Annotated in this window: 51 protein-coding genes, 9 tRNA genes and 3 rRNA genes (2 of these 63 cut by a window edge); 13 read left to right on the top strand and 50 right to left on the bottom strand. The window is 38.0% G+C overall.

Annotated features, from left to right (window positions below; genetic code table 11):
* From AAJG31_RS16145 to AAJG31_RS16135, 3 genes are all read left to right on the top strand, one after another.
* Window positions 1-439: the final stretch of a methyl-accepting chemotaxis protein gene (locus AAJG31_RS16145; RefSeq protein WP_054548886.1), read on the top strand. It extends 1,310 nt beyond the left edge of the window; the window shows 439 of its 1,749 coding nt (coding positions 1,311-1,749); its start codon lies off the left edge, out of view; its stop codon occupies window positions 437-439.
* Between the two features lie 136 nt (window positions 440-575).
* Entirely contained in the window at window positions 576-3,740 is a 3,165-nt protein-coding gene (locus tag AAJG31_RS16140; protein WP_279493203.1) for an amino acid adenylation domain-containing protein, read from the top strand.
* Complete coding sequence (locus tag AAJG31_RS16135; protein ID WP_259420395.1) at window positions 3,737-4,393, top strand: 4'-phosphopantetheinyl transferase superfamily protein; 657 nt, start codon at window positions 3,737-3,739, stop codon at window positions 4,391-4,393. The genes AAJG31_RS16140 and AAJG31_RS16135 overlap by 4 nt, the downstream gene beginning before the upstream one ends.
* Window positions 4,394-4,472: 79 nt before the next feature.
* Here the strand turns inward: AAJG31_RS16135 and AAJG31_RS16130 are convergent, their stop codons facing one another.
* The 5 genes from AAJG31_RS16130 to groES form a co-directional block, all read right to left on the bottom strand.
* Complete coding sequence (locus AAJG31_RS16130) at window positions 4,473-5,483, bottom strand: ABC transporter substrate-binding protein (RefSeq protein WP_279493204.1); 1,011 nt, start codon at window positions 5,481-5,483, stop codon at window positions 4,473-4,475.
* Between the two features lie 10 nt (window positions 5,484-5,493).
* A complete protein-coding gene (locus tag AAJG31_RS16125) occupies window positions 5,494-6,255 on the bottom strand; it encodes an ABC transporter ATP-binding protein (protein WP_054548890.1) in 762 nt (253 codons plus the stop codon).
* A gap of 4 nt (window positions 6,256-6,259) precedes the next feature.
* Window positions 6,260-7,339 (bottom strand): iron ABC transporter permease, encoded by a 1,080-nt coding sequence (locus AAJG31_RS16120; protein ID WP_259420393.1) that lies wholly within the window; start codon window positions 7,337-7,339, stop codon window positions 6,260-6,262.
* A gap of 353 nt (window positions 7,340-7,692) precedes the next feature.
* A complete protein-coding gene (gene groL / locus AAJG31_RS16115; protein ID WP_036075467.1) occupies window positions 7,693-9,324 on the bottom strand; it encodes a chaperonin GroEL in 1,632 nt (543 codons plus the stop codon).
* 129 nt (window positions 9,325-9,453) lie between these two features.
* Entirely contained in the window at window positions 9,454-9,738 is a 285-nt protein-coding gene (gene groES / locus AAJG31_RS16110) for a co-chaperone GroES (RefSeq protein WP_004224358.1), read from the bottom strand.
* Between the two features lie 171 nt (window positions 9,739-9,909).
* On the opposite strand from groES, the gene AAJG31_RS16105 reads away from it, so the two are divergent.
* Window positions 9,910-10,674: a type II CAAX endopeptidase family protein gene (locus tag AAJG31_RS16105; protein WP_036075465.1), complete on the top strand. Its 765-nt coding sequence runs from the start codon at window positions 9,910-9,912 to the stop codon at window positions 10,672-10,674.
* 77 nt (window positions 10,675-10,751) lie between these two features.
* Here the strand turns inward: AAJG31_RS16105 and tatC are convergent, their stop codons facing one another.
* The 3 genes from tatC to AAJG31_RS16090 form a co-directional block, all read right to left on the bottom strand.
* Window positions 10,752-11,576, bottom strand: a complete 825-nt coding sequence (tatC, locus tag AAJG31_RS16100) for a twin-arginine translocase subunit TatC (protein ID WP_048394925.1) — start codon at window positions 11,574-11,576, stop codon at window positions 10,752-10,754.
* 17 nt (window positions 11,577-11,593) lie between these two features.
* Entirely contained in the window at window positions 11,594-11,779 is a 186-nt protein-coding gene (locus AAJG31_RS16095) for a twin-arginine translocase TatA/TatE family subunit (RefSeq protein WP_008176991.1), read from the bottom strand.
* A gap of 165 nt (window positions 11,780-11,944) precedes the next feature.
* The gene (locus AAJG31_RS16090; protein ID WP_004224350.1) at window positions 11,945-12,580 is read right to left on the bottom strand and encodes a redox-sensing transcriptional repressor Rex; all 636 of its coding nucleotides are present in this window, start codon (window positions 12,578-12,580) and stop codon (window positions 11,945-11,947) included.
* Between the two features lie 253 nt (window positions 12,581-12,833).
* Between AAJG31_RS16090 and AAJG31_RS16085 the strand changes: the two genes are divergently transcribed.
* Window positions 12,834-14,777 carry an ATP-binding cassette domain-containing protein gene (locus AAJG31_RS16085; RefSeq protein ID WP_066038145.1) on the top strand — a complete coding sequence of 648 codons (1,944 nt, stop codon included), beginning with the start codon at window positions 12,834-12,836 and terminating at the stop codon, window positions 14,775-14,777.
* Between the two features lie 434 nt (window positions 14,778-15,211).
* Here AAJG31_RS16085 and tsaD read toward each other — a convergent pair whose 3' ends face one another.
* The 6 genes from tsaD to AAJG31_RS16055 form a co-directional block, all read right to left on the bottom strand.
* Entirely contained in the window at window positions 15,212-16,228 is a 1,017-nt protein-coding gene (gene tsaD / locus AAJG31_RS16080; protein ID WP_048394920.1) for a tRNA (adenosine(37)-N6)-threonylcarbamoyltransferase complex transferase subunit TsaD, read from the bottom strand.
* Window positions 16,228-16,680: a ribosomal protein S18-alanine N-acetyltransferase gene (gene rimI, locus AAJG31_RS16075; protein WP_054548892.1), complete on the bottom strand. Its 453-nt coding sequence runs from the start codon at window positions 16,678-16,680 to the stop codon at window positions 16,228-16,230. Before rimI ends, tsaD begins: the two co-directional genes overlap by 1 nt.
* Window positions 16,673-17,380: a tRNA (adenosine(37)-N6)-threonylcarbamoyltransferase complex dimerization subunit type 1 TsaB gene (tsaB, locus tag AAJG31_RS16070; protein ID WP_048394916.1), complete on the bottom strand. Its 708-nt coding sequence runs from the start codon at window positions 17,378-17,380 to the stop codon at window positions 16,673-16,675. The genes rimI and tsaB overlap by 8 nt, the downstream gene beginning before the upstream one ends.
* On the bottom strand, window positions 17,377-17,826 hold the full coding sequence (tsaE, locus tag AAJG31_RS16065; RefSeq protein WP_054548893.1) for a tRNA (adenosine(37)-N6)-threonylcarbamoyltransferase complex ATPase subunit type 1 TsaE: 450 nt from the start codon (window positions 17,824-17,826) through the stop codon (window positions 17,377-17,379). The genes tsaB and tsaE overlap by 4 nt, the downstream gene beginning before the upstream one ends.
* A gap of 179 nt (window positions 17,827-18,005) precedes the next feature.
* Window positions 18,006-18,344: a hypothetical protein gene (locus AAJG31_RS16060; protein ID WP_048394912.1), complete on the bottom strand. Its 339-nt coding sequence runs from the start codon at window positions 18,342-18,344 to the stop codon at window positions 18,006-18,008.
* A 467-nt stretch (window positions 18,345-18,811) separates the two neighbouring features.
* Window positions 18,812-18,887 (bottom strand) — tRNA-Asp (locus tag AAJG31_RS16055).
* A 216-nt stretch (window positions 18,888-19,103) separates the two neighbouring features.
* Between AAJG31_RS16055 and AAJG31_RS16050 the strand changes: the two genes are divergently transcribed.
* On the top strand, window positions 19,104-20,114 hold the full coding sequence (locus tag AAJG31_RS16050; protein ID WP_279496395.1) for an aminopeptidase P family protein: 1,011 nt from the start codon (window positions 19,104-19,106) through the stop codon (window positions 20,112-20,114).
* 159 nt (window positions 20,115-20,273) lie between these two features.
* On the opposite strand, the gene rrf is transcribed toward AAJG31_RS16050, so the two are convergent.
* From rrf to acpS, 23 genes are all read right to left on the bottom strand, one after another.
* Window positions 20,274-20,389: ribosomal RNA gene (gene rrf / locus AAJG31_RS16045) — 5S ribosomal RNA — on the bottom strand.
* 191 nt (window positions 20,390-20,580) lie between these two features.
* Window positions 20,581-23,508: ribosomal RNA gene (locus AAJG31_RS16040) — 23S ribosomal RNA — on the bottom strand.
* A gap of 181 nt (window positions 23,509-23,689) precedes the next feature.
* Window positions 23,690-25,241, bottom strand: a 16S ribosomal RNA gene (locus AAJG31_RS16035).
* Together the 16S, 23S and 5S rRNA genes with 8 tRNA genes alongside form the textbook arrangement of a ribosomal RNA operon.
* A 197-nt stretch (window positions 25,242-25,438) precedes the next feature.
* A tRNA-Gly gene (locus AAJG31_RS16030) sits at window positions 25,439-25,512 on the bottom strand.
* A gap of 17 nt (window positions 25,513-25,529) precedes the next feature.
* Window positions 25,530-25,606, bottom strand: a tRNA-Arg gene (locus AAJG31_RS16025).
* Window positions 25,607-25,628: 22 nt separating this feature from the next.
* Window positions 25,629-25,714, bottom strand: a tRNA-Leu gene (locus AAJG31_RS16020).
* A 66-nt stretch (window positions 25,715-25,780) separates the two neighbouring features.
* Window positions 25,781-25,853, bottom strand: a tRNA-Lys gene (locus AAJG31_RS16015).
* 15 nt (window positions 25,854-25,868) lie between these two features.
* Window positions 25,869-25,943, bottom strand: a tRNA-Gln gene (locus AAJG31_RS16010).
* A gap of 5 nt (window positions 25,944-25,948) precedes the next feature.
* Window positions 25,949-26,024, bottom strand: a tRNA-Asp gene (locus tag AAJG31_RS16005).
* A 30-nt stretch (window positions 26,025-26,054) separates the two neighbouring features.
* Window positions 26,055-26,126: transfer RNA gene (locus AAJG31_RS16000), tRNA-Glu, on the bottom strand.
* A 1-nt stretch (window position 26,127) separates the two neighbouring features.
* Window positions 26,128-26,204 (bottom strand) — tRNA-Asn (locus tag AAJG31_RS15995).
* A gap of 91 nt (window positions 26,205-26,295) precedes the next feature.
* Window positions 26,296-26,757, bottom strand: coding sequence for a SprT family protein (locus AAJG31_RS15990; protein WP_048394293.1), 462 nt, complete (start codon window positions 26,755-26,757; stop codon window positions 26,296-26,298).
* A gap of 67 nt (window positions 26,758-26,824) precedes the next feature.
* Window positions 26,825-28,996 carry a Tex family protein gene (locus tag AAJG31_RS15985; RefSeq protein ID WP_269897921.1) on the bottom strand — a complete coding sequence of 724 codons (2,172 nt, stop codon included), beginning with the start codon at window positions 28,994-28,996 and terminating at the stop codon, window positions 26,825-26,827.
* 135 nt (window positions 28,997-29,131) lie between these two features.
* A complete protein-coding gene (gene sigB / locus AAJG31_RS15980; RefSeq protein ID WP_066038032.1) occupies window positions 29,132-29,917 on the bottom strand; it encodes an RNA polymerase sigma factor SigB in 786 nt (261 codons plus the stop codon).
* Complete coding sequence (rsbW, locus tag AAJG31_RS15975) at window positions 29,895-30,365, bottom strand: anti-sigma B factor RsbW (protein ID WP_016993413.1); 471 nt, start codon at window positions 30,363-30,365, stop codon at window positions 29,895-29,897. The genes sigB and rsbW overlap by 23 nt, the downstream gene beginning before the upstream one ends.
* Window positions 30,365-30,697 (bottom strand): STAS domain-containing protein, encoded by a 333-nt coding sequence (locus AAJG31_RS15970; protein ID WP_016993414.1) that lies wholly within the window; start codon window positions 30,695-30,697, stop codon window positions 30,365-30,367. The genes rsbW and AAJG31_RS15970 overlap by 1 nt, the downstream gene beginning before the upstream one ends.
* Before the next feature lie 63 nt (window positions 30,698-30,760).
* Entirely contained in the window at window positions 30,761-31,711 is a 951-nt protein-coding gene (locus AAJG31_RS15965; RefSeq protein WP_048394289.1) for a PP2C family protein-serine/threonine phosphatase, read from the bottom strand.
* A gap of 58 nt (window positions 31,712-31,769) precedes the next feature.
* Window positions 31,770-32,171 carry an anti-sigma regulatory factor gene (locus tag AAJG31_RS15960; RefSeq protein WP_048394287.1) on the bottom strand — a complete coding sequence of 134 codons (402 nt, stop codon included), beginning with the start codon at window positions 32,169-32,171 and terminating at the stop codon, window positions 31,770-31,772.
* 361 nt (window positions 32,172-32,532) lie between these two features.
* A complete protein-coding gene (locus AAJG31_RS15955) occupies window positions 32,533-32,883 on the bottom strand; it encodes a type II toxin-antitoxin system PemK/MazF family toxin (protein WP_004232054.1) in 351 nt (116 codons plus the stop codon).
* Window positions 32,884-32,887: 4 nt separating this feature from the next.
* Complete coding sequence (locus AAJG31_RS15950) at window positions 32,888-33,151, bottom strand: hypothetical protein (protein ID WP_004232053.1); 264 nt, start codon at window positions 33,149-33,151, stop codon at window positions 32,888-32,890.
* Between the two features lie 301 nt (window positions 33,152-33,452).
* Complete coding sequence (alr, locus tag AAJG31_RS15945; protein ID WP_066038031.1) at window positions 33,453-34,574, bottom strand: alanine racemase; 1,122 nt, start codon at window positions 34,572-34,574, stop codon at window positions 33,453-33,455.
* A gap of 178 nt (window positions 34,575-34,752) precedes the next feature.
* Window positions 34,753-35,811, bottom strand: coding sequence for an outer membrane lipoprotein carrier protein LolA (locus AAJG31_RS15940; protein ID WP_048394283.1), 1,059 nt, complete (start codon window positions 35,809-35,811; stop codon window positions 34,753-34,755).
* A 124-nt stretch (window positions 35,812-35,935) separates the two neighbouring features.
* A complete protein-coding gene (gene acpS, locus AAJG31_RS15935; RefSeq protein ID WP_066038030.1) occupies window positions 35,936-36,289 on the bottom strand; it encodes a holo-ACP synthase in 354 nt (117 codons plus the stop codon).
* A 65-nt stretch (window positions 36,290-36,354) separates the two neighbouring features.
* Between acpS and AAJG31_RS15930 the strand changes: the two genes are divergently transcribed.
* Window positions 36,355-36,978: a rhomboid family intramembrane serine protease gene (locus AAJG31_RS15930; protein WP_048394279.1), complete on the top strand. Its 624-nt coding sequence runs from the start codon at window positions 36,355-36,357 to the stop codon at window positions 36,976-36,978.
* A gap of 60 nt (window positions 36,979-37,038) precedes the next feature.
* On the opposite strand, the gene AAJG31_RS15925 is transcribed toward AAJG31_RS15930, so the two are convergent.
* The 8 genes from AAJG31_RS15925 to AAJG31_RS15890 form a co-directional block, all read right to left on the bottom strand.
* Entirely contained in the window at window positions 37,039-37,614 is a 576-nt protein-coding gene (locus tag AAJG31_RS15925) for a GNAT family protein (RefSeq protein ID WP_054549589.1), read from the bottom strand.
* Between the two features lie 111 nt (window positions 37,615-37,725).
* Window positions 37,726-39,192 carry a PH domain-containing protein gene (locus AAJG31_RS15920; RefSeq protein ID WP_048394275.1) on the bottom strand — a complete coding sequence of 489 codons (1,467 nt, stop codon included), beginning with the start codon at window positions 39,190-39,192 and terminating at the stop codon, window positions 37,726-37,728.
* On the bottom strand, window positions 39,185-39,664 hold the full coding sequence (locus AAJG31_RS15915) for a PH domain-containing protein (RefSeq protein WP_004232029.1): 480 nt from the start codon (window positions 39,662-39,664) through the stop codon (window positions 39,185-39,187). Before AAJG31_RS15915 ends, AAJG31_RS15920 begins: the two co-directional genes overlap by 8 nt.
* A gap of 136 nt (window positions 39,665-39,800) precedes the next feature.
* Window positions 39,801-41,324 (bottom strand): DEAD/DEAH box helicase, encoded by a 1,524-nt coding sequence (locus tag AAJG31_RS15910; RefSeq protein ID WP_066038029.1) that lies wholly within the window; start codon window positions 41,322-41,324, stop codon window positions 39,801-39,803.
* Between the two features lie 352 nt (window positions 41,325-41,676).
* Complete coding sequence (locus tag AAJG31_RS15905; protein ID WP_054549593.1) at window positions 41,677-42,369, bottom strand: alpha/beta fold hydrolase; 693 nt, start codon at window positions 42,367-42,369, stop codon at window positions 41,677-41,679.
* A 75-nt stretch (window positions 42,370-42,444) separates the two neighbouring features.
* A complete protein-coding gene (gene murF, locus AAJG31_RS15900; protein WP_279493224.1) occupies window positions 42,445-43,812 on the bottom strand; it encodes a UDP-N-acetylmuramoyl-tripeptide--D-alanyl-D-alanine ligase in 1,368 nt (455 codons plus the stop codon).
* 11 nt (window positions 43,813-43,823) lie between these two features.
* Entirely contained in the window at window positions 43,824-44,903 is a 1,080-nt protein-coding gene (locus AAJG31_RS15895; RefSeq protein ID WP_048394267.1) for a D-alanine--D-alanine ligase, read from the bottom strand.
* 223 nt (window positions 44,904-45,126) lie between these two features.
* Window positions 45,127-45,879 (bottom strand): hypothetical protein, encoded by a 753-nt coding sequence (locus AAJG31_RS15890; RefSeq protein ID WP_048394266.1) that lies wholly within the window; start codon window positions 45,877-45,879, stop codon window positions 45,127-45,129.
* A 353-nt stretch (window positions 45,880-46,232) separates the two neighbouring features.
* On the opposite strand from AAJG31_RS15890, the gene AAJG31_RS15885 reads away from it, so the two are divergent.
* Entirely contained in the window at window positions 46,233-47,420 is a 1,188-nt protein-coding gene (locus AAJG31_RS15885; RefSeq protein ID WP_036079404.1) for an FtsW/RodA/SpoVE family cell cycle protein, read from the top strand.
* Window positions 47,421-47,477: 57 nt separating this feature from the next.
* On the opposite strand, the gene AAJG31_RS15880 is transcribed toward AAJG31_RS15885, so the two are convergent.
* Complete coding sequence (locus AAJG31_RS15880; protein ID WP_004232019.1) at window positions 47,478-47,615, bottom strand: Lmo0850 family protein; 138 nt, start codon at window positions 47,613-47,615, stop codon at window positions 47,478-47,480.
* A gap of 368 nt (window positions 47,616-47,983) precedes the next feature.
* Between AAJG31_RS15880 and AAJG31_RS15875 the strand changes: the two genes are divergently transcribed.
* Entirely contained in the window at window positions 47,984-49,144 is a 1,161-nt protein-coding gene (locus AAJG31_RS15875) for an MFS transporter (RefSeq protein ID WP_048394263.1), read from the top strand.
* A gap of 186 nt (window positions 49,145-49,330) precedes the next feature.
* Window positions 49,331-50,788, top strand: a complete 1,458-nt coding sequence (gene cls / locus AAJG31_RS15870; protein ID WP_048394260.1) for a cardiolipin synthase — start codon at window positions 49,331-49,333, stop codon at window positions 50,786-50,788.
* 49 nt (window positions 50,789-50,837) lie between these two features.
* Here the strand turns inward: cls and AAJG31_RS15865 are convergent, their stop codons facing one another.
* From AAJG31_RS15865 to AAJG31_RS15850, 4 genes are all read right to left on the bottom strand, one after another.
* A complete protein-coding gene (locus tag AAJG31_RS15865) occupies window positions 50,838-51,617 on the bottom strand; it encodes a M15 family metallopeptidase (RefSeq protein WP_054549595.1) in 780 nt (259 codons plus the stop codon).
* Window positions 51,618-51,766: 149 nt separating this feature from the next.
* Window positions 51,767-52,015: a hypothetical protein gene (locus AAJG31_RS15860; protein WP_048394257.1), complete on the bottom strand. Its 249-nt coding sequence runs from the start codon at window positions 52,013-52,015 to the stop codon at window positions 51,767-51,769.
* Window positions 52,016-52,070: 55 nt separating this feature from the next.
* Window positions 52,071-52,832 (bottom strand): membrane protein insertase YidC, encoded by a 762-nt coding sequence (yidC, locus tag AAJG31_RS15855; protein ID WP_004232011.1) that lies wholly within the window; start codon window positions 52,830-52,832, stop codon window positions 52,071-52,073.
* A gap of 176 nt (window positions 52,833-53,008) precedes the next feature.
* Window positions 53,009-53,803 carry a helix-turn-helix transcriptional regulator gene (locus AAJG31_RS15850; protein WP_048394255.1) on the bottom strand — a complete coding sequence of 265 codons (795 nt, stop codon included), beginning with the start codon at window positions 53,801-53,803 and terminating at the stop codon, window positions 53,009-53,011.
* Window positions 53,804-54,308: 505 nt separating this feature from the next.
* On the opposite strand from AAJG31_RS15850, the gene AAJG31_RS15845 reads away from it, so the two are divergent.
* The 3 genes from AAJG31_RS15845 to AAJG31_RS15835 all read left to right on the top strand — a co-directional run.
* On the top strand, window positions 54,309-54,959 hold the full coding sequence (locus AAJG31_RS15845) for a LytTR family DNA-binding domain-containing protein (RefSeq protein WP_004232004.1): 651 nt from the start codon (window positions 54,309-54,311) through the stop codon (window positions 54,957-54,959).
* Window positions 54,960-55,311: 352 nt separating this feature from the next.
* Complete coding sequence (locus AAJG31_RS15840) at window positions 55,312-56,832, top strand: succinate CoA transferase (protein WP_004232003.1); 1,521 nt, start codon at window positions 55,312-55,314, stop codon at window positions 56,830-56,832.
* A 155-nt stretch (window positions 56,833-56,987) separates the two neighbouring features.
* Window positions 56,988-57,671 carry the 5' portion of an MFS transporter gene (locus tag AAJG31_RS15835; protein WP_054549597.1) on the top strand. Its footprint extends 459 nt past the window's final position, so the window shows 684 of its 1,143 coding nt (coding positions 1-684); its start codon is at window positions 56,988-56,990; its stop codon lies off the right edge, out of view.

The raw sequence follows: 57,671 nt of genomic DNA, 5'->3' as shown, positions 1-57,671 counted from the left end.
TGAGGTACGTAAACTTGCAGAGCAATCTGAGGCATCTGCAAGAGAAATTTCTACACTTATTTCTCATATCCAGCATGATACAAACGAATCTGTAAATATCATGGTTCACGCTGTAGAAGAAGTAGATCATGGTATTGTCATGATCAATGACTCAGAAAAATCATTTAGCCAAATTTTAACTTCCATTCACCATGTGACAGGGCAAATTCAAGAGCTTTCTGCAACAATTGAAGAAATGGCAGCTGGTATGGAAGAAGTAACATCTGCTGTAAAAGATATGGAAGATTTTTCAGTCAATTCAAAGGACAATACAAGAGCAGTAGCAGCAACTTCTGCCTCTCAATTGAATACAGTACAACGAGTTTCTGAAGAAGCTCAAGTATTATCCGAGCTATCTGATGAATTAATGAATGTTGTTAATACCTTTGTAGTGAAATAAAAAATGAAAGGGCTGCCCTTATTAAGGAGAGTTATGTCCGTTAGTTTCTCACAGATCGATTCACTACTGTGGACCTAATGACGATAATCGCTCCTTCATAGGTGTCGGCCCTTTTCTAAAATAGGAGTTGTCATAATTGAATAATAAAAATGAATTTGATGTACACCCATCACAGAATAATACGCTTTCTTTTGACCAACAAACACTTCAATCCAATAGTACACAATTATTAAACAGAGAAGACTTACTCGCATATCAAACGTTAAACCGTACAATAGCTGACTACGATCAAAACACCACAATACCTGACGTATTTTATCAGGCAGCACAAAAATTTGCGGAACGAATCGCATTATCCTATGAAGGTGGAAAACTTACCTACCGTCAGCTAAATGAACAATCCAACCAAGTTGCTCATATGTTAGTTGCCAACGGTCTACAAAAAGGAAACTATGTAGCGATAGTTATGGAACGCTGTAAAGAAACCGTCATTAGTTTGTTAGGTATCCTGAAAGCTGGTGGAGTTTATGTCCCCATTGATCCGAGCTATCCAAAAGAACGTTGTCAGTACCTATTAAACGATACAGGTACTCCATTTATCATAACGAAAAACGAACATACAGCTCTACTGAATGATTTTATACATAATGATTCCCAAACACGCACAGTGTTCACAATCAACCAAATGGAGCAAGGATATTCACAGGAAAATATCCAATGTGAAATTCTTCCATCCGATTTAGCCTATATTATTTATACATCTGGTTCAACAGGTAAGCCAAAAGGCGTCATGCTTAAGCATGAGGCTGTCATTAATTTAATAACAGATAATCAACGAATCTACCATTCAACTAAAGAAGATGTTTATTCCCAGTTTATTTCTTTTAGTTTTGACCCTTCTATAACAGAAACCTTTACTGCTTTATTTTCAGGTGCAAGACTTCATATGCTTACAAGTATAGAGCGTTTGTCCATTGAGGCATTTGCTGATATGATCGACCGTGAGCAAGTAACGACCGCTACTGTTCCAAATGCTTTCTTTACACAGCTAGCTACACATTTACCAGTAAGCTATAGAAAAAAGCTTTCGACATTAAATTATTTATCTGTAGGTGGTGAAGCCCTATTGCCTGCCATTGTTCAAAAATGGCAAGACAAATTTGGACTCTCTACAGAAATTATTAATGTGTATGGACCAACTGAATGTACAGTATTGTCCTCCTATTTTAAGGTGAAAAGTCAGATAACAGACATGAGTATCCCTATTGGTAGACCAATCGCCAATTATGAAATGTACGTTATTAACACGGACGATCAGCTATGTCCCGTTAATGTAATCGGAGAATTATGTATTGCTGGTGCTGGTTTAGCAGCAGGTTATTTACATCAGCCTGAAAAAACAGCTGAAGTATTTGTACCTCATCTCTTAAAGCCAGATCAAAAAATGTATCGAACAGGTGATTTAGTTCGACTATTGCCAACTGGTGTCATTGAATTTGTTGGACGTAAAGACTCTCAAATTAAAGTAAGAGGCTTCCGTATTGAACTTGGTGAAATCGAAACAGTATTGAGCAATCATACGAGCATTCAGGAAGCTGTGATCATTGCAAAGAAAATGGCTGATGGGAATAATCATTTATTTGCCTACTATACGGTGGCAAGTGGGATGCAGCTTGAGGAGAATCTTTTAAGGGACTACTTAGCAAATCTTTTACCAGATTATATGGTGCCAGAGCAATTTATTGAATTGCAAGAAATGCCATTATCCCCTACAGGAAAAATTGATCGAAAACACTTAGCTTCATTGGAATTAACTTTATCACGCAGCACTACATATATTGCCCCAGAAAATGATACACAGCGTATGCTTGCTACTGCATGGGAATTTGTACTCGGTATTGAGCCAATTGGCATTCACGATAACTTCTTTCATATCGGAGGGCATTCGCTAAAAGTGCTCGAGATTCTTGTACAAGTGAAAAAACATATACCATTCTTAAAGATTCAGGATTTCTTCCAATATCAAACAATAGCTGAACTGGATCATTATATTCGTCATTATCAACCAGAAGCGATTGAAGATCAAGACGAGCCAGCTAAAAGCATTGTATTCAAGGACTTAATGGAGCCTAGTCCTCTAAAAGTCTCCCAAAATGTGAAGCCCTTGCCAATGACATCGGTATTACTAACAGGTGCTACAGGTTATTTAGGTAGTCATGTATTATATGAGCTATTAGCAACAACAACTGCGCACATATATTGCCTTATTCGACCAAGCACCCAAACTACGATTGAAGATAAACTAAGAGAGAGTATGCAATTTTATTTTGGCAATACCATTGCTCAGCAGATGAAAGATCGTATTACTGTTATCCAAGGTGACTTAGGGAAGCAACGACTACACTTATCTGATAAAGATGAAAAAATCATTATGAAAGAAATTAATGCTATCATTCATTGTGGTGCAGATGTACGTCACTTCGGTGCAGCTGATCATTTTAATAATGTCAATGTGAATGGAACTCGCTACTTGCTTGAAATAGCCAAACAGAAACCAGGTGTGCATTTCCATTATGTATCGACAATTGGCATTCCAGAGGAGCTAGCCGCCATACAATGGGGACCAAATGAAGCAAAAGGTAACTTCAATTACAATGTTAAGCTTGATAATGTTTATACTCAAAGTAAGCTAGAAGCAGAAAACCTTGTTCGAAACGCTGTACAGGATGCAATCCCTGTCTCCATTTATCGTGTAGGAAATTTAAGCTGTCATTCTGAAACAGGTAAATTCCAACGTAATATCGATGACAATGCCTTTTACCGTATGATTAAATCAATGCTTTATTTAGGTAAAACACCTACCGCACAATGGCATGTTGACTTCACACCAATCAATTATGCTAGTCAGGCACTTGTTTCTTTGGCAAGCCAGCCAGCAACCAACGGCCATGTCTTCCATTTATGTAACCCTGTATCGCTTACTTATTTAGAATTAATCGATATGCTTAAGGAAATTGGTTATGACCTAACAATTGTGTCAACACAAGAGTATACAGATTGGCTATTAAATGGTGATCATTCAAAAGATGTACAGGAATATTTATCGTTAGCCATTGCGCAGCTTGAAGGTGATGGAGCAAGTGACTCCCCATTTATCTTCAATTGCAAAAAAACGATAGAATTTTTAGCTCATACCAAGATTGAATGTGCGGCACCAAATAAAGCCTTTATTTACAGAATGATTCAATATGGCATTGATACAGGCTACTTTCCTGAGCCAAAACAAGTCAATATAAGATGATAAAACAAACTATACAGTTATTTGCACTTCCTCTAGGAGTACAGTTAGCACCACCAGAACGGGATGCTTTCCTTAAAGTACTCCCTTTTGAGGTGCAAAGAAAAGTTCAGCAATACAAGCGCTGGCAAGATCAGCAAAGAGCGTTGCTAGGTAGCACTCTTATTAGATGGGCACTCCTTCCCTATATAGATGACGTTCTGTTACAACTAGCTCATAATGAATTTGGGCGCCCTTATATTGCAGGACACCCTCATTGGCAGGGAGATTTTAATCTCTCTCATTCTGGGGATTGGATAGTGTTAGCAGTCACCACTATCGGACGAGTCGGCATTGATGTTGAAGAAATAAAGCCAGTGAGTGAAGATATGATGATATATGCGCTTTCTGAGACAGAGCGTCAATTGGTCTCTCATCAGCCTTTACATGTTTTTTATGAGTTTTGGACTTTAAAAGAGGCTCTTTTTAAAACAGGCTTATTGCCAATCCTATCGCCATATTTGCTTGATACCACCAACATAAAAAAAACAAGGAAAGACCTTTTTACCCAATTACTCTATCTCGATCCGCAGCATCCTGTATCCGTCTGCGGGAACAATGAAAATTCTAAGTTAATAACCACAATATTAAATAAAGAGCAGCTTCTACAGCCATAACAATAATTATTCCTCCGTATTAAGAAAACGCTGCCCTAACGTGTCATTTATTCGACCCGCTAGGACAGCACTTTTTGTTTTATTTAAATAAGTCTGGGTACATTTCTTTTGCTAATGCTTCCATTCCATCAATTGTGTTATAGCCATAGCCAAACATGTAATTGTAATCTACAATATACATTTGTTTATTTTTAATAGCCTTCATGCTTGATAGTTTAGGATTCGCATAAATTTCTTCACGTACTTTTGTCAAATCAGAACCGTCCCAGTTAGGAAGAATTAATACATCTGGATCTGCTGCAATTAATGTTTCAACACTTACATCGCCTGTTTCATCTTTAAAAATATTATCTAATTTAACCATTTTGAATGCATCATTAAAGAATGTTTCATCGTGTGCTGGATAAACAAAAAGCTCTTTTGGATCATTTGTATGCAAATAGGCAAATGTTTTTTCTTCTTTTATACTTTCTAATTTTGAGGAAATATCTTGTTGTCGACCTTTTAATTCTTTAATAAAGCTATCTGCTTTGTCTTGAACATTAAAAATTTCACCAATATTCTTTATATCTTTATAAATAGAATCATACGTGCCGCCTGTTACGGATGACTCTAAAACATATGTTTTTACACCCATTTCATTAAGCGAATCTACTGTCCCTACTCCCCATTCAGCATTATCAAATAAGCCACCACGACCAAATACTAAATCAGGATCAGTACCTAATGTAACCTCTTTCCCAACATATTCATCACTTAAAATATTTAGCTTTGCATACTCTTTTTCAACAGCTTTATCAACTGCACCAAAGTTTGCACCAACACCAACGATTTTATCGCTTAATCCTAAATGTAATAATAATTCTGCAGCTGGGCGTGTATTTGCCATAATTCTTTCTGGTGCTTTATCAAATACTTGATCTTTCTTTTCCCATGTTGATCCACCTTCAGCCTTTGAAAAGTTCTCAATTGTCAGTGGATAATGCTCTTTTGTTTGTGTTTCCTTAGATGTATCTTTTGATGTGTTACCGCAGGCTGTTAATGTTAATAAAGCTGCTAAACCAATTCCTAATAATAATTTTTTCTTCATGTTTTTCCTCCTACAGTCCATATGCAAAGCCTAATCCATTCGTCACTGGATTAGTAAACGTTTGACATTTGATATGATATAAAGCTTCTATTGTTTCTGGTGTTAAAACTTCTTGGGGTGTACCATGTGCATAGATTTCACCATCTTTTACTGCATAAAGATAATCACAGTAATGTGCTGCCATTTCTAGATCATGAAGAGCTGCTAAAACACCGATGTTTAAACTTTTTACACAGGATAGTATTTCAATTTGATAACGAATATCTAAATGATTTGTTGGTTCATCCAAAATCATAAATTTAGGCTGCTGGGCAATCGTTCTAGCTAAAATAACCCTTTGCTTTTCACCACCAGATAGTGAAAGAAAACTGCGCTCTCTATAAGATTGTAAGTTCGTTCTTGTCAATGCCTCTTCTACGATGTCAAAATCCTTTTGGTTATCTGACTCTAGCATTTTTTTATGAGGTGTTCTACCTAACATCACCATTTGTTGTACCGTTAAATCAAAGTGCATTTCATTGAATTGTCCAACTACACCTAAGTGTTGAGAAATCTTTTTTTCGGCGCTTTTTAAAACATCTAAATCATCTAAGAAGACCATCCCTTTTTGAGGTACTAGGCTTTTATAAATGCTTTTCAGTAAAGTTGATTTTCCGCATCCGTTTGGTCCGATTAAGCCCACAAATTGTTGCTTATTCACATGAATGGATACGTTTTTTACGATTTCCTTTTTGCCGATTTTTACTTCTATTTCCTTTGCTACTAATTCCATTGTTCTACCCTCCGAAGTTGTAACCTTTTTTTACAATCATATAGATAAATAATGGTGACCCAATGACAGAAGTAATAATACCAATCGGTAATTCCACATTTTGGATTAATGTTCTAGACAGAATATCAGCCCAAATCATGAAAAGGCCTCCTAAGAGCAATGTTCCTAACATTAATCGTTTGTGATCTGCACCGAAAATACCTCTTGTGATATGAGGAATAATTAAACCAACAAAACCGATCATACCTGCATAAGCGACCATCGTTCCTGTAATAAGCGAGGTAAGAATCATATATAATTTACGATAAGCACTTAAATTGATCCCTAAGGTGATAGCTGATTCATCTCCAAGTAGCATTGTGTTTAGCACACGATGTTGGAAAAGGAATAATGCAGCTCCTAGTACAATCACGATTGTTAAAATTGGTGTTTTGTCCCAGCTGGCAGATGATAAACTCCCCATAGACCAGAACGTAACAGTTTTAATGCCCTCTGCATTATTGGCAAAAAAGATGATAAGGCTTGAAAACGAACTACATAATGCACCGATAACAACCCCTGATAAAACCAATTTTACTGAGGTTGCTTTACCTCCAATGCTGGATAAGATAAGCACTGCCATAGAGGTAATCATCGCCCCTGCAAATGCACCAAAGGCTACTCCAAATTGTGCTAACAATGCACTACTCCCAAAACCAACTAGAATAGCAAAGGTTGCACCTAATGACGCTCCTGAAGAAATACCAAGTATGTATGGATCAGCAAGCGGGTTTTGGACAACTGCCTGCATGACAGCCCCACACAATGCAAGACCGACACCAATCAATAAGGCAAAAACCACACGCGGCATTCTGACCTGTAGAATAATATTCAAATAGGATTCACTTTCCACACTATCAAGTGTTCCAAGTTTTCCATTGGATATAGTATGTAGCAAAATATCCATCGATTGCTTGAAAGGAATGCTGACTTGTCCTATTGATACAGAAAAAATGGCAGATATTAAAATAGAGACTATTAAAAGCAAGATAATAACATAATAAATATTGCCCATTCCTATTCTGTTAGCTTCCTGTCTATCCAAAATTTCACCTCTATCTATTAAACTTTTAGTTAATGATAACGATTATCATTTTCATTTTGTATTGTAAGTGATAATCCATTGAAAAACAACAGGAAAATTTTTAATTATAGATTATGCATACATTCAGTAGATAAATATTCCACTACTGGCGGGTTTTAATTCGCTAAAATTATTGTTCCGATAGAAATTAAAACAGCTCATTGTAAATTCCGGATATTATATAGCTAAGAAAATTTAAGGATTTTTATTTAAACTCTGTTCTAATAAAAAATCAAAATAAAAAACCACTTTCCATAAAACTATGGAAAGTGGTCATATTACTTAAAAGATTGTGCTTATAGGCTAACTAAATCTTACATCATTCCTGGCATACCGCCCATGCCGCTCATATCTGGCATTGCTGGTGCTGCTTCAGGGATATCTGCTACAACCGCTTCTGTTGTTAAGAATAGGGCTGCAACTGATGCTGCGTTTTGTAAAGCTGAGCGAGTTACTTTTGCTGGGTCTACTACGCCTGCTTCCATCATGTTTACCCATTCGCCAGTTGCTGCATTGAAACCAATGCCAACTTCTTCACGTTTTAGACGATCTACGATAATTGAGCCTTCAAGACCAGCATTATTAGCAATTTGACGAACTGGTTCTTCTAAAGCACGTAGAACGATTTTCACACCTGTAGCTACATCGCCTTCTACTGCTTCAGCCGCTTTTTCCACTGCTGCATAGACGTTAAGAAGTGCTGTACCACCACCTGATACGATACCTTCTTCAACAGCCGCACGAGTTGAGTTTAAAGCATCCTCAATACGAAGTTTACGCTCTTTCAGCTCTGTTTCTGTTGCAGCACCAACTTTGATAACTGCTACACCACCTGCTAATTTAGCAAGACGTTCTTGTAATTTTTCTTTATCGAACTCTGAAGTAGTTTCAGCAAGTTGTGCACGGATTTGACCAATGCGTGATTCAATCGCGTCTGCTCCGCCTACACCTTCAACGATTGTTGTGTTATCTTTTGTTACAACTACTTTTGCTGCACGACCAAGTGCAGAAATATCAGCGGATTTCAGGTCTAAGCCTAATTCTTCTGTAATCACTTGGCCACCTGTCAGGATAGCAATATCTTCAAGCATTGCTTTACGTCGATCACCGAAACCTGGTGCTTTTACTGCTACAGCATTAAATGTACCACGAAGTTTGTTCACAACAAGTGTTGCAAGAGCTTCACCTTCTACATCTTCAGCAATCATTAAAAGTGGACGACCTTGTTGCACCACTTGTTCTAATAATGGTAATACTTCTTGAATGTTTGTAATTTTTTTATCAGTAATTAAAATGTATGGGTTATCAAGAACCGCTTCCATTTTATCTGTGTCAGTTACCATGTAGTGAGAAGCATAACCACGATCAAACTGCATACCCTCAACTACATCTAACTCTGTTGTGAAGCCTTTTGATTCTTCAATTGTAATAACTCCATCGTTACCAACGCGTTCCATTGCTTCAGCGATTAGTTGTCCAACTTCATCATCTGCAGCAGAAATAGCAGCAACTTGTGCAATTTCTTCCTTATTGCTTACTGGGCGAGAAATAGCGTGTAATTCAGTAAGTGCTGCAGCAACTGCTTTATCGATACCTTTACGGATACCTACTGGATTTGCGCCAGCTGTAACGTTTTTCAAGCCTTCACGAATAATTGCTTGAGCTAATACTGTTGCTGTAGTTGTACCATCACCAGCGATTTCGTTTGTCTTAGAAGCAACTTCTGCTACTAATTTTGCTCCCATGTTTTCGTATGGGTTTTCTAGTTCGATTTCTTTAGCGATTGTCACACCATCATTTGTAATAAGTGGTGAACCGAATTTTTTTTCTAAAACAACATTACGTCCTTTTGGTCCTAATGTTACTTTTACTGCATTTGCTAATTTATCTACACCTTGTAACATTAATGAACGAGCGTCTTCTGAGAATTTAATATCTTTTGCCATGAGAATTTACCCTCCTGAAATGGAATATTCGTTAAGCTTCTTCAATATATTTATATCAATTTCACCTTATTGTCACATTTGTTATGCAAACAATAAGTATTCACCTTACGTAAGGTGCCTTTAAAGTTCTTATTCAATAATTGCAAGAATATCGCTTTCGCGTAAAATTAGGTATTCATTACCTTCAAATTTAACTTCTGTGCCAGCGTATTTAGAGAAAATAATGCGGTCGTCAACTTTAACGTCAAGCTCTACACGTTGCCCGTTCTCTAATACACGACCTGTCCCAACTGCTACTACTTTACCTTCTTGTGGTTTTTCTTTTGCAGAGTCAGGTAGTACAATACCGAATGCAGATTTTTCTTCTACCTCGATTAGTTCAATTACAATACGATCTCCTAGTGGTCTTAACAAGTGAAACAACCTCCTAATAGTTAAATAATTGTTGATATTTATTAGCACTCTATATCAATGAGTGCTAACACAATTATTATGATAATCAATCACTCTTTTTTTTGCAAGTCAGAACTTCAAAAAATTTTGTTTTCTTTCCATATTCCTCTACAATAGAAAGGAAGCATATGAATGGAAAGGATTTTGACTGTGACTAATTCTCAAAAAGTAACGAAACATAAAAAAACAGCCCTGTATGTTTTGCTGATTTATATCTTGATGCAAATCTCTAGCAGATGGTTGCTCTTACCGTTCCATAAGCTCATCATGAAGGTAACTGGTTTAGCTTCTGAACAAGCGGCTCCTATTACTCAAGGTTGGTATATTGCACTAAGTTTTGCAGTAGCGCTCATTTTAAGCTTAATCCTTACATCTCGAGATAAAGCATTTTGGAACATTTATCAAGGAAAAAAAGAAACGATACCTCTTACAATTGTGTGGGGAATCATCGGCTTCTTCCTAGTGTTCTTTGGACAAATGATTGGTGCAGCTATTGAGATGGCTGTTTTCGGTATTGAAGGAGGCTCACAAAATACTGCAGATATTGTCGCGATAGCTAAAGGTGCTCCCATCGCCATATTAGCAATTGTTGTATTCGGGCCAATCTTAGAAGAATTCGTCTTCCGTAGAGTGATCTTTGGCTCGCTTGTCCAAACAACAAATTTCTGGGTGGCAGCAATTGTGAGTGCCATTTTCTTTGCGATTATACACTTCGACTTCTCACATATCTTGCTTTATACCATTTGTGGTTTAATTTTCGCCTTTTTATATCACAAAACAAAGCGCATTTGGACGTCTATTATTGCACACGTCATGCTTAATGGATTTGTGACACTTGTACAATTCTATGCGGAACCATTGCAAAAGTTTCTTCAAGAACTCGAAAAAATGCAATAAATTTTTGTAAAGCGCTTGTAAGATGCAAAAATAACACAAAAGCTCGGTGTCCCATTTAGGGCACCGAGCTTTATTTATTACTGTTGATTCAATTCTTCTATTTGTCGTCGTTGCTGCTCAAGTGCTTCTTCAATCTGGCGCTTTTGCTCCGCTTCCTGTTCTTCTTTTAATCGAATCTCTTCGGATTTAAGATATTTCTTATAGCCAATTCGTGAAATCATAATACTAATTTCATACAAAATAAACAGCGGAACTGAAACCATTAAATGCGAAGCCAACTCAGGTGGTGCAATAATCGCAGCACATACAAATAAACCGAAGTACGAGTATTTACGAATACGAATTAGTAATTCCGGACTTAATATGCCAATTCGTGAAAAGAATAAAACAACAATTGGCAACTGGAAAAGGAAACCGAACGGTATTGTAAGCTTAAACAAGAATGTAAAATACTCATGTATACCAATGGTTTGCTGTATCTCCAAATCATTCGATAAATTCATCATGAATTTGATGACATATGGGAATAGTAAAAAGTACGAAAAAGATAACCCTGCAAGAAACAATAAAAATGAATACGGAATATAGCTTAGAGTTGCTTTACGCTCTACTTCCCTTAATCCAGGGCTAATAAACGACCATAATTGATACATCAACACGGGTGATGAAAGAATAAATGCAATTATAAAAACAACTTGTATATAAATTGCAAGTGGTGTGACTACATCAAATGCATGAAGCTCTATATTATATTTGGCTCCAGTCATTTGAAGGTATTTTACAAGTGGCTTTGCGACAAAAAAGGCGCCGGCCATAGCTAGAACAAAGAAAACGGCAACAATGAACAGCCGTTTTCTTAATTCTTCTATATGCTCAATGACAGTTAGATCTTTTGGATTCATTCCTCAAACATCCTAACTTACTTATCTAGTTCTTTCTTTTTCTTATCATCATCATCTTCGTCGGCTAAACCTTTAGTAGCATTTTTGAATTCACGTAGTGTTGAACCAAATGCCTTACCAAGCTCTGGTAACTTTTTAGGACCAAAAATTAGTAACGCGACAACTCCGATAATAATGAGGCTCATAGGACCAATACCACCCATTACAGCCACCTCCTCTTTATATCCATCATTTTAACGCATATTTCGCCATTTTGCTAACTAATTATATGTGAAAGTTTTTCGTCACACTCACTGATTTGACCTCATTTTATTTAAATTATCTATTTGACAGAAACGGTGAATTACACTAAAAAATATGTATGGTTTTCACTCTTCCTGATTACGAATTAAATAAATAAGCGCTTGCAACTCTACCGATAAATCGATGGTTAAAAGCTGCATTCTATCAGGTACTGTTAATCGCTCTGGCGTAAAGTTTAAAATTCCCTTTGCATTCATGGCTGCTAAGCGATCCGCCATTTTTTGAGCGGAGCGTGGTGAAACGGTTAAAATAGCAAGCTCTGCACCGTATTCTGCATATTTTTCTTCCAATAAATCTGGATGAAAAACCGGAATGTTACTGATCATTTTGCCATCCTTCGGTGCTTTTGAATCGAATGCTACCACAATATGTGTATTATGGTTTTTTTGAAAATTATATTTTAATAATGCACTGCCTAAATTCCCCACACCAATTAACGCTACTTTTGTCGTTTCATGTTGATCAAGCGTCTGGCTAAAAAATTGTAATAGATGCTGCACATCGTAGCCATAACCTTTTTTCCCAAGTGCACCAAAATAAGAAAAATCACGGCGAATAGTTGCAGAATCTATTTTCATCGCTTCACTCAATTCCTTCGACGAAATACGTTCCATACCTTCTTGTGCAAAGTTTTGAATAAATCGATAGTAAAGAGGAAGTCTTTTTGTAGTGGCTTGTGGAATTTTTAATTCTTGTTTCAAACTTTTTCCTCCTTATGATGTACCTCCATCAATTTTACTGTCTTTAACTACTAATTTTAATACATTCATCCTTAACAATATACAACATTTTTGCAATCCCCTGCTGTATTTCTCTTTAGTTAATGGCGCCTTATACGCAGCTAACTAAAAAGAAATCGTTTCAATCTTACATGACTGCTAGGAATAAGTAAAGCACGGACATTGCATGCAAATCGTTCATCCATTACACTAAGGTAGAATTGAGGTGTCAAGAATGATTGTTTTACAGGTCAATCAACTAACTAAATCCTTTCTTGCAGATGAAATTTTAAGTGGTGTTAAATTAGAAGTTCAACACCGTGACCGTGTTGCCTTAGTAGGACGAAACGGTGCAGGTAAATCTACTTTATTAAAAATAATTGCTGGTCAAATGTCTTATGATTCAGGTGATATCATTATCCCAAAGGATATTCAAATAGGCTATTTAGAGCAACATGCAGGATTAAACTCTACGCTAACAATTTGGAATGAAATGATGACTATATTTGAATCTCTTTTAGCCCAAGAACAGCTGCTACGCTCACTTGAACAACAAATGGCTGATCCTACTGTCTATGAAAACCCTACTATGTATGCGAAAGTTATGTCGGAATACGATCATTTACAGCATACGTTTAAAGATGCAGGTGGCTATCAATATGAATCAGACATACGGTCAGTCCTTCATGGTATGCAATTTTATTCCGAAGACTATGACAAACCCATCAGTTCCTTATCTGGTGGACAGCGCACACGTTTAGCACTTGCTAAGCTCTTACTTAGTAAACCAGATCTTTTAATTCTCGATGAGCCAACGAACCATTTAGATATCGAAACACTATCTTGGTTGGAATCCTATTTAAAGGGCTATGAAGGCGCTATTTTAATTGTTTCCCATGACCGCTACTTCTTAGACCAAGTCGTTTCTATTGTCTACGAAGTATCTCGTCATCGCGTTACCAAATATCCGGGTAATTATAGTGCATATTTAGATGAAAAAGCTAAAAATTATGAGCGTGATGTCAAACTCTATGAACGTCAGCAAGATGAAAAGGCCAAGCTAGAGGATTTTATCCAAAAAAATATTGCACGTGCTTCTACAACAAAAATGGCACAAAGTCGACGTAAAATGCTTGAACGTACCGAGTGGATGGAATCGCCAGATGGTGATGAGAAATCCGCTAGTTTCGGTTTCACGATTGAACGTCAAAGTGGAAATGATGTTTTATCTGTTGATGAATTAACGATAGGTTATAACGATCGTACCATTTCTAGTGGGATAAACCTCCGCACTTTTCGTGAGGATCGTATTGCCCTTGTTGGCCCAAACGGAGTTGGTAAATCGACATTATTAAAAACAATTGTAAAAGATTTATCCCCTCTTGGAGGTAGTATTCGTTATGGTACGAATGTACAAATCGGCTACTATGATCAAGAGCAAGCAAAGCTATCGAGCAATAAGAGTGTCCTAAAAGAATTATGGGATGAATGGCCACTCATGAACGAAAAAGATATTCGAACTGTATTAGGGCGTTTTCTTTTTAGTGGTGAAGATGTGGATAAAGCTGTATCCTCTTTATCGGGCGGTGAAAAAGCACGCCTTGCACTCGCAAAGCTAATGATGCAAAAGGCTAATTTCTTAATTCTAGATGAGCCTACCAATCATTTGGACTTAGATAGCAAAGAGGTATTAGAAAATGCCTTGATTGATTATCCAGGTACGCTTCTATTTGTCTCACACGACCGCTACTTCATTAATCGTATCGCAACAAAAGTGGTGGAGTTATCTGGAACGGGTTCATTTGAATATTTAGGTGACTACGATTATTACGTTGAGAAAAAGCAGGAACTATTGGAGCTAGCACAAATGAAGGCTGCCTCCCAACCACAAGTACAGCAAGACCTACCTGATAAAACCTCTACATCAAAAATTGATAAAGAAGCAAAAAAGCGTGAACGTCAAATTAGACGTACGATTGAAGATTTAGAAAGCAAGATGCAAGAAACATCTGCTATTGTTGCAAGACTAGAAGAAGCTCTTTGTGACTCTGCCATTTTTACCGACCATGAAAAAATTTCAATGCTTCAAGCAGAATTAGCAACTGCTAAAGAACAGCATGAGCTATTAGAATTAGAATGGCTTGAGTTAAATGAAGAACTTGAAAATATTAGTATGTAAATGATGTAAGCCATGTGAAAGGTCACATGGCTTTTTCTTTACTTGTCTTCATTTTTCATATATATTGGTCAAGTGCTATTTTTCGACAAAAAATGCCCACAGTTTTATTCACACTACAAATCTAGTAGTACCAACATATCAACAGAGTTTTCCACATTGTCCACAATGAAAATTTATTTTATCCACATTCTATCGTATAAAACCAGCTACTATATATTGAATAATCACAAGTTATACACAAGTTATCAACAATTTGTGCATAAGTACGCGTGTTCGCCATTTAATTCGCTCCTTTACCTGTGGATAATTTTCTGAAAAATTTGTCAATTGTGATGTTTCTACTGACTATTCCCTTAGCATGGTTCCTTTTTATCAACAATTATTCGACAATTAAAAAAAGAGATATCTAAAAATATAGATACCTCTTTCCTATACTATACCCAGGATTTTAACTCCATTCCTGGACGTCCATTCATCATTAAGTTTCCTCGAATACCAGCCTCAAACATCGGCATAGCTGCTGCGCCAATCATTGCCGCATTATCAGTACACAATTTAAGCGGCGGTACAAAAAACGGGATACCTTCCTCTTCAAATACAGTCTCCAAAGAAATTCGCAACCCCTTATTTGCTGCTACACCTCCAGCTGCAATAACCTGTTTCACCTGATATTCGCGAGCAGCACGTAATGTTTTAGCAGTCAGTACTTCAACAACACTTTCCTGAAAGCCCTTGGCGACAGCTGCTGGTGAAATGGCTTCACCTCGTTGATCCATATTATGTTTATAATTGATGACAGCTGATTTTAAACCGCTAAAGCTAAAATCATATGAATCCTCTTCCAACCATACTCTTGGAAAAGGAACAGCCTCTCCTTCCTCATGAGCAAGACGATCAATATGTGGCCCACCAGGATAAGGTAAATTTAAAACACGCGCCACTTTATCATAAGCTTCACCAGCTGCATCATCTCGTGTTTCACCAATGACTTCAAAAGAGCCATGTTCCTTCATATAGACAAGCTCTGTATGACCGCCTGAAACTACTAGTGCTAATAAAGGGAACTCCATCGGCTGAACAAGCGCATTGGCATAAATATGCCCTGCAATATGATGCACACCTACAATTGGTAGGTTATTCGCAAAGGCAAAAGCCTTCGCTGCATTAATACCAATCAACAATGCCCCTACAAGACCCGGACCCTCTGTAACAGCAACCGCATCCAAATCTACCGGCTTTAAATTTGCTTGAGCTAATGCTTCTTCAATTACCATCGTAATTTGTTCAACGTGATGGCGTGATGCAATTTCAGGAACAACGCCACCAAATCGCTTATGACTCTCTATTTGAGAAGCAACAACATTCGACACGATTTCATGACCATTTCGTATAATCGCTGCAGCTGTTTCATCACAGCTTGATTCTATTGCTAATATCAATCCATTATTCATTATAAATTCACCCACATGACAAGGGCATCCTCCCCGTTATCCGTATAATAACCTTTCCGTATACCACCATCTTGGAATTGGAGCTTACGATAAAGATTTTGTGCAACTGTGTTCGTTACTCGTACCTCCAATGTCATAACCTCCATTCCATGTAAACGAGCTATTTGCATTGCCTCACGCATTAATCCCTCGCCTATACCTCGTCCACGAGCTGCCTCAATAACTGCTACATTCGTAATTTGGGCTGCATCTATAACCATCCACATCCCGCAAAAACCAATAATACTTCCACTTGCATCAACAGCCAGCACATAATGGGCATACTGATTTTCATGTACTTCATAGTAAAAGGAATCCAACGTCCAAGGTACAGGAAATGAAGCTACTTCAATTTCATAAACTGCTGGTACATCATCAGAAACCATTTTACGATAAGTTACATCACTACTCATGTTCTTTCTCCTTCTGTTCTTTCAGCCAATTTGCTTCAGCCTCTGCAATTCGTTTATATTGTGGGACAAAGTGATGAGTAGCTTCAACACTCGGTAATTCCACTTTAGTTCCTACACGAATAACTTCCGTTGCACGTGGCAAGTCAAGACTAAAAGGTGCACGAAAAGCGTTATCGCCAAGCTCCTCTACAATGTTATCCCAAAATAAGCCCACATCTGTTCCTACAAATAAAATAGGTGCATCTAATGCCCTTAAACGCTCTAATAAATCAGCGATATGTGCATGATGATCCTCCACAAGAGCCTCTAGAGTCACTCCTTGATAAACAGCTGTATAAACATTATCTCTTCTTGCATCAAAAATTGGACAAATTAATCCATTATAAAGGGTAGCATTTGCAGCTAATGCTTTTAAGCTAGAGACACCAACTAAAGGTATCTGTAATGTCCATGCTAGGGTTTTCGCTAATGTTACACCTATACGGACCCCTGTATACGAACCTGGCCCTTCAGACACTGCAATAACATCCAAGTCGCCTGCCTTCAAACCTGCTCTTGCTAATACCTCTTCAATAGCGGGCATTGCGCCTGCTGAATGTGTTAATTTTATATTTTGTACCAGCTCAGCTACCACTTTTCCATCCCTCACAATAGCAACGGAAAGTGGTGTATTCGCTGTTTCTATTCCTAACCAAATCATTTCATTAGCTCCTCACATAGTGCCTCATAGCGTTCCCCACTAGGTATTAACACAAATCGTCGTTCATTGTCTCCGATTCGATAAATCTCTATCGCTAATCGATTCTGTGGCAAATCCTGTTCTATTAAATGCGCCCACTCTACCACTGATACTGCATCTCCATAAAATAATTCATCCCAACCAAGGTCCTCGTCACTTTCAGCCAAACGATAAACATCTAAATGATTGAAGGGTAAACGTCCTTCATACTGTTTAATGATTGTAAATGTTGGACTGTTGACCGTTCTTTTCACACCAAGCCCTTTTGCTAAGGCCTTCGTAAACGTTGTCTTGCCTGCACCCAAATCTCCTTCTAATGTAATCGTATCTTGAGCTTCTAGTAATTTTGCAAGTGTCACGGCAAAACGCTCTGTATCATCAACTGAATTCATGATTATTTCATACATTCTCATTTTTCCTCTCATCACTACATTACCTCTAGTTTACCTAAACTAGCGAAAATGTTCAAAGCATCCAATATCATTATATCCTACATAGATTATCTTCGTTAAAAAGCCTAATTTTATGACATGGTAGCCATTTAAATAAAAAAACACGCCTTCTTTTACAAAGACGTGACAACTATTTATCTGTTTGAATGACCTTTCACTGCTATGATTTCTTTGCCAATTAGTTTATCATCCTTAAATTTTACTATATAGGCCTGTGTCATCAAGATTTCATCATTCCAACGATATTCATTATTTTTGATTTTTTTACCTGCGCCGCCTGCTGCTTCTACTACCTCAATATATGACATATCATTTTTTAATTTCTCAAATTCTACTTCGTTCATATTTTTTTGCCAGTGATACGCATTTGATTCTTCAATCTCCATAATAGGATCTCCACAGCCTACCATCATTATCATGGAACCAATAAGCAAAGGGAAATAAATACTTTTAAAAGAATAATCTTTGCTCATATAAACACCTCCGTAGCCAATCCGATTACTTCTACTTTTTTACCCCTAATCTTTATATTAGAAACATCTCTAATTTTACCTTATAGAAACGCTATCATTTATCGGTAATTTTTACTATTTTTAGATAATGTTAAATATATGAAATTCGCTATGTTTATGGCATTATTATCGATCATTTCACAGCGATTTAAGCCATTTTTTAGATACACTTGATATGTTTTAGGGAAATAGATGTTGTTTATGAAATAATAAAGGGAAGTTGGTCTCAAATACTTCACAGAATGTTATGCTTTTAGCCTCTGTGTTTCTACTAGGCAGTGTTGATCCTTTCGACATTATTCATTTGTCATGTAATTTCTACTTAATTTACTGATAAACTCCTGAAAGATGAATTGGATTCATACTCCAATCACATACAAAAAAGTCCCTATGATGTAAAATCATAAGGACTGTAATATCAATTTAAATGGCGGTCCCGACCGGGATCGAACCGGCGATCTCCTGCGTGACAGGCAGGCATGTTAACCGCTACACCACGGGACCTCTTTAAGACATTTATAAATATATCATAGAAAATATAGATATACAATATCTTTTTTCACATTTTTTTAATATATTTTCCACATAATCAACATCTACTTTCATATAAGCTCTAAACATGATGCAAATTTTGCAGTATATTTAACTTTGAAGGGGGAAACATAACATGTCAAATTAGAACAATTACAAGCAGCCTTACAGCTCCACAATACCGATGCAATTATTATCACAAATGCTCAAAATCGTCGCTATCTAACAGGTTTTACAGGTAGTGCAGGTACAGTTATTGTAACAAAGACACGCGCACTTTTATTAGTAGACTTCCGCTACACACAGCAAGCAACAAATCAGTGTGACACCTTTGAAGTACTAGAGATTGATCGCAACCATTTATATGAAACCATTCAGGAAATTCTTGAACAGGAATTAATTCAAACTGTTGGTTTTGAGCAACATCATGTAACTTATTTTAGCTATCAATTAATGAAGAGCAAATTGACAGCTATATTAAAACCAATGCCTACTATTGTAGAAGATTTACGGATGATTAAAACACCAGAAGAAATTGAAATAATTAAGAAAGCAGCATGGATTTCCGATGAGGCGTTTAATCATATTCTGACATTCATCAAACCAGGAATTTCAGAACTTGATATTGCCTATGAATTAGAGTCTCATATGCGAAAAAATGGTGCAACAGGTGCAGCCTTCGATATGATTATTGCTTCTGGCCATCGTTCAGCACTCCCACATGGCGTAGCATCCTCTAAAATAGTGGAGCAAGGTGACATGTTGACAATGGATTTTGGTGCTTACTACCGAGGTTATCGTTCTGATATGACAAGAACGATTGCTGTTGGAGAACCATTAGAGCAATTAAAAGAAGTATATCAAATAGTTTATGGTGCCTTACAACATGCCCTTTCCAATATGAAGGCTGGTATAACTGGACAAGAGGCCGATAGTTATTCACGAGACTACATTACTAAAAAGGGATATGGACAAAATTACGGACACGGTGCAGGACATGGTATAGGCTTAGATATCCATGAAAACATATTTATGTCTACCATATGTAAAGACATGTTAGAAGAAAATATGGTACTAACTGTCGAACCGGGTATTTATATACCTAATGTAGGTGGTGTTCGAATCGAGGATGATGTTATCGTTACAAAAGAAGGTGTGGAAGTCATCACTCACTCTCCTAAGGAACTCATTATTTTATAGCCCATTAAAGTGATGTTTTATATGGAGATATCATTAAAGAAGTTTAGCTGCTTACTTTGATATATAACAAATGTTTTAAAGAGTAAGTACAATAAATTCTTTGTATTTACTCTTTTTATAAAAGAAAAAACAGCCAACACACAGCTGACTGTTTTGTTTGCCTAGCGACGTCCTACTCTCACAGGGGGAAGCCCCCAACTACCATCGGCGCTAAAGAGCTTAACTTCCGTGTTCGGTATGGGAACGGGTGTGACCTCTTTGCCATCATCACTAGACTTATGCGACCTCCAATACACGGCGTATTACTGCGTCAGCTGCTCTCGTTCAATCAGTCACGTACAGAAGTACGCTCCTTCAATCACTCGTTTGCTTCCTTGTACTACTTGTGTCTTGAAGCTCTCTTTTTTTGTTGAAAGATTTATTCTTTCAAAACTGGATAAACGGTGCATTGAATGTTTCAAACGTTTTGGTTAAGTCCTCGATCGATTAGTATTCGTCAGCTCCATGTGTCACCACACTTCCACCTCGAACCTATCTACCTCATCGTCTTTGAGGGATCTTACTTACTTGCGTAATGGGAAATCTCATCTTGAGGGGGGCTTCATGCTTAGATGCTTTCAGCACTTATCCCGTCCACACATAGCTACCCAGCGATGCCTTTGGCAAGACAACTGGTACACCAGCGGTGTGTCCATCCCGGTCCTCTCGTACTAAGGACAGCTCCTCTCAAATTTCCTACGCCCACGACGGATAGGGACCGAACTGTCTCACGACGTTCTGAACCCAGCTCGCGTACCGCTTTAATGGGCGAACAGCCCAACCCTTGGGACCGACTACAGCCCCAGGATGCGATGAGCCGACATCGAGGTGCCAAACCTCCCCGTCGATGTGGACTCTTGGGGGAGATAAGCCTGTTATCCCCGGGGTAGCTTTTATCCGTTGAGCGATGGCCCTTCCATGCGGAACCACCGGATCACTAAGCCCGTCTTTCGACCCTGCTCGACTTGTAGGTCTCGCAGTCAAGCTCCCTTGTGCCTTTACACTCTACGAATGATTTCCAACCATTCTGAGGGAACCTTTGGGCGCCTCCGTTACCTTTTAGGAGGCGACCGCCCCAGTCAAACTGTCCGCCTGACACTGTCTCCTGCCCCGCTAAGGGGCATGGGTTAGAATTTCAATACAACCAGGGTAGTATCCCACCGACGCCTCCTTCGAAGCTGGCGCTCCGAGATCTCTGGCTCCTACCTATCCTGTACAAGTTGTACCAAAATTCAATATCAGGCTACAGTAAAGCTCCACGGGGTCTTTCCGTCCTGTCGCGGGTAACCTGCATCTTCACAGGTACTATAATTTCACCGAGTCTCTCGTTGAGACAGTGCCCAGATCGTTACGCCTTTCGTGCGGGTCGGAACTTACCCGACAAGGAATTTCGCTACCTTAGGACCGTTATAGTTACGGCCGCCGTTTACTGGGGCTTCAATTCGCAGCTTCGCTTGCGCTAACCACTCCTCTTAACCTTCCAGCACCGGGCAGGCGTCAGCCCCTATACGTCACCTTACGGTTTTGCAGAGACCTGTGTTTTTGCTAAACAGTCGCCTGGGCCTATTCACTGCGGCTCTCATGCGCTTGCACGCTCAAGAGCACCCCTTCTCCCGAAGTTACGGGGTCATTTTGCCGAGTTCCTTAACGAGAGTTCTCTCGCACACCTTAGGATTCTCTCCTCGACTACCTGTGTCGGTTTGCGGTACGGGCACCTCTCACCTCGATAGAGGCTTTTCTTGGCAGTGTGAAATCAGGAACTTCGTCCATACGGACTCGCCATCACAGCTCAACGTTACAGTGTGCGGATTTGCCTACACACACGCCTTACTGCTTGGACGCGCACAACCAACGGCGCGCTTACCCTATCCTACTGCGTCCCCCCATTTCTCAAACGGTGAGGAGGTGGTACAGGAATATCAACCTGTTGTCCATCGCCTACGCCTATCGGCCTCGGCTTAGGTCCCGACTAACCCTGAGCGGACGAGCCTTCCTCAGGAAACCTTAGTCATACGGTGGACGGGATTCTCACCCGTCTTTCGCTACTCATACCGGCATTCTCACTTCTAAGCGCTCCACCAGTCCTTCCGATCTGACTTCAACGCACTTAGAACGCTCTCCTACCACTGACATCGTAGATGTCAATCCACAGCTTCGGTGAATCGTTTAGCCCCGATACATTTTCGGCGCAGCGTCACTCGACCAGTGAGCTATTACGCACTCTTTAAATGATGGCTGCTTCTAAGCCAACATCCTGGTTGTCTGTGCAACGCCACATCCTTTTCCACTTAACGATTACTTTGGGACCTTAGCTGGTGGTCTGGGCTGTTTCCCTTTTGACTACGGATCTTATCACTCGCAGTCTGACTCCCGTGTATAAATATCTGGCATTCGGAGTTTGTCTGAATTCGGTAAACCGGGATGGCCCCCTAGTCCAAACAGTGCTCTACCTCCAGTATTCTCATCACGAGGCTAGCCCTAAAGCTATTTCGGAGAGAACCAGCTATCTCCAAGTTCGATTGGAATTTCTCCGCTACCCACACCTCATCCCCGCACTTTTCAACGTGCGTGGGTTCGGGCCTCCAGTAAGTGTTACCTCACCTTCACCCTGGACATGGGTAGATCACCTGGTTTCGGGTCTACGACCACGTACTATTTCGCCCTATTCAGACTCGCTTTCGCTGCGGCTCCGCCTTCTAAAGCTTAACCTTGCACGTAATCGTAACTCGCCGGTTCATTCTACAAAAGGCACGCTATCACCCATTAACGGGCTCTAACTACTTGTAGGCACACGGTTTCAGGATCTCTTTCACTCCCCTTCCGGGGTGCTTTTCACCTTTCCCTCACGGTACTGGTTCACTATCGGTCACTAGGTAGTATTTAGCCTTGGGAGATGGTCCTCCCGGATTCCGACGGAATTTCACGTGTTCCGCCGTACTCAGGATCCACTCAGGAGAGAACGAACTTTCGACTACAGGGCTTTTACCTGCTCTGGCGGACCTTTCCAAGTCGCTTCATCTAACTCGCTCTTTTGTAACTCCGTATAGAGTGTCCTACAACCCCAAGAGGCAAGCCTCTTGGTTTGGGCTCTTCCCGTTTCGCTCGCCGCTACTCAGGGAATCGATTTTTCTTTCTCTTCCTCCAGGTACTTAGATGTTTCAGTTCCCTGGGTCTGCCTTCAAGACGCTATGTATTCACGTCAAGATACTACGCGATTAAACGTAGTGGGTTCCCCCATTCGGAAATCTCCGGATCAAAGCTCACTTACAGCTCCCCGAAGCATATCGGTGTTAGTGCCGTCCTTCTTCGGCTCCTAGTGCCAAGGCATTCGCCGTGCGCCCTTAATAACTTAACCAAGTTATTAAGCCTATAAAAAACTTAAAAAATAAATGTGTTTGTTACAATTTCAATGTCGTTTTATCCAGTTTTCAAAGAACAAGTTTTGAAGTGTTTCATTCAGATAGAATGAACCTTCAAAACTGAACGCAAAACGTAATCTTACAAACCCAAGGTTTGTATTCCGAAATAATCCTTAGAAAGGAGGTGATCCAGCCGCACCTTCCGATACGGCTACCTTGTTACGACTTCACCCCAATCATCTATCCCACCTTCGGCGGCTGGCTCCAAAAGGTTACCTCACCGACTTCGGGTGTTACAAACTCTCGTGGTGTGACGGGCGGTGTGTACAAGGCCCGGGAACGTATTCACCGCGGCATGCTGATCCGCGATTACTAGCGATTCCGGCTTCATGTAGGCGAGTTGCAGCCTACAATCCGAACTGAGAACGACTTTATCGGATTAGCTCCCTCTCGCGAGTTGGCAACCGTTTGTATCGTCCATTGTAGCACGTGTGTAGCCCAGGTCATAAGGGGCATGATGATTTGACGTCATCCCCACCTTCCTCCGGTTTGTCACCGGCAGTCACCTTAGAGTGCCCAACTAAATGATGGCAACTAAGATCAAGGGTTGCGCTCGTTGCGGGACTTAACCCAACATCTCACGACACGAGCTGACGACAACCATGCACCACCTGTCACCGTTGCCCCCGAAGGGGAAACTATATCTCTACAGTGGTCAACGGGATGTCAAGACCTGGTAAGGTTCTTCGCGTTGCTTCGAATTAAACCACATGCTCCACCGCTTGTGCGGGCCCCCGTCAATTCCTTTGAGTTTCAGTCTTGCGACCGTACTCCCCAGGCGGAGTGCTTAATGCGTTAGCTGCAGCACTAAGGGGCGGAAACCCCCTAACACTTAGCACTCATCGTTTACGGCGTGGACTACCAGGGTATCTAATCCTGTTTGCTCCCCACGCTTTCGCGCCTCAGCGTCAGTTACAGACCAGAAAGTCGCCTTCGCCACTGGTGTTCCTCCAAATCTCTACGCATTTCACCGCTACACTTGGAATTCCACTTTCCTCTTCTGCACTCAAGTCCCCCAGTTTCCAATGACCCTCCACGGTTGAGCCGTGGGCTTTCACATCAGACTTAAAGGACCGCCTGCGCGCGCTTTACGCCCAATAATTCCGGACAACGCTTGCCACCTACGTATTACCGCGGCTGCTGGCACGTAGTTAGCCGTGGCTTTCTAATAAGGTACCGTCAAGGTACAGCCAGTTACTACTGTACTTGTTCTTCCCTTACAACAGAGTTTTACGATCCGAAAACCTTCTTCACTCACGCGGCGTTGCTCCATCAGGCTTTCGCCCATTGTGGAAGATTCCCTACTGCTGCCTCCCGTAGGAGTCTGGGCCGTGTCTCAGTCCCAGTGTGGCCGATCACCCTCTCAGGTCGGCTACGCATCGTCGCCTTGGTGAGCCGTTACCTCACCAACTAGCTAATGCGCCGCGGGCCCATCCTATAGCGACAGCCGAAACCGTCTTTCAGTCTTTCACCATGAAGCAAAAGAGATTATTCGGTATTAGCCCCGGTTTCCCGGAGTTATCCCAAACTATAGGGTAGGTTGCCCACGTGTTACTCACCCGTCCGCCGCTAACGTCAAAGGAGCAAGCTCCTTTGACGTTCGCTCGACTTGCATGTATTAGGCACGCCGCCAGCGTTCGTCCTGAGCCAGGATCAAACTCTCCATAAAAGAAATTTGATTAGCTCAAATGTTTTGCTGGCATCATGTTTGATGTCCAAAATTTTTGTTTTGTTCACTAACCGAAGCTAGCTACTTAAAACTTTATTGATTACGTTTTGCTTGTTCAGTTTTCAAGGTTCATGTCATCGCCCTTTTGGACAACTATTTAAATTTACCATACAACCAAGAGGTTGTCAACACTTTTTTGGAGCGGGTGATGAGAATCGAACTCACGACATCAGCTTGGAAGGCTGAGGTTTTACCATTAAACTACACCCGCATATATTTTCTTGAAAATGGCGCGCCCGGCAGGAGTCGAACCCACAACCTTCTGATCCGTAGTCAGACGCTCTATCCAATTGAGCTACGGGCGCATATGAAATTAATTAATTGACTTGGTGCGGCCGAGAGGACTTGAACCTCCACGGGGTTGCCCCCACTAGGCCCTCAACCTAGCGCGTCTGCCGTTCCGCCACGACCGCATTCAATTAGTAACTTTTTTATTATACTATGATAATTCAAAAAGTCAACTCTTTTTCTTAAAGAGATGAGCCATGAAGGACTCGAACCTTCGACCCTCTGATTAAAAGTCAGATGCTCTACCAACTGAGCTAATGGCTCGAATTAAGAAATGAATGGCTGGGGTACTAGGATTCGAACCTAGGCATGACGGAATCAAAATCCGTTGCCTTACCGCTTGGCTATACCCCAATAAGTGGCGGTCCCGACCGGGATCGAACCGGCGATCTCCTGCGTGACAGGCAGGCATGTTAACCGCTACACCACGGGACCAAAATATTATTTACATTAAATTATGAAAAATGACCCCTACGGGATTCGAACCCGTGTTACCGCCGTGAAAGGGCGGTGTCTTAACCACTTGACCAAGGGGCCATGGCTCCGAAGGCAGGACTCGAACCTGCGACAACCTGATTAACAGTCAGGTGCTACTACCAACTGAGCTACTTCGGAATAATTCATGTTATGTTGTCGTCGTTATCTTGTCGACTTTTACTATTATAGGGACAACTCAACAAAACGTCAACTATTTTTTAAACTTTTTTTACTCTACTAATTTTAATTTCCCCAAACACTTACTGCAACAATACCTTTCAACATTCATTTTTATTTTCCGTATATATAATTGGTGGCAATTGACACAAGTATATGTATAGCGTCGTCGTTGTTTTTTAACTGTAGCTTTCGGGACATGTAAAACTGCGCAAAATCGAGGGGCATCTACTTTCCTTAATAATTCTCTAAAATCTTTATCTCGATGCTGATACCCTTTACCTTCAATATGTAGGTGATAATGGCATAATTCGTGTAAAACAATACCTTGAATCTCTTTCAAACCGTATAACTCATAGGCTTTAGGATTAATCTCAATATTATGGGATTGTAAAAGATATCGTCCTCCCGTTGACCGTAATCTCGGATTAAAGTAGGCTTGATGCAGAAAAGGCCTCTGAAAGTTTTCTAAAGATAAGCGACGAACAAGCTCTTGTAATTCTTGATTGTCCATAGTAATCACCTCTAACAACAAGAATACCACACTGCGTAGTATAGACAGTGTGGCAAAAATTTAGTACTCAAACTAATGCTTGATTTTTAGGAGGAAGCATCGTTAAAGAGATACGCCCTTTCGTTACATCTATTTGTTCAACCCAGACAGTTACAATATCCCCAAGTGCCACAACTTCTAATGGATGCTTAATACGTTTATTTTGGAGTTTAGAAATATGCACAAGTCCATCTTGCTTCACGCCAATGTCAACAAATGCGCCGAAATCTACTACATTTCTTACCGTCCCCTGCAATTCCATACCTACTTTTAAATCTTCCATTTTTAATACATCAGTCTTAAGCAATGGTTGTGGGAATGCATCACGTGGGTCACGACTAGGTTTCATTAAGGTATCCACGATATCTTGAATTGTCACAACTCCTACTCCAAGCACATCACTTAATTTTTGGATATTTAGTGCTGCAATAGCATCCTCTGCCTTCTGTGTCCCTAACTCTTTTTTATCTATTTGAGCCTCTGCTAATATTTGCTCAGCAAGGGCATAGCTCTCAGGATGAATACCTGTAGCATCAAACGGATTTTTTGCTTCTGGGACACGTAGGAAACCAATAGCTTGTTCATACGTTTTGGCGCCTAACCTTGGAATCTTCTTTAATTGCGCACGTGTAGTAAATTGACCATTTTCCTCTCGCGTCTTTACGATATTCTCTGCAACAGTTTTTGATAGACCCGAAACATATTGTAAGAGTGATGATGAAGCCGTATTTACATCTACACCAACTTGGTTAACAGCTGTTTCTACTATAAAAGATAGCGATTCATTTAATTTTTTTTGAGAAACATCATGCTGATACTGACCTACACCCACAGCTTTTGGTTCAATTTTCACTAACTCTGATAAAGGATCCTGTAAGCGACGTGCAATGGAGACAGCACTACGTTGTTCAACCTGTAAATCAGGAAATTCTGTACGTGCAATTTCAGACGCTGAATAAACAGACGCCCCCGCTTCATTGACAATCACATAGGCTATGTCAGTAGTAAGTTCATTTAATACATCCGCGATAAATTGTTCTGTCTCTCGAGATGCTGTACCATTACCAATGGCAATTATACTTATTGGATACTTTGCCAAAATTCCTTTTACAATAGCTTTGGATTTTGCCACATCTGGTTTCGGTGGATGTGGGTAAATAGCTGTAACCTCAAGCATTTTCCCAGTTTCATCTACAACCGCTAGCTTGCAACCTGTACGGTAAGCTGGATCAACCCCTAAAACATATTTACCTTTCATAGGTGGTTGTAGCAATAGGTTACGTAAATTTTCGGAAAAAATATGAATAGCCTGTGCCTCAGCTTTTTCTGTAAGCTCGTTTCGTAATTCCCTTTCAATTGAAGGCTGAATTAAACGCTTGTACGAATCCTCGATTGCTAGTTTAACTTCTGCAATAGCAGGAGACGAACCAGTTGCAGGTATCCATTCTTTCCACATAATCATTAATACTCGATCCACCGGCACATGAATAGAAACCTTTAAGATTTCTTCTTTCTCTCCTCGGTTTATCGCTAAAATACGGTGTGGTACAATGCGACTAACAGGCTCTTCATATTCGTAATACATTTCAAAAACATTTTTCTCGTCGATTTCTGTATTTTTCACAGACGTCACAAGAATTCCATCTTTCCATGAATAAGCTCGGATTTTTTCACGAATAGAGGCATCGTCCGCAAAACGTTCTGCTAATATATCTCGAGCTCCTATCAGGGCTTCTTCCGTATTAGTAACTTGTTCGTTGTCCACAAAGTCAGTTGCTAATTGCTCTAATGCATCATCACTAAATGCTAACAGGAGATCTGCAAGAGGCTCTAAACCTTTCTCTTTTGCAATCGTCGCCTTTGTACGTCGTTTTTGCTTATAAGGTCTATATAAATCCTCAACACGTTGTAAGATTGTTGCAGAAAGAATAGTCTGCTCTAATTCTGGTGTAAGCTTTTCTTGCTCTTGGATTAATCGTATAACTTCTTCTTTTCGTTGTTCAAGTTGCTGTATGTAGTGATAACGATCTTCTACAGCTTTAATTTGCACCTCATCAAGTGATCCTGTAACCTCTTTTCGATAGCGCGCAATAAATGGTACCGTATTTCCCTCTTCTAATAAGTTAATAACAGCTTCTACTTGCCCTGGTTTGACTGCTACATCCTTTGCAATGAGCTGTAACATTTGCTTTTGCTCCACATCATCACTACCTTTTTCTTTTCATTTTACCATTACACTTTACTAAAAATGCAAAAAAATAGTCTACTCAGACGAATATGAGTAGACTATTTCCATTCATTTTAAAGGTATTTTTCATTAAACACCCACGAAAGATTAGAGCGAAACACCGCCACTTGCTAGAATAGCCTCTTGTAATTTCTTTATTGCTTTCCTTTGTATCCTCGATACATGCATTTGAGAAATCCCTAATCGTTCTCCAGCTTCTTTTTGACTAAGTTGCTCTAGATATGTAAGCTGAATAATTTGTTTTTCCCTCTCATTCAACACAACCAGCGCCTCTGAAACAATCATTCGTTTATTGGTCATTTCATAGCCATCGTCTTCCCTGCCCAAAATATCGAATAACGTGACTGTACTACCGTCTGAGTCTGACTCTATCGAATGGTCCATAGAAAGAGCTTGATAACTACGGCTCATTTCCATAGCTTCTAGTACCTCTTCCTCTGCTACTTCTAATCGTTCAGCAATATCTTTAATGGATGGAGAACGCTGTAATTCAATTGTCAGCGCCTCCACAGTTGATTTAATCCTCGGCCCAAGTTCCTTTATACGTCTAGGCACATGCACATCCCATGTTTTATCACGTAAAAAACGTTTGATTTCCCCAACAATTGTTGGCACGGCAAAAGCTTCAAAACTACGACCAACATTCGGATCAAAACGTCTTATTGCACCTAACAATCCCAGCATCCCTACTTGAACAATATCATCATAATATGATTTACCATTCGAATATTTACGAGCTATAGATTCAACTAGATATCGATAATGAATCACTAAATTGGTTTGTGCTTCATCATCCTCCGTTGACTGGTACAATTCAATCCACTTAAGTACATCTTCTTTAGATGAAGATTTATGTAGTGATTCTTTCGACATTTTTCTCCACCTGCTCCCTAGTGACATACTTTGTCATGAAGACAGTTACGCCACCATCGTTATTGATCATCACCTCATCCATCAAAGTTTCCATTAAATAAAGTCCCAAACCACCTTCTCTTAGCCCTGCAATACTTTCTTCAGGATGATACGGCCCAATCTTAGACTTAATCTCTTCAAAATTAAAACTATTGCCGTAATCCGCAATCATCATTTCCATTTTATTGTCGTACAGCGCACACCCGATGACAATTTCACCCTCTTCTTCGTCTTTATAAGCATGGTGAACAACATTTGTCACAGCCTCACTTGCTGCAATTTTTAAATCTTCAATATCATCATAATTAAAGCCAATCCTACTCGCTAAGCCCGAGACAGTTAATCGAATGACACTGACAAATTGCGGTTTAGCAGGAACTCTAATTTCAATATAGTCAAATTCCTTCATTATCTTAATTCCACCTTTTTATCAGTTTCGATATCCATCAAATCACTAAGACCAGTAATTTCAAATAATCTTTGTAACCTATTCGATAAACCAACGAGCTTTACTTTACCATTTTCACGTAATGCTCTTTTATAAAAGGCAACAAAAATCCCAAGTCCTGTACTATCCATGTAATTTACCTTTGATAGATCAAGCTCAATTTCTAAACCCTCTGTAATCTTTACAGCTTCTAATTCGTCTCGTAATCCTGAAGCAGTAAACGTATCAATCTCACCCTCAACAAAGCCAAATAATTTATGATCAATTTCTTTAAAATGTATCGTTACGTCCATATAGCACACCTCCACCATATTTGTTAGACTATTTTCTCTACCCTGTTCAATTTAAACTTAAACCTATTTTTTTAAAATAACTACAGTAAAATCATCAAATAGTTTAAAATTTTGCACTCTCTCTATTTCCTTATAAAGGAGCTGACACAATTGCTGGGCAGATAAATGTCTATTTTCTTTTATTAAAGTTGTGATTACCTCTCGCGAATTTAATTCTTCTTTCACTCTAAATTCTGTCACACCGTCGGTCATCATAATAATCAAATCATTCTCTTCTAACACAATTTCATGAAACGTATAGTTTGTTTCAGACAATACACCCAATAGTAAACCTTTAGCCTCTAAGGTAAAGAACTGATCGTTCTTTGCACTATAATGTAAAGCTGGTTCATGGCCTGCCGAAGCATAAGAAAAAATGTTTTGCTCTACATCTAAGCAGCCATAAAACATCGAAACAAACATACTGTCATCCACACCTTTTTCTATTACCCTATTAATAACTTCTAAAACATATGAGGGATCTTTATATGCATATACTAATGTTTCAAGTCCATATTTCACCATCGACATACATAAAGCAGCAGGAACTCCTTTACCGACAACATCTGTCACAGCCACACTCAAATATTCTTCTCCATCATGAAAAAAATGTACATAATCGCCGTTCATTTTTCGAATAGGTACTGAAATCATACCTATATCAATATTTTGCATATTCGGCACATAAGTTTTCAACAATGTTTTTTGGATGTTTGTCGCTATTTTCATTTCCATTTCATATTCAGCTTGCTTTTGAAGTAAACTTTGATGCTCTCTATGTGCCATTCCATAATGCACCATTACTTCAATCAAAAAATCATAAGCAGGCTGTGATTCGTTCATTTGATTCGGAAATATTTGTTCTACAGCATTTTTATGAATGCTAATAACATCCTCGGGAGAAATATTTTTTTGAATTAACTGACGTGTGAAGTTCTGAGCGATATATAAATTTCTTTCTGTTTGGTTGACCATATAATCTGCTAATATTTTTTTATACTGAGCTTCTAATTGTTTCAGTTTTCTTCACGTCCTAACGCAACCATTTTTCCGCTCTTATCGTTGTTCCCTCTCCAACGACAGATTGAATATCTAAACTATCCATCAATCGTTTAACACCTGGCAAACCAGCACCTAGCCCCCCCGAGGTGGAATAACCATCCTCCATTACTTTACGAACATCTTTAATACCAGGCCCTTGATCTGTTGCAACAACAACTATTTTCTTTTCAGTATCTGCTTCAACCCTTTCAATTGCTATGATACCTATACTTGCATATAAATAAATATTTCGTGCTAATTCACTAATTGCCGTGGTGATGCGGGCTTGATCAACAGTGCCAAATCCAAGTGCTTTTGCTTCATTGCGCCCCAGTTGTCTAGCTGCAACAATATCCCACTCTGTAATAATTTCAACCGAAGACCTATATGTCACTGCTGTCCCTCCATTTCCTTTGGAGTTATACTCTTACACTTTTATTCAAACTGCTTGCCATCATTTAAAATGAATGAATTGCCTCTATAAATGGAATATTCTATGTAAATTTTCATATACCTTTTAAGAATTTTTTCAAAAATCTATTTTTATTAAAAATCTTGTGTATATCTTAAAGCTTTTTGTAACATTTATCAATTACACCTTGGCTTAATTATTTCAGGTACTTCATCTTTCGTAGCAAAATCGCTTGCTGAGCAAGATCTATCGTAATTCAAATTATGGTAAAGACATTTCAAGGATATAAGACAAAAAAGCATCGAGATATCATAATCTCGATGCTTCTATACACATATGTATATCAAAATTTAACTAGACCTAAACTAATCATCAACGCACCATCAACTTTTTCCATCACAGCATGATCCAGTTGCGTAATACGATCCGTCAATCTTGACTTATCAATTGTCCGCACTTGTTCTAGCAAAATAACCGAATCACGTTCAAAACCATACTTTTCAGCATTGATTTCAACGTGTGTCGGTAACTTTGCCTTTTGAATCTGTGCAGTGATAGCTGCGATGATGACAGTCGGACTAAATCGATTGCCAATATCATTTTGAATAATCAGCACCGGCCTAGTGCCTCCTTGTTCAGAACCTATTACCGGTGATAAGTCTGCAAAAAAAACGTCACCACGTTTTACATTCAAAGTGTCATCCCCCGCTAACGAGACGCTCCACCATATGTTGTGCTTCATACTCTGCATGCAAGCATTCGCTCGCAATCATTAAATTAATATGAGACATTTCAACATATCCTTTAATCATAGCTTCCCGTATTTGATTTGGTTGCTCCTGCATTAAATTTTTGCGCGCCAAAATACGCACAAAAGATTCACCTTCAATTACTTCCTTTGTTTGTAGAAATAGTCTGTCTTGAACAGCAATTGTAGCTTCTCTTAACTTTTTCTCGTACACAGCAAGCACCTCCAACGGAACCATACACTTTTCATTACTTCCCATTCTATCATTGAAAGATATTGTTGAAAAGACATGAAATGACAAAATATCTGACAATTTGAAGTACAAATTGTAAAAATATGTTGGTTGTCGAAGGTATATGCTGAATAATTATTATTGCAATGTGTTTTCAAATATGAGCCATTACTATGTTTTGGAAAAGAAATAAGTTCTCCAGTGCTAATTTATTTACCAAATTCAACTTGGAACATTGCTCATGACATTACATTGAGATTTGACTTATTCTAATGAAAGACAACTAAAGATATGTTCTAGGAACTCTTGTTGTTATAATGCATGGTATTTCATAATTAATTGTTTCGAGCTTTGTTGCCCATTCATCGATCGATACTCCAGTATTTCCTTGTCGACCAATGAGTGTTACCTTCTCACCTATATCATATGCTTTTGGTAGGGCAACCATACATTGGTCCATACAAATTCGTCCAACAATCGGCATTCTTTGTCCATCAATTAAAACCTCTTGTCCACCTAACTTGCGAATCACGCCATCTGCATAGCCAATTGGAATTGTTCCTATCCACATATCTGTCGGAGCAACATATGTAGCTCCATAGCCAACTGGATCACCTGATTTTATTTGCTTTACATGAACAAGTTCACTTTCAAGCGAGAACGCTGGTAACAAGGGAAAAGGTAATATACTTTTCACATATGAAGAGGGTGATAATCCATACATCGAAATACCAAATCTAACAGCATCATATTGTAAATGCGGATCTTTTACTAATGAGGCGGCTGTATTAGATGCATGAACAAGTCGCGGCTTATTAGGTATTACAGCTAAACATTTCTCAAAAAATTGTACCTGTTGATCAAAATGTAGCGTATCCTCTTCATCAGCTGTCGCAAAGTGTGTAAATATTCCATCCAGCTCCATGTGATCTGTAGACTGTATTGTTTGATAGAGCTCTAATAATTCCTGCTCTGAGCGAATACCTATTCTACCCATTCCGCTATCTATTTTTATATGAAGTCGTAAAGGAAGCGCTTCATCTACTAAAAGAGAAGCAGCTTGCTGAATCCAATCATCGGCAAATGCCGTAAGTATAATACGTTGCTGCGCTGCATAAGGAGCAAACGAAACTGGAGATGCACCTAATATTAATATGTCTGGTTCTTCAAAATGTGCTCGAATATGTAATGCCTCATCGGGCGTTGCCACTGCAAGTACTGTGGCACCAGCTTTAAGAGCTGCCCGTGCAACGGCTACATCTCCATGACCATACGCATTTGCTTTTACTACAGCGATAATTTGAACATTAGGTCGTAAAAATTCTTTTAAGTTTTTTACATTTTGTTGAATTGCTTGTAAGTCTATTATTGCTTTTGTTGGACGAAAAAACTGCTGTGTCTTCATAAGAATACCCTCTTTATTTTTAATTAAAACATTATGTAGGACATACATATTGCAAAGTATGTCGATTTAGCTTGTACACACAAAGTTTTAGTTTTCGGATGAGCCTATACTTTATAGGTTCATTTTAATTATCAATAAGCTACAGCCTCCGTATTCCAGAAGGCTGTAGCCAGAAAAGTTACTTCATACTACTTATCGTCATAGATGTAGCAACTTCAATCATTTCTTCTCGCGTTAATTTACTTGATGCTACAAAGAATTCAACGCCATCTTTTTCCCAACTAATTGATGTATCTGTAATAGCACCAATTGTATAGCCTAAATCAACTGGATCACCAGGTGACGATACAGGTAACATTGAATTTTCCTTCATTACTGGTTGCTGCATAACAGTAAATGCCTTCTCACCATCGTATGTTAAGATTACTCGTTCCATTCCACTTTCCTGCACAACCTTTTCATTCGCTAATTGTGCCCAATTTACAACAGGATAATGTGTTTGGAATTCTTGATATTCAACTTCTGCTCCAACAGCTTCCTTATCCTCATTATCTTCTTGCCCTTCTTTTTCGGCAGGTGTAGCTTGTTCACCTTTCGTGTTATCTTTATCAGTGAATTGCTCAACTGCATACTCTTTTGCAGCATGTTGTACACCTAGCTTAATTTTCTTAAATGTGATTTTGATTTGCTCTTCTTTCACATCATTCATAATCACTACTGAGGTTGGCAATAAAGTTTTCTTATCTACTGTTATAACCTGATGTGGCATACTGTTCTTATAGCTATTTCTAGTAGCCGCTTCAAATATATATGCTTTTTCTTCTTCTTTCATGACAAGATTTTTATCTTCTGCTAAATCTTCTGCTAGCGCTCCAATTAAGTATGCCTGACTATTTTTCTTTGGCCAATCACTTTGGAATTTATACATTTTGTTTAATGTCGGTGTTACGACAAAAACACCATCAGCATTACGTACAATCATTTGAGAAACATCTTTCCCACTTTCAACTACTTCTACTCGATAGAAATCAGGTTTTGTGTGCCATACTGTTACATCATAATTTCTAGGTTCCCCACCCGATTTAATTTCCATCGATGCATTTAATTCATAACCATTCGTCTCTGCCCATTTACCATTCACTTTCTTCAACACTTTTTCCTGTGAGGCTGCACCACATGCCGACAGAAGTAATATCGTACAAAGTAAGACGAGCCATTTAACTATACGGTTGCCCACGCTTTCACCCTTTCTTCTTTCAAATCCACTACGACAATATATGAACCGTATTTGTCAGTTATGTCATTTGAAGAAAGGGCAATATATTTAAATTTACATGCAATCCTTTTAGACAAGTTAAGTACTATTCTAATAAGATTACTTGAGCAGCTGCGTATTGCTTAGAATGCGTAATACTAACAAAACCATTGACAAGTTCATCCTTAAAATATAAAACAGGATTGCCAGCTGCTCCTTTTAACACTTCCAAATCATGAAGCTTACATTGTTCCCCAAGCCCTGTTCCCAGAGCCTTCGAAAATGCTTCTTTTGCAGCAAATCGCCCAGCTAAAAATTCTATTTTGCGAGTTTCCGAATAACCATCAAATATTTTTTTTTCATTTATCGTTAAAATGCGGTCTTTCAATTTATCTGTTCGTTTCATAGCCTTTGCAATACGATCAATCTCTACAATATCGAGGCCAATTCCCTTAATCATGTGAACCTTCTCCTTTACCTATTTCCAACAAGGCATGTATAATAATTGTAAATTGAGGTGGAGCCATGTTTAGTAGAACGGAAAATTTTAAGCAATATACAAAGTATTACCCTGTTGTTTCAACTTTAATAGCAATAAATCTTACTCTTTATGTATTGTCTCTCATACCCAGCATAGGAACACTCTTGTGGAATTACGGAATCCAAGCAAATTTCCTGATTCAAAGTGGTGAATGGTGGCGTGTTTTCTCTGCCATGTTTTTACATGCAGGTTTTATGCATGTGTTTTTTAATATGTTTTCCTTATATCTCTTTGGACCAGAGCTAGAAAAAATCGCAGGGAAAGCACGTTTCATTACAATTTATTTAGTATCAGGTATTGTAGGCAACATGGCAACCTATATATTCTATGATAGTAGTTATGCGAGCCTTGGTGCAAGTGGGGCTATTTTTGGAATTTTTGGTGCATTTGGGGCATTAGTTTACTATACTCGACGTACAATGCCCATGCTTCGTAAGCTCATTTTACCAATCATCGTCATCAGTGTCATTATGACCTTTCTCCAACCAAATGTGAATGTCTTTGCTCATTTAGGCGGTCTAGTAACCGGATTTATCCTTGGACTTGTCTATTTACATCCAAAAAGAATTTTAAGCTGGCGCAAACAAAAGATGGCTGGTAGACCATAACATTAAAAAGAGGAGCTGCTCACCTATAGAGCAGCTCCTCTTTCCTTACAATGACCTCCATTATAAAACCACTGTAGCTTCATTTGACATCTTTATTTTTTTCCATTCAGTTGCTGTTAAACCATAAACAACCTGATCTACGTAGTGATCATATAGCCACTCAGCATCCCTTAAACGCCCTTCTTCATGAAAGCCCAATACCTTTGGGATTGTACGACTACGAATATTACCAACTGCAACACGCACTTCTATACGATTTAACTTTAAATAATTAAAGGCAAAATCAATCAATGCTTTCATGGAATTCGTAACGAGCCCCTTTCCTACAAATTCATTCCCTAGCCAGTAGCCAATACTTGTCCATTTATGTTGCCAGTTGATTTGGTGATAGCCGATAACACCGGCAAGCTTTCCATCATAGTAAATCCCTGCTTGTATGCCATTGTGATCAGCATATTGTTGCATAGCATTTTTTACGAATTGCTCAGTATCCTTTACTGTTTTGACATCATCTACAAAGGGCAACCATTCACGTAATGTATCCCTTGAACGGTCAGTTAAAGCGAATAACTCTTCTACATCACTTAAATCCAAAAGCTTTAAATAAGCGCTTTCATTAATGTCATATTTAAACAATGTCTCCACCCCTTTTGTTCTATTTATTTTATTATAAACAGCATCTCTATTTATTTATAGTTAAAAAAGCTAATCCTTCCATAAAATTGAAAGGATTAGCTTTTTAGTTCATTAATGTTCGTACCATGTTAAGATCGTCTCGGCATCTTGTTGCTCTAAGCTGGAAACACTCCCCGTTGTACCAGTTGCTCCTGACATGACGGTTGCTTTTACAGACATAACATTCTTTCTTTTTTGAAAGTATGATTGTGTACTTTCAATAGATTGAATTCGCTTCTTCTCCATGATTAACGTAATTCGACTAAACACACGATACTGCATAGCCAGTTGCTTGCCATCTATTTGATAGCCTGCTGTTTTATGTTGCCAAATACCAAGTAACATTGTTAATGGAATTAACAGCAACGACAATAGCCCGTATGGATAAAAGAAATAGATAGATGCACCGATAATCGGAACTAGCCAGAAAAAATCAATGCGATAAAAAAATGGTCTTGCCCTTTTTGGTGAGCGAGTAAATGTAGGCTGCCAATTCATTTCTGGGAAAAGCTGTTCTAATGTTTGCATACAATCCGGCTTCTTAATAAGTGGAAATAGCGTAATTTTTTTATCATTTCCATTTTCACCATTACCACCAGCACTTTCAACAACCACTGTAGCATAGCCTGTTAACTGACGTAGTGGATTTTCCACAATACGAATTGCCTGAATTCGATTCAACGGCAAAGTAATACGCTTTTTTTCTAACAGTCCCTTTGTGATAATCAACTTTTCTTCCTCAATGCGGACAGTGTAATCATAATAATTTATCAGTGTGATGACCACTGATACAATCCAAGCAACAATTAAAACAACCATCACCGTCAATGCCACTAAAAATGCGCCGATTTTCACGAAATCAGCTAACTCATGAAATACAGTTTCATAAGGAATAATGTCGGAAAATTGTGAAGCAACGGCTGCAAGACCTGATAACACAACACCAATTCCACCAGATGTTGTTGCTAATACTAGTAAATCTCGCATGGACATATGGTAAATCATCGGAGTTGGTATAGCTTCCTCTACAACCTGCATTTGATCCTGTTGTTGAACTGCTTCGTTTTTAGCATGACGCATTTCTAATTCAATAACATCTGCTGCTGCTTTGCGAATGGCTGTCAGCTCAACCTCAGGTTTTCCCCCTTTACTACCAGCAGTCTCCACCTGAACTTTCACTAAACCAAAAATACGATGAAAAACACCTTCATTGTAATTCAAACTTTGAATACGTTCAAAAGGGATATAACGTTTCTTTTTAACAAATAATCCATATGTCACACGCAACTCCCCATCTTCAAACCAGTAAACAAATGTCCGCCATTTTATGATTCCTCCCACGAGCGCAAGAAGTGCTGCTACTCCCCATACACCGAAAAGTAAAATGGTTTCAAAAAAATGATCACTACGAAAATTCAAAGAAAAATTAAAGCCGTTACTTATGATAATAATGGCAATTGGTAATATCATACTTTTCAATGCTTTTACACTCGTTATAATTGCAGACACTGGGTGTAAACGATTAATTTCCTTAGACATCATCTTCAGCCACCCTTGCTAAATCAGAAATACGCGCACGCAGTACGTCTGCTTCATCCATAACAAGTGCAGGAATCGTATGTACAGTTGCAGCTGTAGAAATAGAGATATTACCTAAGTCGTATTTTTTTAATATCGGCCCTTGTGTTGTATCAACATGTTGCACACGTACCATTGGAATTAATGTGCGTTTCACAACAAATAAACCATGTTGTACTTCGATTTCATGCTCTCGAACTTCATAGCGCCATCTTTCCCATCTTATTTTCGGGAAAATAAAAATAGATAATATCGCACTTAGTAAAACAATTGCACATGCTATGAAGTAAATAAATGAAGGCCATTCAAAATAATAAGTACCATAGCTTACAAGTCCTGCTACAACTAACAGCACCAATGTTTGTATGACTCCATATAAACGCCACACTGTTAGCCCTTTACGAGAAATTTGATGAATCGGTTGTGCTCTCATTGTCGTTCCCCCTCTTTCTTCATTAGGTGTATACGAATTCACTCACCTTTTTGTTTCAACTATAGCCGAAAAAAAACCTTACAGCCATCATGACTGTAAGGTTTACTGTAAAAAATTAAGTGTATTTCGTCTAAAATTATCCTTCGTGACGTCTTGGAGAACGAGAACGACCTTGTCCACCTTCACGACGTCCGCCTTCACGGCGTCCACCCTCTCGACGGCTACTGCTACTGCGACGCTCTCCACTGCGAGCATTGTCACGACGTCCGCCGCCAAAGCTACGGTTAACACGGCCACGATCACCGCCACCACGGTTATTGCTAGAACGTTCACGACGCATTGGTAATGGACGTTCTTCTGTGATTGTTACTGGTGTATCGTCTGGCTCTCTCGTTAATGAACGCAGAGCAGCTGCAACAACATCAACAGCATCATGATTGTCTAATAATTCTGCTGCAAGTGTACGGTAATCACCTAAATTGTTATTAGCAATAAGACCTTCCAGTGTTTCAACAGCTAAGCGTTGTTGACCTTCTAATGCTTCGTCCGTTGTTGGTGGGCGAAGAGGTGTCATACGTTTTTTCGTAGTTTCTTCTACAATACGTAAGTAACCCATTTCACGAGGTGTTACAAATGTTACGGCAAGACCTGATTTACCTGCACGACCTGTACGTCCAATACGGTGAACATATGATTCAGGATCTTGAGGAATATCAAAGTTATAAACATGTGTTACACCAGAAATATCAAGTCCACGAGCGGCTACATCAGTCGCAACAAGGATATCGATTTTATTTTCTTTAAACTGACGTAATACTGAGATACGCTTCGCTTGGCTTAAATCACCATGAATACCTTCAGCTAAATAACCACGAATAGATAGTGCCTGTGCAAGCTCATCTACACGACGTTTTGTACGACCAAAAATAATTGCAAGCTCTGGTTGGTGTACATTTAATAAACGAGATAAAATATCGAATTTTTCACGTTCAGCAGACTTAACAAAATATTGATCAATGTTATCAACAGTTAGTTCTTTAGCTTTAATTTTTACAATCTCTGGATCACGCATAAATGTTTCTGCAATTTTACGGATTGCTGGTGGCATTGTTGCTGAGAACAGTAATGTTTGGCGCTCAGAAGGTACGTTTTCTAAGATTGAATTAATATCATCAATAAAGCCCATGTTTAACATTTCATCTGCTTCATCCAATACTAATGTTTGAACATCTTCTAATTTTAACGTACGACGATTAATATGATCAATAATACGACCTGGCGTACCAACAATGATTTGAGGTCTATTTTTCAGTGCACGAATTTGACGACCTATTTCTTGACCACCGTATACTGATAATAATTTTACGCGTTTGTCATAGCCAATTTTATAAAGCTCTTCTGAAACTTGAATTGCTAACTCACGAGTTGGAGCAATGACTAATGCTTGAATATTAGGGTTTTTTGGATCGATTTTTTCAATTAGTGGAATCCCGAAAGCGGCAGTTTTACCAGTACCTGTTTGTGCTTGACCTAATACATCACGGCCTTCAATCGCAAAACGAATAGTACCTTCTTGGATTGGTGTTGCTTCTTCAAATCCCATACGCTTTACTGAGCGTAATGTAGATTCGCTAATATTTAATTCTGAAAAATTTGTCAAACTTCTCAATCTCCTTTTTTTCCTTTTAAGTTGACAAATGGTTACATTTTCAGATGAAGTTGTCGGCAAATTCGAGCCTGTGTAGTGGAACGTTTCCGTTACTTAAAAATTTTCTCTACATGATAGTCCATATAGAGCTCTCTTATATGAAAAGGAAAGCCCGGTCTTTACCGAGCGGTTCGATTCTGTCGTAATTTTTCACTTTAGAATAAAACCGTTGTGTTCAAAAAAAAGTACTCTTCAACCAAATATGAAGAGTCTTCGCACAAAATGTATCCATTGCTTACACTAGTCTAACATGGCTTTAAATCCTATGCAACGATAACGCATGAGTCGTAATAATCTGACTACTTTATTTACCTTTTAAAAACATTAAAACCTGTGGAAACCATTCAGAGCAATCTTCCTCAAAACATATATGGTGCTTGCCATTATCAGAAAAATACAAAACCTTGTCTGTAGAGGCTAATTCATCAAAAAGAAATTGAGCCGTATGATAAGGCACTATCCCATCCAACTTCCCCTGCACAATATATACAGGAATTTGAATATGCCGATAATATGGCTCCACCATTCTTACCAACTTCATAAATTCTACTGTTGAGGCAAGTGGCACATTGTTAAACTTCTGATGGTATCGTAGATAGAGTTCGTTATTAGTTAAATTATGGTGATAGGCTTCAGTAGCTAACATTTTAAAATCTTTGACTAGCTGTTTAGGGCTCACATACTTTGCAGCAGCACTTAGTAATACAAGCTTTTTCACTTTATAGCGTTTAGCTAAATATAGCGCTATAATTCCTCCCATTGAAAAGCCAACAACGATTACCTCGTCAACTTTTTTTGCCAACGATCGGAAAGCTAATTCGGCATCCATTAACCAGTGTTTCGCCTTAAAACCACTCATATGTAATTCTTCACCATGTCCAGACAATGTTGGCTCTTCAATTATCCAATCTGTATGTGAACGTAAATAACTTGTGAATGGCTTCACCTCATATGGTCCACCTGAAAATCCATGAATACATAGTACACCTACTGACAAATTCTTCACCTCATTTAACAAAGATAAACCTACACAAATAAATCGGTGAGCGTTTCTCTCACCGATTCATTGCTACTATGACGTAAATGCCTTTAAGATTGTCTCTAATTTCATACCACGTGAACCTTTAAGTAAAACAATAGATGATTCATTCGCTTGTTTTAGCTTTTCAATAATAGCCGTATAATCATCTTCTGTATACAATAAACGTTCAGCCTCAAAGCGCTCTTTTAATATTTTGTAAAGATATAGCATCCGAGGGCCAAACAAACAGACATAATCAATTTCATCCTCATTAATATGCTCAGCCAGACCCTCATGGAAACGTTGCTCATTTGGTCCAAGCTCTAGCATATCTCCTAACACAAGCCATTTTTCAGGTCGAATAGTTGATGTAGCCATAAATTGAATGGCAGCTTTTACAGAGGTTGGAGCTGCATTATAGGCATCATTGATAAATAGAGCGCCATTCGTTCCTAGTACCTGTTGCATCCTCATATCAGTTAATACGACATGCTCTAAGGATGTACGTATTTGTTCATTGCTTAAACCTAGCTTATGAGAAATTAACATGGCCACAAGTGTATTTTTTACTTGATGCTTGCCAAGCACTGAAATAAAGAAATCACCCTCGATCAGACCGTGTGTAGTGAAGTGGCTGCCATCAGCGTTAGCATGAATATTGTCAGCGTATAAAAGATTATTGGATTCTAACCCGAACGGCACTGACTGTAATTGCTGTTCTTTTGCCACTAATTCCTTGAGCAAAGGTTCATCACCATCATAGAATAATAGACCATCTTCTTGCATTCCTTGAATAATTTCAAACTTAGCTTTTGCAATACCTGCACGTGACCCCAAATCCTGCATATGGGCCTCACCAATGTTGGTAATAACCGTCATATGTGGACGAGCAAGCTTCGTTAAAAACTCAATTTCACCAAATCCACTCATGCCCATCTCAAGGACAGCCACATCTGTATCTTCATCAAGCTGTAAGATAGTAATAGGCAAGCCCAATTGATTATTAAAGTTCCCGATCGTTTTTTGTACTTTAAAGAATGGAGCTAGTGTTCCCGCTAAAATATCCTTTGTTGATGTCTTACCATTTGAACCTGTAATGCCTATAAATTTTGCTTTATGTTCATTACGATATGCTCTAGCCATTTCTTGCAAAGCTAATTCTGGATCATCCACAAACAACAACGGGTAACCTTCTGGTGGATTCGGCTCATCCTTTTGCCAAAGAGAAGCTCCGGCACCTTTCTCAAATGCCTGCATTACAAACTTATGCCCATTTGTATGCTCACCACGAAATGGAACAAATAGGTCTCCTTGTTGAATTGTTCTTGTATCAATAGAAATTCCTGACACAACAGTGTCACCCAAAGCCGCCATATCCTCATTTAACCATGCAGCTAATTGTTTTAAAGTTTTTTTCACGATAATCCCACTCAGTCTTTTTTATAGTGGAGCTGTTGTTTTTCTTCATAGCGTTCAATTGCTAGGGTAATTAAACGGTCAATCAGCTCTGGATAACTCACATCTGTATGCTGCCATAATAATGGATACATACTTACAGGCGTAAAACCTGGCATTGTGTTTACTTCATTAATGTAAACGTTATTTTCAGTTGTTACAAAAAAGTCCGCACGAACTAAGCCGCTACCATCTATAGCCTTAAATGCACGCTTTGCCAGTTCTTTTAAGCTTGCCACAGTTTCTACTGGAAGCTCAGCTGGAATAATAAGTGCTGTAGAACCGTCCTTATATTTAGAATCATAATCATAAAAATCAGTAACGGGTTTAATTTCTCCTGGCACTGATACTTCAGGATAGTCATTTCCTAACACCGCTAGTTCAACTTCACGAGCGACAATTCCCTGTTCAACAACGATTTTACGATCATATTGTAAAGCAACCTCAATTGCTTTTACCAATTGCTCGCGATCTGTTGCCTTGCTAATCCCAACACTTGACCCTAAGTTTGCAGGCTTCACAAACATTGGCCAATTCAGGTTATTTTCACAGCGTTCAATGATTGCGTGTTGCTCATTCTTCCACTCACTACGAATAAAATACGTATAGGGCACTTGAGGTAATCCAGCAATTTCAAATAATTGCTTCATTACCACTTTATCCATTCCAGCAGAGGATGCCAATACACCATTTCCTACATACGGTAAATTTAGAACCTCAAGTAAACCTTGCACTGTTCCATCCTCACCATTCGTACCATGTAACAATGGGAAAATGACATCAAACTTTACCTCATTGCCATTTTTATCAAGCAAAAAATCAGTGATATTATTTTCTAAAATTGTAGTATTATCACCAAATTGTAGTTCTTCTATTGCACTGACGGGTTTTTCTAAACGCTCTCCACGGCGCCATTCCCCGTCAGTTGTAATGAAAATCGGATATACTTCATACTCCTCGAAATTCAAAGCTCCTGTGACTGCACGTGCTGTCGATAACGACACTTCGTGCTCCGCTGACTTTCCGCCGTATAATAAACCGATTCTTTTTTTCATTTTTGTGCCCTCCACATACTTCTTGAGTACTATTAGTTTATCATGAAACGTCTTGACAAATGACATAAAAATCTCACCGTATTTTTAACGGTGAGATTTTGCGTGTACATTTCTTCGATTATGCCCCAGCATCAATACTTCCTGCTATTAAATTGTACAGGAATAATGCAACATAAATATTGTCTACCAACATCTTAGTTCTTTGATTGCGTCACCATGAAGTTTAAATAATATAGATTAATTCATCATGCTCTGTTTTTAAAATCGTATTTAAGTCATCCCAAACTTCGTCAGGAAAAGAATATTCAGACAGATTGCGAACTTCTATTCCATACGCTACTTTTGGTTTCTCAATCCGATACAAAGATAGTAACGCTCCATCTTTCGCAAAGGATCGGTAAGAACGTAAAAAATCTGGTGATATAGCGGGAATACTCGCTTTTACTTTTCGACGCCAAAATCCAGTGCTGCGTTCCTTTTCACGAATTAAACTATTAAAAACATTGGCAACCAATAAATCCGAATCACTTAAATGACGAAAATAAATTTTAGTCATTTTCTCTAAGTCTGAAGAATAATAGACGAATCTATTTTGTAATTTATTAAAAAATGCTGACGTAATTGGTTCTTTCTTGTGACTTATGTACAGCAATTCTCCTTGTTCCATCGGTGTTAAATGATCTAGCCTCTTCTCGTCCATAAAATCTACCCAGCATAATTCTTTAGATTCAGCAGATTTTTTCACAAAACGAGGAACATCTTCTTCTAATACATATTCAAATTGTGTATGCATATTAAAAGAACCGTCTTCATAGGAATGTTTTAATAACAGTAAGTGATGTAGTGGTTCAAGTGCAGCCACAAATTGCGAGAATTTTAACCCGCTAAATATAACAAATTTATCGACATCATTCATATGAACATAAATATGATACATAAAATCATCAGCTGACTTTAATTTTTTAGCCACAACCATCACCCCATTCTTCACTACATTATAAGACTAAACATGATTTTTTTGAAACATTTTATGTTAATTGTCGTCACTACTATATACGCAGGCATAAAAGTAATTTTTGCGTTATAATTAGGAATGTTAAACATGCATTTGCATATAAAGTTTAGATTACTCAATGAGTTCAAGTATTTGCTTAAAATTCCATTGACAATATTCAAAGCAAATTGCAAGCTTATCAATAGATATGAGCTATTTTCACACCACTGCTGGTTATTAATTTGCTTTCTTCTTTGACCAATTATAAACGAAATAGGGAGAATCGCATCACATTTACTCATATTGAGATACTATTTTAATTTTAGGTGGCTTTTATGGAAAATAAACGAAATTTCGCAAATCGTTTTGACTGGACACTTGCATTTATACTCTTCACTTTTCTAGTCATTAGTTTGTTAGCTATTGCATCTGCCCAAACTTCAGGACAATATGGCATTAACTACGTACCAAAACAAATGCAATGGTATGTGATTGGTGCAGTAATTATTGGTATAGTCATGTTTTTTGAGCCAGATCAATATAAAAAAATGTCATGGTATATGTATGGAGCAGGGATTGCCTTACTGGTACTGCTTATTTTTATGCCAGAAGGAGAAGGTCAAATCGGTGCACCCGTTAATGGTGCTAAAAGTTGGTATCATACGCCGATTGGAAATATTCAGCCTTCTGAGTTTATGAAAACTTTTTACATTTTAGCACTAGCTCGATTAATTAGTAAGCACCATGAAATTTATTCATTACGATCAATTAAAACAGACTTTTTGCTACTAGGTAAAATCGCTATCACCTTAATCGTACCATTAGCTATTATTTTAAAGCAGCCTGACCTAGGCTCAGCACTTGTATTCTTTGCCATTACGGCAGCACTTATCATTGTAGCAGGGATTTCTTGGAAAATCATTCTACCAACATTTTTAGGTGGCATGGTAGCAGGCGGTACCCTACTGTGGATGGCACTCTATATGCAGGACTTTCTAGAAAAAACATTTGGTTTTAAGGCCTATCAATTTGCTCGTATTTATTCTTGGCTAGACCCCTATTCCTATTCATCCAGTGATGGCTATCATTTAATTACCTCTTTAAATGCCATTGGATCAGGTGAAATTTTTGGTAAGGGATTTAGAAATCGTGAAGTATATGTAGCTGAAAACCATACCGATTTCATTTTTACAGTTATCGGCGAGGAATGGGGCTTTATTGGCGCTAGTATTGTTATTTGTATTTTCTTCTTATTAATTTATCATTTAACAAAGACAACCCTATTACTGAAAGATCCCTTCTCGACCTATGTATGTGCTGGGATTATTGCTATGATTACCTTCCACGTTTTCGAAAATATTGGTATGACTATTCAATTATTACCTATCACAGGTATTCCACTTCCGTTCATTAGCTACGGAGGAAGTTCACTTATGGGGAATGCTTTAGCGATTGGGCTAGTCTTTAGTATGCGATTCCATTATCGAACATATATGTTTACCACACATGATGAAGATGAATAAATATAGAAAAAGGGAAGTCTCGCGTATTGAGACCTCCCTTTTTCTATTGGAAACGAGTTAAGCTTGAACTTGCGGAGTTTGCGTTGGTGGTGTTAGCACTTTTAAAAGTTCTAGTCGAGACTTTGTTACAGTGGCTGTTACACCCAACTTAGATAAATTCGAAACAATCTTTTTCAAATCTACTTCTTTTGTCATACATTCCACCTCAATCTTTCCTCGATTTTATATAACGTTTTATTTACGAAAAAGTTTCATTTTTCTACGAGTATGATGTCTGACAAATTTATCATACCATTTAACTTCCCTTTAAAATTTTTCAATTTTGTTACATTGTAAATTTTTCACATCATCAAACTTTTCCATCAAACATATTTAAATTACCCAAAATGGCTACATTTTATTCAAAAATCAGAACATAGATTTAAAAAATCTAAAATGCTTCATTTCTTTCTTTACTAAATTGTTCCACTTTATTCAAGCTTCCCTTCCCCTATTGTTGTAATCGCAAGAACAAGAGAGGTAGAATATACATATTGAAATATCGTATGAAAGCAGGGAACTGTATGAAAAAGGCTATTTTACTATTGATGTCTGTTCAATTCCTCGTTTATCTAGGGTTCGGCATTATTATTCCCGTCTTACCAGAGGTAATTGTGCAGCAAAATTGGCATGATCTCCACGTGGGTGGTTTATTGACCGTTTATTCACTTGCAAGTTTTTTCACAGCACCGTTATGGGGGATGCTATCAGATAAGGTAGGGCGAAAACAACTAATCCTTACTGGTCTAATTGGCTTTAGCCTTAGTTTTGTTATTTTTTCACTATTTATAGATAACCTAGCTATATTGTATGTTTCACGTATTATTGGTGGTTTATTTTCAGGTGCATTATATACAGCAGTAACAGGATTTATCGCCGATATATCTAGTGAAGAGGATCGCAATAAGTATATGGGCTTTATGGGCATGTCCATTGGTCTTGGGTTTATTTTTGGTCCAGCAATCGGGGGAATGCTAGGCCATTATAGCTTGCAGTTACCGTTTACTGCATCAGCATCATTAATTGCACTATTATTTATTTATGCAAGTTTCGTCCTAAAAGAACCTAAAAAACGAAAAGATTCAAATAAACGTGCTATAGTGCCAAAGGGTGCTGCAACAATGTTACAATTCCGTGTGCGCTATCTATTTATGTTTTCTTTTTTAGTAACTTTTATGCTAGCTGGCGTAGAGGCTACATTTCAGCTATTTCAAATCGAAAAAATTCACATTACACCATTACAAATTGGTTACTTGTTCATGTTTAGTGGATTTGTCGATGCTGCTATTCAAGGAGGGGTCGTTCGACGCATAAAAAATGGCAGTGAAACGACATGGTTAATCGGTGCACAAATTGTAACTGCTATCGGCATGCTTTTATTTACATTGACAGCTAATCTTTTTATCGCTGGGCTTGCCCTTTGTGTCTTTACAGCAGGTAATGCACTTGCAAGAACATGTGTTGTATCACTCTCCTCTAAAGAATCTGGAGGACAATATGGAACTGCCGCTGGACTGTCCTATTCAATGGATAACTTAGGACGTATTCTTGGTCCACTCTTTTTTACATGGTTATTTACCGTACAAGCAAGTCTTGGTTATTATATTTCGGCTGCAATAGCCATTCTTTCTATAAGCCTAATCTTTATATATAAGGCATCCCGTAAATCATTACGTCTTCCGTAAAATATAGTAGGTTGCATTTTATGAATTTCTAACTATTAGAGAATTACTAATTAAACCATGCGGATTATTCCTATATATCAAAGGGATAATCCTTTTCCATGCTATCTAGCCATTTCATATCTTCTTTCCGCATTTGAAGTAGGCTATACTAAGTATGTTATTAACAATACAAAGGCAGGTGTAGGAATGAGCATTTTTACAGATATAGAATATTTAGTTCCTTTAACTTTGTTTTTTAATATTTTATTAGCCATGACCATCATTTTCTTAGAACGTAAAGATGCTACCTCTACATGGGCATGGATCCTCGTGTTATTTTTCCTGCCATTAGCTGGATTTATTTTGTACTTATTACTTGGAAGACAATTACGAAGAAAGCACCTATTCCGTTGGGAAGGACGCAAGGATATTGGGATTGATAATCTGATTACCTATCAGATGGAAGCGATTCGAGATGAAACGTTTGAGTTTCGTATTGCTAATGCAGAAAATTATCAAGAGATGATTTATATGCACCTCAGAACAAACAATGCGGTGTTAACACAGGACAACCATCTGGATATTTTTGATGATGGTGCCGATAAGTTTGAGCAGCTCCTTAAAGACATTGAAGCAGCTAAAGATCACATTCACATCCAGTATTATATTTTTAGACTTGATGACTTAGGTACACGTATCGTCAATGCATTGATAAAAAAAGCAAAGCAAGGTGTTAAGGTGCGTCTTCTCTATGATGAAATGGGATCACGTAATGTTAAAAGACGCCATTTTAAAGAGTTGCTGCATGCTGGTGGTGAAGTAGAAGTTTTCTTCCCATCCATTTTGCCACTTCTTAACCCTCGTTTAAATTTTAGAAATCACCGAAAAATCGTTGTCATTGATGGTCGAATTGGCTATATTGGTGGTTTTAACGTCGGTGACGAGTATTTAGGTTTACAAAAAAAGTTTGGTTATTGGCGAGATACACACTTACGTATTGAGGGTAGTGCCGTACATCCTTTGCAAACACGCTTTTTACTCGACTGGAACCAAGCTAGTGCACAACAAAAAATGGGGTACTCTGATCGTTACTTCCCTGCCATCCCGAAAAAAGGTGATGTGGGTTTACAGATTGTTTCAAGTGGACCAGACTCAGACTGGGAGCAAATAAAAATCGGTTACTTAAAGCTTATTAATATGGCTCAAAAATATATTTATATTCAAACACCATATTTCATCCCAGATGTTAGTTTTTTAGACGCCATTAAAATTGCCACCTTGTCAGGCATCGATGTACGCATAATGATTCCTAATAAGCCTGATCACATGTTTGTATATTGGGCTACTTATTCTTATGTGGGTCAATTATTACGTGCTGGAGCCAAAGTCTACATCTATGAAAAGGGCTTTATCCATGCTAAAGCTATTATTATTGATGACGAGGCTTCCTCTGTCGGAACAGCGAATATTGATGTACGAAGTTTTAGTCTAAATTTTGAAGTCAATGCCTTCATATATGATGCAAATATATCGCACCAATTGGCAGAACTGTTTGAGAAGGATATTTTTGATTGTACGGAATTAACATGGGAAATGTATAAAAACCGTTCAACACTGATTAAATTTAAAGAATCTATTTCCCGTCTATTAACACCCATTTTATAAAAATAAAAAGGAAGAGAGCCTGTTCACAGAATGGCTTCTCTTCCTTTTATTATTTTACGCCTAAATATTCTTCCAACGTAATGTTTTTCTTTGTTATCTCTTTTGCAATCTCTTTGCCCACATAACGATAGTGCCATGACTCATACATATAACCTGTTATCTCTTCTTTGTTTTGAGGGAAACGCAAAATAAAGCCGTACTCCTGGGCATGTGCAAATAGCCATTGCCCTGCTGGAGTTTCCCCAAACTCTTCTGTCAGCCACACATCTTCTTTTCCACGCTCTCCTATATCAAACGCTAAGCCTGTTTGATGTTCTGAGTAGCCAGGACGAGCACTATATCGATCTGCCGCTGCCTGTCCATCACGCTTAACATAGTTATCATAAAGGGTTGTTTGATATTCAAAAGATCGATAGCCACTAAATGCAACTAAATCAAATCCTTGCTGCTTGGCAGCTGCTAACATTTGATTTAACGCTTCTCGTGCTTCTGGATTTTCTTCAGGTGCAAAGGTAGATGGAAGCGGATAAATTTTATTAGCTAACAGAATACCATTGATATAGGTTGGTTCCGTAGGTAATGTTTGATTTGGAAGATACCCATTTTCGTCTGGTTGTTGCTCTGGCTTTGCAGGAGTTTCAGTATTGTCTAGTTTCTCTGTTGCAGTAGAATCTTGTTCAGTTGTTTTGTTTGTTTCTGTTGTTTTTGGCTGCTCATCAGATGCACTATTTACTTGATTATTTTTATAGTTATAGACTACAAAAATTGCTACAATTAACGCGATAGATATGAAAGCACCAACGATAAGCGGAAGACGATTGTTTTTCACTCTTTATACCCCTTTTAAAATATCAGGTATCTAAAAGGATATTTAAAGCATTTCACCTTGAAAATACCTATTTTATTGTATTACTAGTTATAATCTTATTTTAGCACTGTTCACATTTTCAGGTGTAAATTTCCTACGTAAATATTCAATTAATCTGTTAGAACGATGACAAATACTACTATAGATGCAATTGCGAAAAAAACTGCCATATACTGCATCCATTTTGCTTCTTTTACATAACCTTGCTCTTTAAAGCTTTTTGCTCTAAACCCATTTGATAGGGCAAACATGATCGTCATTGCAAGTACGGCAAAATTAAATTTCCCCATAATAATAAATACAAGTGCTGCAATACTAAAAATTGCGACAAGAATAGATGATAGCCATTTTTTGTTCATCTTGCTGTCCTCCTAAAAAAATCGAGGCAGCAAAGGCGCCTCGACATCAATCAATTTATTTTTTTGCTTTCTCAGGATGTTCCGAATAATATTTACGCCCAATATATGTTTGAATAATCAACAATGCACCACTGACAGACCAATACAAAGGCAGTGCTGCCATAGAAGACATGGAGATAAAGACAATCATAATTGGTGAAATATAAATAAACATTTTCATCTGCGCTTTTTGTTGCTCAGGTACCGTCCATAAAGATACACGAGCCTGGATTAGGTAAACAATCCCTGCAACAATAGTCATTACGATATCAGGTGAACCTAAGCTAAACCATAAAAACTCATGGGATTTAACATCGGCAGAATACAAGATCGAGAAATACAGACCCATAATAATCGGCATTTGAATTAACATCGGTAAACAACCCATATTAAGTGGATTAATGCCATGCTTTTGATATAGAGCCATCATTTCTTGTTGATATTGCGTTTGCTCTTCTTTTGTCTTAGCTTCCTTCATTTTTTTCTGAACGGCTTCCATTTCAGGTTTAAAAGCATCCATCTTCGTTTTCATTAATTGCTGTTGACGATAGTTTTTTAGCATAATCGGCATTAATACTAAACGAATTAGAACAGTAATCGCAATGATTGCTAAACCATAGCTCCCTGAAAAGATATCATTCCCGAAAAACTCCAATAAAAATTCCATAGGTTTTACAAAGATACTATAGAAAAAACCTTCTTTGTTTTGCACAGCTTGACAGCCACTAAGAACAAAAACGGCAATACCAAGCATTGAAAATAGCTTCAAATTTTTCATTTTTCCACCTACTATTATTTATCAACTACTGTGAAGTATACCTTATAGGGTCTCTCTTTATCAAATAGCAAGTGCTACTTATTCCTTAAGCTGGTTCCTCAGATGATTCATCAAAAAAGATGCGAGCTTTAGCAACGCTAATATGTTCGCACCTTCTCATTTTCTATGCTCAAAATCTACACATTTTGTAATTCAGCTTCTGCCATTTCAAAACGATAAAATTCATGATGAAGCTCGTCTCTAAAATGTTTTGGCGTAACTCCAGTATATTTTTTGAAAATACGAGTAAAATAACTTTGATTACAGAAATGGAATTGATCTGAGATAGAAGTAATACTTTTGTTTGTATGTCGTAAGTAGTATTGTGATTCTTCTACACGTCTAACATTTAAATACTCAACCAATGTAATGCCCACATGTTCTCTAAAAATACGTGATAAGTGACTAGTACTTATATGAAAGTTATTTGCTATACTTTCAACAGTTAAATCATTTTCAAGCTCGTCATTTATATACATTATCACTTTGTTAACAGTTTGATGTCGGAAAGTCGGTTGTTTGCGATCTGCAATAAAGTAAACAAAGAAATCAATTAAATCATCAGCAAATTGTAAAAACTCTGCGTCTTTCATTTGATTTTCTATCATATCGTTACAAGCAATATTGAAAGCAAATGCTTTTTTCGAAGGTACTTGATTGTCCAGCAATTTACGAGCAACAATTGATGACAAAACAGAAAAATAACTTCGAACGATTTTAATGACCTGTTTGCCAAAACGAATTGAGAGAATATCAATTAACTCATGCAAAGATTTTTTCGCTTTTGCAGATTCTAAATGGTAAATTTCAAAAATTAATTTCGACTCAATATTAAAAAATTCTTCGACACCGATATATTGATTAATATTATCGATTTCTTGGAAGTATCTTTTGGATATCGTTTCTGACATAGAATGTTGATGTAGTTGCATAATCTTCCCCATCTTTCCTCAGAGTGCACGAATTGCATGACAATATTTGACACCAATCCCGACGAATTAAAAATAAGAAAATAGTATTTACTTATTCAATATAAGAACTGAGTCCTATTTCACAAATTTTATTAACAAATAAATCAAAAATAACCCTACTAAAACACCAGATATAAAAAAAATAGACTATACAGTGAATTTTACCATATTCTGCGATTTCCTTTCAACCACATTTTAATTGCTACTCTAGTTCTAATTTATCACATATGCATAGTAGAAACCTCGTAAACTTATTCCTAACAATTAAATTTTACCATATACATATCAAAATAAATTAGTCATTTTATAAATTTATTTACAAATTATACAAAACAACTTACATCATTCTAATGGATCATTCGACATTTTTCTATTTTATTCCTAAATCTTCTCTATATAATTTATATGAATATGTAGTAAAATAGATGATAATACTATTTTTAAAAGTTTAGACGAGGTGTTTAAAGTGGATCCAAAACAAATAGAAGAGATCATGGAAATTATTAAGGAATTCTTCCCTGAAAATACGTCCATCGCTATCTCTGATACAAATGAATATTTGTATTACCAACCAAGCAAGAAAGTTGATTTAAAAATTAAACCTGGTGACCCTATCAAAGAAGGTTCAGCCGCACACAAAGCATTAAGCTATGGTCAAAAAATCAGCTCTTATATCGAACCTGATGTCTTCGGTGTCGCTTATTATGGCATGAGTATTCCTTTAATGGAGGAAGGCGAAACAAAAGGAGCTATTACTGCTATCTTCCCGCAAAAACCATCAGCATTCTTAACTAACTACATTACAATCAAAATTGATGATTGCTGGTACCCAATCAAACATGATCAAGTTATTTATTTAGAAACACAACTCCGTAAAACATTTGTTAAAACAATGACACGTGAAGGTTATCACCGTTTAAACTTAAGTGATCTAGAGCTATTTTTAGCACCTGACTCATTTATTCGTTGTCACCGCTCTTATATCGTTAACATTGACTACATCGATGAAATTCAACCAGATTCACACTCAACGTTTTTATTAATTATGAAAGATGGTACACGTATTCCTGTTAGCCAACGCTATGCAAGCTATTTCCGTCGTTCTTTAGGTTTCTAATTTGTATGAACAGCGAGCAATTTTTATAATTGCTCGCTGTTCTTTTTTGCGCACAAATCCGCCTCATTTACCTCAACATTTAACTATTTTTGCACTATTTTTAATATAGAAAACAACTAAATTTATACAGCTCTACAATAAAACGTTTTCTCTGTCGAAAAATCATCTTAATGCTCGATTTTCCTTTTTTTACTCAATTTAATGCTAATTCTAAAGTTTTTGTGACAATTTGGTGATAGTATTATTCAAATGGTTGGAGTCATACTACAACTGAATAAACAGAAAATTCTTAAATGTTTTTTCTAGTTTTGTAATCGGTTTCCATCAAAATTATTTAGGGGAGGATTTTTTTATGGATGCAAATGTTCAAAAACGCCTAGGTTTAAAAGAACTTGAGAGTAAAATTGTAACTGCTGAAGAAGCAGCAGCACTTATTTCTAATGGTGATGTAGTTGGGATGAGTGGTTTTACTCGTGCTGGGGATGCAAAAGTTGTTCCAATGGCATTAGTTGAGCGCGCAAAAAATGAAGAATTCAAAATTGATGTATATACAGGTGCATCATTAGGACCAGAAGTAGATAAGTACTTAGCAGAAGCTGGTGCCATTCGTAAACGTGGACCATTCCAGGGTGATGCGGGTATCCGTAATTTAATTAATTCTGGGGATATCTTATATGTAGATGCTCATCTTTCTCATAATGCTGAGCTAGTGCGCCAAGGAATTATCGGACCAATCAAGTATTTAATTCTTGAAGCGGTTGCTATTACTGAAGATGGTTTAATCATTCCAACAAACTCTGTAGGTAACTCACCTATCTTTGCAGAATATGCAGAAAATATTATTATCGAGTTAAATATCTCTCATCCAGAAGCTTTAATCGGTATCCATGATATTTATGTACCTGGAGAACAAGGTAAACGTGAAGCTATTCCAATGACAGATGCTATGCAACGCCTTGGTGATATTGGTATCAAAGTAGATCCAGCTAAAATTAAAGCAATTGTTATTTCTGAAGAGCCAGATGCTCCTTCATTAATCGTACCTCCAGATGAAGAAACACAAACGATGGCAAACATTTTATTAGACTTCTTCCGTGATGAAATTAAAGCGGGTCGTTTAACAAATCAATTAATGCCATTGCAATCTGGTGTAGGTTCTGTAGCAAACGCTGTACTTGATGGCTTTGCAGATTCAGAATTTGAAGATTTAATTGTTGCATCTGAAGTACTTCAAGATGCTGTATTTAACTTAATCGATGCTGGTAAAGTTAAATTCGCTGCTGCAACTTCAATCACACTTACTGAAGAATTACAGCAAAAAGTTTATGGTAATTTAGAAAAGTATGCTGATAAAATTTGCTTACGTCCACAAGAAATTTCTAACCACCCTGAGCTTATCCGTCGTTTGGGTCTAATCTCAATCAACACAGCTCTTGAGTTAGATATCTATGGTAACGTTAATTCGACACATGTTTCTGGTACTCGTATGATGAACGGTATCGGTGGTTCAGGTGACTTCGCACGTAACGCACGCCTTGGTATTTTTGTTACAAAATCATACGCAAAAGGTGGAGCAATTTCTTCTATCGTGCCAATGGTATCTCACGTTGACCATACAGAGCATGACGTTGATGTTATCGTTACAGAACAAGGTATTGCTGACTTACGTGGTCTTGCACCAAAAGAACGTGTACCTTTAATTATTGAAAACTGTGCACACCCAGATTACAAAGAACAATTATGGGATTACTATAACCGTGCAGTTGAAGCAACTGGCAACCACCAAACTCCTCATCTGTTAGAGGAAGCACTTTCTTGGCATGTAAATCTTGCTAAAAACAAAACAATGAAAAAAGAAGTTGCAAAAGCTTAATTATTACATTCTCTACGTCTAATAAGTTAATACTTATTAGACGTTTTTTTATACGTGAAAGCAAAAAACAAGTGAGAAGTATTATCGATTGGAAGATGCTATAATAGGACTATATTAATCTTATTGACTATAATGTTCTATTTATCGGAGGAACCATGAAGAAATTTATCTATGCTATTATTTTCTTTTCGTTTTTCGACCTTTTTACCCAGCTTCCTGTTATGAGTACTTATGCTGAGTCTTTAGGTGCATCGGCATTCCTCACTGGTCTTGCAGTGGGCATGTATTCGCTTTCCAATACATTCGGTAATATCATTTCTGGTTTCTTAACGGATCGCAAAGGACCTTTCATCATACTCATAATAGGTCTTCTAACAACAGGTCTATCATTAACATTTTATAATTTAGTAGAAGAGCCTATTGCTCTATTAATTGTACGTTTTATCCATGGCCTTGTTGCAGGCTTCATTGTTCCTGCTGCCTTTACATTTCTAGCGAACGCTACAGAGCAGGAAAAAAGAGGTAAAGGCAGTGCTATTTCTGGCGCCTTTGTTGGTATTGCAGCCATTATAGGCCCTGCATTTAGTGGCATTTTAGCTAGCCGGACAAGTGTACCATTTGTTTTCAATATCACAGCAAGCTTTATGCTTCTGCTAGGTATCCTTGCGTTCTTTATATTGAAAGCAAATCAAGTAAAAAAAGAGAAGGCTAAACCAAGTAATTACATTCCGATCAGTGTCTTTTTTAATAACACAGGAACATTAAAAGCCTTTTTAGGAGCCTTTTTCTTAATGTTTTCTCAAGGGGTTATTGCGTATCTACTCCCTCTTAAAGTACAT

The organism is Lysinibacillus sp. BS3 (genome assembly GCF_039614735.1).
Lineage (GTDB): Bacteria > Bacillota > Bacilli > Bacillales_A > Planococcaceae > Lysinibacillus > Lysinibacillus capsici.
Note: the sequence above shows the minus strand (reverse complement) of the source record. Positions and strands in the feature narration are given on the sequence as shown.

What these genes read in the sequence shown, in the direction of transcription:
- AAJG31_RS15895 (WP_048394267.1), bottom strand. Translation starts at nt 44,903, where the DNA reads ATGAAAAAAAGAATCGGTTTATTATACGGCGGAAAGTCAGCGGAGCAC.
- AAJG31_RS16060 (WP_048394912.1), bottom strand. Translation starts at nt 18,344, where the DNA reads ATGAGCAAAGATTATTCTTTTAAAAGTATTTATTTCCCTTTGCTTATT.
- AAJG31_RS15990 (WP_048394293.1), bottom strand. Translation starts at nt 26,757, where the DNA reads ATGGACAATCAAGAATTACAAGAGCTTGTTCGTCGCTTATCTTTAGAA.
- tatC (WP_048394925.1), bottom strand. Translation starts at nt 11,576, where the DNA reads ATGAATCCAAAAGATCTAACTGTCATTGAGCATATAGAAGAATTAAGA.
- tsaD (WP_048394920.1), bottom strand. Translation starts at nt 16,228, where the DNA reads ATGAATAATGGATTGATATTAGCAATAGAATCAAGCTGTGATGAAACA.
- AAJG31_RS15860 (WP_048394257.1), bottom strand. Translation starts at nt 52,015, where the DNA reads ATGAACAAAAAATGGCTATCATCTATTCTTGTCGCAATTTTTAGTATT.
- AAJG31_RS15875 (WP_048394263.1), top strand. Translation starts at nt 47,984, where the DNA reads ATGAAAAAGGCTATTTTACTATTGATGTCTGTTCAATTCCTCGTTTAT.
- AAJG31_RS15890 (WP_048394266.1), bottom strand. Translation starts at nt 45,879, where the DNA reads ATGGTTGTGGCTAAAAAATTAAAGTCAGCTGATGATTTTATGTATCAT.
- AAJG31_RS15970 (WP_016993414.1), bottom strand. Translation starts at nt 30,697, where the DNA reads ATGGACGTAACGATACATTTTAAAGAAATTGATCATAAATTATTTGGC.
- AAJG31_RS16095 (WP_008176991.1), bottom strand. Translation starts at nt 11,779, where the DNA reads ATGGGTGGTATTGGTCCTATGAGCCTCATTATTATCGGAGTTGTCGCG.
- alr (WP_066038031.1), bottom strand. Translation starts at nt 34,574, where the DNA reads ATGAAGACACAGCAGTTTTTTCGTCCAACAAAAGCAATAATAGACTTA.
- cls (WP_048394260.1), top strand. Translation starts at nt 49,331, where the DNA reads ATGAGCATTTTTACAGATATAGAATATTTAGTTCCTTTAACTTTGTTT.
- sigB (WP_066038032.1), bottom strand. Translation starts at nt 29,917, where the DNA reads ATGTCGAAAGAATCACTACATAAATCTTCATCTAAAGAAGATGTACTT.
- tsaE (WP_054548893.1), bottom strand. Translation starts at nt 17,826, where the DNA reads ATGTATGAAATAATCATGAATTCAGTTGATGATACAGAGCGTTTTGCC.
- AAJG31_RS15840 (WP_004232003.1), top strand. Translation starts at nt 55,312, where the DNA reads ATGGATGCAAATGTTCAAAAACGCCTAGGTTTAAAAGAACTTGAGAGT.
- AAJG31_RS16125 (WP_054548890.1), bottom strand. Translation starts at nt 6,255, where the DNA reads ATGGAATTAGTAGCAAAGGAAATAGAAGTAAAAATCGGCAAAAAGGAA.
- AAJG31_RS15915 (WP_004232029.1), bottom strand. Translation starts at nt 39,664, where the DNA reads ATGAGAGCACAACCGATTCATCAAATTTCTCGTAAAGGGCTAACAGTG.
- AAJG31_RS15930 (WP_048394279.1), top strand. Translation starts at nt 36,355, where the DNA reads ATGTTTAGTAGAACGGAAAATTTTAAGCAATATACAAAGTATTACCCT.
- AAJG31_RS16130 (WP_279493204.1), bottom strand. Translation starts at nt 5,483, where the DNA reads ATGAAGAAAAAATTATTATTAGGAATTGGTTTAGCAGCTTTATTAACA.
- AAJG31_RS15880 (WP_004232019.1), bottom strand. Translation starts at nt 47,615, where the DNA reads ATGACAAAAGAAGTAGATTTGAAAAAGATTGTTTCGAATTTATCTAAG.
- AAJG31_RS15920 (WP_048394275.1), bottom strand. Translation starts at nt 39,192, where the DNA reads ATGTCTAAGGAAATTAATCGTTTACACCCAGTGTCTGCAATTATAACG.
- AAJG31_RS15965 (WP_048394289.1), bottom strand. Translation starts at nt 31,711, where the DNA reads ATGGTCAACCAAACAGAAAGAAATTTATATATCGCTCAGAACTTCACA.
- AAJG31_RS16135 (WP_259420395.1), top strand. Translation starts at nt 3,737, where the DNA reads ATGATAAAACAAACTATACAGTTATTTGCACTTCCTCTAGGAGTACAG.
- tsaB (WP_048394916.1), bottom strand. Translation starts at nt 17,380, where the DNA reads ATGATTTGGTTAGGAATAGAAACAGCGAATACACCACTTTCCGTTGCT.
- AAJG31_RS16085 (WP_066038145.1), top strand. Translation starts at nt 12,834, where the DNA reads ATGATTGTTTTACAGGTCAATCAACTAACTAAATCCTTTCTTGCAGAT.
- rsbW (WP_016993413.1), bottom strand. Translation starts at nt 30,365, where the DNA reads ATGAAGGAATTTGACTATATTGAAATTAGAGTTCCTGCTAAACCGCAA.
- acpS (WP_066038030.1), bottom strand. Translation starts at nt 36,289, where the DNA reads ATGATTAAGGGAATTGGCCTCGATATTGTAGAGATTGATCGTATTGCA.
- rimI (WP_054548892.1), bottom strand. Translation starts at nt 16,680, where the DNA reads ATGAGTAGTGATGTAACTTATCGTAAAATGGTTTCTGATGATGTACCA.
- AAJG31_RS16105 (WP_036075465.1), top strand. Translation starts at nt 9,910, where the DNA reads ATGGAAAGGATTTTGACTGTGACTAATTCTCAAAAAGTAACGAAACAT.
- yidC (WP_004232011.1), bottom strand. Translation starts at nt 52,832, where the DNA reads ATGAAAAATTTGAAGCTATTTTCAATGCTTGGTATTGCCGTTTTTGTT.
- groL (WP_036075467.1), bottom strand. Translation starts at nt 9,324, where the DNA reads ATGGCAAAAGATATTAAATTCTCAGAAGACGCTCGTTCATTAATGTTA.
- AAJG31_RS15885 (WP_036079404.1), top strand. Translation starts at nt 46,233, where the DNA reads ATGGAAAATAAACGAAATTTCGCAAATCGTTTTGACTGGACACTTGCA.
- AAJG31_RS15850 (WP_048394255.1), bottom strand. Translation starts at nt 53,803, where the DNA reads ATGCAACTACATCAACATTCTATGTCAGAAACGATATCCAAAAGATAC.